Origin of the sequence: Streptomyces rapamycinicus NRRL 5491 (assembly GCF_024298965.1) — a bacterium.
In the GTDB taxonomy this organism is placed as follows: domain Bacteria; phylum Actinomycetota; class Actinomycetes; order Streptomycetales; family Streptomycetaceae; genus Streptomyces; species Streptomyces rapamycinicus.
Genome location: NZ_CP085193.1, coordinates 4,518,206 through 4,575,876 on the forward strand (window position 1 = coordinate 4,518,206; position 57,671 = coordinate 4,575,876).

A 57,671-nucleotide genomic window follows, 5' to 3' on the forward strand; every position below is an offset into this window, starting at 1 on the left:
ACGCGGGCGCCGCGGGAGAGCGGGACCAGGGCCCGGAGGGTGAAGCCGCCGCGCTCGCCGGGGCCGGTCTCCAGGCGGCCGTCGGCCAGCTGGAGCCGCTCGGCCAGCCCGGTGAGCCCGTTGCCGTGCGGGCCGGTGGCGCCGCGGCCGTCGTCGGTGACGGTCAGGCGCAGCTCGTCGCCCGTCTCGTCGAGCGTCACCGCACAGCGCCGCGCCCCGCTGTGCCGCACCACATTGGTGACCGCCTCGCGCAGCGCCCAGGCCAGCGCCCCCTCCTGGTCGGGCGGGAGGTCGGGGTGGTGGATACCGGCCCGGCTCAGATCGGCGGCGATGCCCCCGGCGGCGAGGGCGGTACGGGCCCCGGCGACCTCGGCCTCCAGAGTGGGGCGGCGAAAGCCGCTGACCGCTTCCCTGACGTCCACCAGCGCCTGCCTGCTGACCCGCTCGATATCGGCCACCTGCCGCGCCGCCTGCTCGGGCTTGTCGGGCAGCATCCGGCCCGCCAGCTCGCTCTTGAGCGTGATCAGGGAGAGCGAGTGGCCCAGCAGATCGTGCAGATCGCGGGCGAGCCGCAGCCGCTCCTCGTTGGCGGCGAGCTGGGCCACGGTGGCGCGGGCGGCGCGCAGCGCCCGGGTGGTGCGGACCATCTGCCCCACCGCGCTCATCGCGAAGCCGCCGAGCAGCGAGGGGATGACCAGGGCGGACACCAGTCCGTGCGAGCCGCGCACCAGCACCCCGATACCCACCATGAACGCCGTGTTCAGCGGGATCGCCCAGCTCGACAGCCGCAGCGGCAGCACCGCCCCGAAGGCGACGGACACATAGACCGAGAGCACCAGCCAGGCGTCGCCCATGGTGAGGGTGAGCACGGCGGCGAGGACGCTGATCATGCCCAGCGCCCCCAGGACCGCGGCCCGGCTCAGCGCCCGCCCGGTGTGCCGGAAGACCAGCATCAGATAGACGGCGACGAAGACCAGCAGGCCGAGACCGCCGCACACGGTGGCCGGGGCGGTGTGGTGGCCGTCGGCCAGATCGCTCACCGGCGCGCCCATATAGGCCATCCAGATCCCGATCCACATCAGCTTGACCAGCGCCTGTTTGCGGTTCTCGGGGGGCTGCCCGATGGCGGCCACCCGGTCGTTCTCCTCGTCGTACGCCATCGCGTCGGCCCACCAGGTCAGCCGGCGGCGCCCGCCGGGGCGGACTTCCGGATCGCCGTCGGTCCACTCGGCCCGGTCAGCCATGGTTCTTCCCTCCTCGGATCCCGCCTCGGGCCACGCCCTCGGTCATGCCTTACGGGTGCGCTCACGCCTTACGGGTGCGCTCACTCCTTACGGCGTCCCTCACGCCTTGCGGGTGTCCTTGCGGTACAGCCACGCCGCACCGCCCGCGAAGACCACGAGGTAGCCGATGAGCAGCGCCACGTCCTTGGTGTGCGGGGCGCCGCCCAGCTCGATCGCCTGGCCGAGCGCGGTGTAGGCGTGGGTGGGCAGATAGTCGCCGATGTTCTCCAGCCACTGCGGATACGACGTGGTGGGCATCCACAGCCCGCCGAGGATCGAAAGACCGAAGTAGATGATCATCGTCAGCGGCCGTACCGCGTCGCCGCTCGCCAGATAGCCGATGGCCACCCCGAGCGCGGCGAAGACCAGGGAGCCCGCCCAGATGGCGCCGGTCAGCGCCGCCCACTCCCAGACGGCGTCCAGCCGTACGCCCTTGACGGCGGCGGCCACCACGAAGACGATCACGATCGAGGGCAGGGTGGCCACCGCGCCCACGGCGATCTTGGCCGCCACATAGCCGTGCCCGGGCAGCGGGGTGAGCCGCAACTGCCGGGTCCAGCCGCCCTCGCGCTCCTTGGCGATCCGCTCGCCGTTGCCCATCAGCCCGGCGGTCAGCGCTCCGAAGGAGGCCATCGCGACCATGTAGTAGAGCGGCATCGACAGCCGGGTGCCGGGCACGTGGTCGTGGGCGTCGGTGCTGCCCGCGATCAGCAGGAAGAGCACGGACGGATAGATGATCGTGAAGAACATGAACTTGCGATTGCGCAGGGTCCGCGCGATCTCCAGCTTGACCAGCGCCTTCATCGTGCGGACTCCTCAACTGTGGGCGCGGTGTCGCCGGCCAGGTCGGTGGCGGCGTCGGTGATGGCGAGGAACGCCTGCTCCAGGCCGAGGCCGGTGACCTCGAGCCCGTGCGGATAGAGCCCGAGCCCGTAGACCGCGTGGACGGTCGCGTCCGCGTCGGTGGACCGTATCCGTACGGTACGCCCCGAAATCTCGATCCCGGTCAGCGCGGGCAGGGCGCGCAGCGCCGGCTCGTCGACCGGCCCGTCCAGTTCGAAGGAGATCCGGCGGGCCCCGGCCATCGCCTTGATCTCGGCGGAGGAGCCGTCGGCCAGCACCCGGCCGCCGTGCAGCACGATCACCCGGTCGGCGATGGCGTCGGCCTCGTCGAGGTAGTGGGTGGCGAACAGGATGGTGCGGCCCTGCTTCGCCTGGTCCCGCATCGCGCCCCAGAAGGTCTGCCGGGACGAGACGTCCATACCGGTCGTGGGCTCGTCCAGCACGATCAGATCGGAGGCCCCGGCGGTCGCGAACGCGAAGCGCACCCGCTGCTCCTGGCCGCCGGAGAGCTTGTTCACCTTGCGGGAGGCGATCTCGGTGATCCCCGCCCGCTCCAGCACCTCGTCCACCGGATGGCCCTTGGGGTGCAGATCGCAGGCCAGCCCCACCAGCTCGCGGACCGTCACCTCCTCCATCAGAGCGCCGCTCTGGAGCATCGCGCCGACCCGGCCGCGGACGATGGCCTGGCGCGGGGTGGTGCCGAAGACCTCCACCCGGCCGGAGTCGGGGTGGCGCAGGCCGAGCAGCAGATCGAGGCTGGAGGACTTGCCGGCGCCGTTGGGGCCCAGCAGGGCGACGGTCTCCCCCGGATACAGGGTGAGATCGAGATCGGTCACGGCGCGCACACTGCCGTAGGCCTTGTTCACCTTCTCGAAGCGGACCACGGGCGGGGCGCCCGTGGTGGCGGCCCCGGCGCCGGGGGCGGAAACAGCGGTCGTTGCGGTCATGGCCATAAGACTGGCCGAGGGCGGGGCGTGACCGGCAGTGTCAGCGGTCGTGACCTGGAGATGACAGATGTCATGGGTCGGGCTGTGAAGCGGCCCGGCGAAGGACGGGGCTCAAAAGGCCGGGCGCACCGCGGCCCCCGCCCGGTGCCGGGCGGGGGCCGCGTCGTCCGACCGCGGGTGAGGGGCCGGTCAGTTGTCCTTGCCGACGACGCTGATGCGCTCGCTGGGCGTCTTGCCGCGCAGCGCCAGGCGCAGCGCCGACTCCACGTCCTCCGGGGTGACGGGCTTCTTGGAGCCGTCGCCCCGCTCGAGCAGGACACCGTCGAAGGTCCCGCCGTAGAGCTGCTTGAGGACGGCCAGGTCGTAGTGCTCCACCAGCTTGCCGTCGACCACCCGCATGGAGAGGATCTTCGGCAGCGACTTGTCCGGGCCGAACTGGATCGAGTGCTGGGCGTCCGTCTGGACCGTGGCCAGCCCCGACATCGCGGGCTCGGCGAAGCTCTTCAGCTTCCGGTCCACCTCGGCCTTGCTGACCGTGGGGCGCTTGACGGTGACCGGCAGGGTGATGGCCTTGTTCTGGCCGGTCTCGGCGCGCAGCTGGAACCCGTCCGAGACGGCCTTGACCGCCTTGTCCACGTCCAGCCCCTTGCCCTCCTTGCCGTACACCGGGACGGCCTTGCCGGAGGTGAAGCTGATGCCGCCCTCGCGGGCCGTGCCGGAGTCGCCCGCGAGCCGCTCCAGGGCGTCCCGCAGCTTCTCCTCGTCGACGGTGACCGCCGGTTCGGCCTCATGGGTGCCGCCGAAGAGCGAGCCGATCACGGTGACCGGGTTGTAGTCCCGGCCCGCGACGTTCCGGACCGTGGCCTCGGTGTCGAGTGCCAGGCCCGCGACGGACGGCTTGATCTCCTTCTCCTGGCCGTCGACCGACACCGTCAGCGGGGCGGTGGTGCGCTTGCCCAGCTTGGAGTCCAGCTTGTCACCGGCGACCTCCTTGGAGGTGCCGCCGATGTCGACGCCGAGGACGGTGGTGCCGTTCGGCACATCGGCGTGGTTCATCACCAGACCGGCCGCGTAGGCCCCGCCCGCGATCACGAACAGCAGGCCCCCGGCCATGACGACCTTGGACCGGCCCTTCTTCTTCTTGGACTTGCCGGCCTTCGGGGCGGACGGCGCCGGGGCGCTGTCGCCGCCGGGCGCCGGGGCCCCCGGACCGCCCGGAACGGGCGGGGCCGGCGGCTTGGCCCGGCCCTCGGCCGAGGGCACCACGGGCACCCCGCTGACCAACGTGTCGCTGGAGATCTGCTCCGGCGGCACGCCGCCGGTCGGCGTGGGCTCGGGATCCCGGAACAGCGAGGGGGACGGGTCGGCTCCGAGGCCGTCCGCGGTTCCCGCCCCGGGGCCGGTCAGCGGGCCCACGCCGGTGGTGGCGCCGAGGCTGCCGGACAGCGGCGAACCACCCGGCGGGGTCGGCGGCTGACCGGCCGGGCCTCCCCCGGCCAGCGGGCCCACTCCGCCCGGGGGCGTCTGCGGGTCAGCGCCGTACGGGCCGCCCGCGGGGCCCGGTCCGGGCGGGGCCAGCAGGTCGCTGTCGTGCGGGCCCGCACCGGGGCCGGACGGCGGCAAGTACATGTCGCCGGTGACCGGGCCGGTGGTGGGCCCGGTCGGCTCGGGGTGGCCGGACGGGGCCTGGGCGTCGGTGAAGTACGGCAGATCGGCGACGGGGCCGCCGCCCTGCTGCGGCACCGGGAAACCCTGAGTGGTGTCGGGGGCCGGGAATCCCTGCGTGGTGTCCGGCGAGGGGAATCCCTGAGTGGTGTCGGGTGCGGGGAATCCCTGGGTGGTGTCCGGGGCCGGGGGCATCGGCGGCTTCGGGGTGCTGCCGGTGGCCGACGAGCCGCTTCTGGGCTTACGGGGCGCGAACCAGTCGCTGGTCCGCTCACCGTCGCCCTTGCCGCTCTTCCGCTCCCGGCCCTCGGTGGGCTCGTTGGCCCCGCCGGGCTCGGCCGGCACACCGCGCTCGGGTGTCGGCGTGAAGTCGGCCCGGGGCAGGGCGCTGGTGCGCTCGGCGGCGTCCTCGTCCCCGCCGGAGCGCGGCGCGGGCACGCCGTCCTCCGCGACGGGCGTGCGCATGACCACCGGCGGGATGGGCCGCGACCCCGGAATGTTGATCTTGATCCGGGTCGTCAGCGTGGTCTCGGTCTTCGGCTCCTCCGGCTTGGCCGCGGCACGCGCCTGCCCATCCTCGGCGGCGCCCTGCGGGGCCTCCTGCGTGGGGTTCGGCGAGGGGTACTGGCGGGATCCGTACGGCGGGGTGCCGGACGGGTAGGCGGCACCGCCGCTTCCCTCCCGGGGCCCGGAGGACGAACTGTCAGATTCACGGCTCAAAGCAGGTTCTCCCAGTTAGCTCCGCCGCCCGTCAGACCTCGCGCGGGCGGCTCGGCGGCGGCACCACCATACTGGGCGGTGCGGACGCGCACTTGACGGCCGCCGGATCACCGCATCCGGTACGCCCGAGGCGCACCCTTCGCCGTGTGTCCGAAGGGCCTCCGAGTGCCGGGGACGTCGTGCCAAAAACGTCACGTCACTTACCAAGTCGGACCGGCGGGCCAGGAGGTTGCGGCACCAAAGGCAGCGTGGCACACATCACACCGATGAACATCCCGCCGAGGAGGAAAGCGTACGACCCCAGCCCGGCGCCGAAAAGGAAATCCCCTTCCGGACGGGAGGAAGTGAGCAGCAACACGGCCACCGTCCAGGCGCCCGCGGGCACTCCGCCGCCCATCCGGGCGCCCATGGCCTTGACCCCGCCGTAGCACAGGCCCCCGACCGCGAGCAGCGCGAGCAGCAACCCGCCCGGGAACCACGCCGCTTGGACCAGCGCGCCCGCGGCGCCCACCAGCACCCCGGCCACGGCGAGCAGGGCGTATCCGCCCAGGCGCGGGGCCGTCATGCCGTCACCCCCGCGAACAGGTCGTCCTCGCGGTCCGCCCCGGCCTCGCCCTTGACGAGCCGGTAGTGCTCATGGAGGAACATCGGCTGGACCAGTTCGTTGGAGAGCGCGAAGAAGGGTCCGTCCACCGCGATCTGGCTGGCGTGGGCGCGCATCGCCGCGGCCTTCGCCCCGGCGTGGCGGACGCCGTCGATGAACGCGGTGACGTCCGCGTCGGCCACGACCCCGGGGACGTCGGCCACCGTGGCGACGCCGGGGAAGAGGGAGTCGCGGCCCTCGGCCCGCAGCCGGGCGAAGCCCTCCTCGACGGCCGAGCGCGGCACGCAGTTCCAGTAGACCTTCGCGATGTCGTGCGGCTCGCCGAGGTCGGGACGGAAGCCGGGATCGGCGGCCAGCTCCACGGCGCGCATCGCCACGCGATGCGCCTGGATGTGATCGGGGTGGCCGTAGCCCCCATTGGTGTCGTACGCCACCAGGACCTGTGGCCGGATCTCGCGGACCACGGCCACCAGCTGCCCGGCGGCCTCGTCCAGGTCGGCCCGCCAGAAGCAGTCCGGCCGGTCGTTCTGCGGGGCGCCCATCATCCCGGAGTCGCGATAGCGGCCGGGCCCGCCCAGGAAGCGGTGGTCCTCGACCCCCAAGGCGTCCATGGCCGCGGCGAGTTCGCCGATCCGGTGCGGGCCGAGCGCGTCGTCGCGGTCGGCGGCGAGATGCGCGAGGGCGGGCGGAATGACCTCGCCCTCCTCACCGAGGGTGCAGGTCACCAGGGTGACGTGTGCGCCCTCGGCGGCATACTTCGCCATGGTCGCGCCGTTATTGATCGACTCGTCGTCCGGATGTGCGTGCACCAGCAGCAGACGACGGGCGGGAAGAACGGTCATGGGCACAGCCTACGATTCGCACACACGTGCCCATGGGCCGCACGCCCCGGCCCCGCTCGGGACTCAGATCTTCACGCCGCCGATCATGTCCGCCACGTTGGTGGTGAGGTCGTCGATCGTCGGAGCGACCGAGGAACTGGCCAGGTAGAAGCCGAGGAGGACACAGACGATCGCATGAACCGCCTTCAGTCCTGCCTTGTTCACGAGCATGAAGACGATGATCAGCAGCAGCACTGACACCGAGATCGAGAGCGCCACAGCGGCTCACCTCCAGTTACACGCACTCGGACGGACAACATATAGATGCCACAGGGGGGCTACCCACTATGCGCAATCGATCATAACTATGGCGGTGTGCACATGACTCGGTGCACGGGAGCATGACAGGGGCGCATGCCTGATCGCACGAACTTCCCGGCCCCGGAGGCGACTTCTCGTTGGTTATGCGCCATCTCGCCATCGCCGGGGGCCGCTTGACACCCGCGCCTTCCCGGCCGGACCGTGCCGGGGGCAACGCCCGCCCGGCCTACCGATCCGTACCCTCCCCCGCGCTGATCCGACGGCCGTACGCTCCCCCTATGACCGGACAGCTCTCGTTCCCACGGCAGCACGCGCGCACCCAACGTTTCACCCTCGGGACACCGCGGGCCCTCGCCGTGGCCCCCGACGACTCACGCGTCGCCTTCCTCCGCTCCCGCTCGGGCACCGACCGGACCGGCCTGTTGTGGGTGTACGACCTCGCCGGGCGGCGCGAGTACCCCGCCGCCGACCCGGCCGAGCTGCTCGGCGGCGCCGGCGAGGAGCTGTCCCCCGAGGAGCGGGCGCGGCGCGAGCGCAGCCGCGAGGGGTCGGCCGGGGTGGTCGGCTACGCGGTGGACGCCGCGGTCGAGCGGGCCGCCTTCGCCCTCTCCGGGCGGCTGTTCACCACGGAGCTGCCCACGGGCACCACCCGCGAGCTGCGCGTCCCCGGCCCGGTCGTGGATCCGCGCCCCTCGCCCGACGGCCGCCACATCGCCTACGCGGCGGGCGGGGCGCTCCGGGTCACCGGCGCGGACGGCGCGGGGGACCGGGCGCTCGCCGAGCCGGAGGGGGACTCCGTCACCTATGGCCTCGCGGAGTTCATCGCGGCCGAGGAGATGGACCGCTCACGCGGCTTCTGGTGGTCGCCGCGGAGCGACGCCCTGCTGGCCGCCCGGGCCGACGAGTCCCCCGTACGGCGCTGGTGGATCGCCGACCCCGCCCACCCCGGCCGGGAACCCGCGGAGGTGGCCTATCCCGCCGCGGGCACCGCCAACGCGGAGGTGCGGCTGGTTCTGCTCGGTCTGGACGGCTCCCGTACGGAGATCGAGTGGGACCGGGAGCGCTATCCGTACCTCGCACGGGTGCATTGGTCGGCCTACGGTCCACCGCTGCTTCTGGTCCAGGCCAGGGACCAGCGCAGCCAGCTCTACCTGGCCGTGGACACCGACACCGGCCGGACCAGCACGGTCCACGTGGACGAGGACGCGGTTTGGCTGGATCTTTTCCCCGGGGTGCCGGCCTGGACCGAAGATGGACGACTCGTCCGGATCGCGGACGAAGGGGGCGCCCGGGTCCTCATGGTCGGCGACCGCAAGCTGACCTCCAGCGCCCTCCAGGTGCGCGCGGTCCTCGACATCGGCACGGACGACGTGCTGTTCTCCGCCTCCTCCGGGGCCGGTGCCCCACTCCCCGAGCAGCCCGGCGAGATCGCCGTCCACCGCGCCTGGTTCCGGGGCAGCGGCGACCAGGGCGGCTGGGAGCCGGTCGGCAAGCGGCCCTTCCCGGCGGTCCACTCCGCCGTGCGCGGCGGTGAGGTGATCGCGCTGTCGTACACGGGTCTTGAGCGGCCCGGGGTGAGCGTGGAGCTCCTCCGGCCCGCCGACCACGGCGCGGCCGAGCGCATCGCCGAACTCGACGCGTACCCGGAGCGGCCCGTCATCACCGCCCGCCCCGAACTCGTCTTCGCGGGCAAGCGGGACATCCCGTGCGCCGTGCTGCTGCCCAGCGGCTATCAGGAGGGCGACGGGCCGCTGCCGGTCCTGATGGACCCCTACGGCGGCCCGCACGGCCAGCGCGTGGTCGCCTCGCACAACGCCCATCTCACCTCGCAGTGGTTCGCCGACCAGGGCTTCGCGGTGGTCGTCGCCGACGGCCGCGGCACCCCCGGCCGCTCCCCCGCCTGGGAGAAGGCGGTGCGCGACGACCTGGCCGCGGTCACGCTGGAGGACCAGGTCGAGGCGGTGACGGCGCTCGCCGGGCGCTATCCGCTGGACCTCGGCCGGGTGGCCATCCGCGGCTGGTCCTACGGCGGCTATCTGGCCGCGCTGGCGGTGCTGCGCCGCCCCGATGTCTTCCACGCGGGCGTGGTGGGCGCCCCGGTGACGGACTGGCGGCTGTACGACACCCACTACACCGAGCGGTATCTGGGCCTGCCGGACGAACAGCCCGAGGTCTACGCGGCCAACGCGCTGATGACCGACGAGGGGCTGTCCGGCGCGGCCGACACCGCACGGCCGATGATGATCATCCACGGGCTGGCGGACGACAACGTGGTGGCCGCGCACACCCTGCGGCTCTCCTCGGCGCTGCTGGCCGCGGGCCGTCCGCATGAGGTGCTGCCGCTGTCCGGGGTGACCCATATGACCCCGCAGGAGCAGGTCGCGGAGAATCTGCTCCTGCTCCAGGTGGACTTCCTCAAGCGGTCGCTCGCTCTGCGGTAGCGCTCCGCTGGGGGTGCCCTGACCTGTGTGAGTGCCCTGATCCGCGGTCGATCGGCCGCGGCGCCGTCGTGGCTTGTCGCGCAGTTCCCCGCGCCCCTTCGGGGCCCGGCCGCCGTCACCAGCCCGGTGGCGGTGCCGGGGGCGCGGACGGCGGCGGGGGCGCGGCGGGCGGGGTGCCGGGCGGCGGGGGCACCAGCGGCGGAGTGGCGGGCGGCGGCGGGGCGTAACCGCCGCCACCGTAGCCACCGCCGCCGTAGCCCCCACCGCCATAGCCACTGCCGTAACCGCCGCCGTAGCCCCCGGCCCCGGAGCCGTCCCCGTAGCCCCCGGGCCCCTGGGCGCCGTAACCCCCGGGCCCCTGGCCGTCGTAACCCCCGTCGTAGCCGCCATAGCCGCCGCCGTACGCCGGGGTGCCCCCGAGGCCCGCGGCGCTCTCGTCCACGCCCCGCCGCGCCAGCACGATCAGGGCGATCAGCCCCGCGATCGCCTCGAAGAAGCCGGTGAGCACGCTGAGCACGCCCACCGTCGGCAGATCGCTGAAGTGGTCCACATAGTCGAGCTTGATGTAGAGCGATGCCTCGCTGATCCCCGTGGCCGTGACCAGCGCCGCCGCCACCATCCCCAGCGGGCGCGCCAGCGGGGCGCGCGCGAGCGCGGCGGCCGCTCCGGCCAGACACAGCGCCACCGCCGCCCACGCGATCCAGGCACCGGGCGCCGAGAGCAGGGTGGGCAGCGTGTGCTTGCCGGTGAGCAGGTACTTGTAGATCTCCCAGCCGCGCTCCTGGGCCCAGTAGATCTGCCAGGCGGCGATGACGACCCCGATGGCGCCCAGGAACAGCGCGCCGACGACCGCCGCACCGGGCGCGGGGCGGCCCGGCGGCCGGTCGGCGGGCGAGACCGGCTGTCCGGGCGGGGCGGCGAGGTCGGCGGGGCGGCGTGCGGCGGCCACGACGGCCAGCAGCAGCCCCGCGAGCACCACCTGTGCCCAGGCGCTGGCATTCGCCCGGGTCTTCAGGTCGCCGGGGATGCCCTGGAGCCAGTCGGAGTTCAGGTTCCACAGGCTGGGCAGGCGCACCGCGACGGTCACCACCGCGACCGTGCCGAGCGCGCCCGCGGCGGCCGGTGAGCGCAGGGCGGTGATCCCGACGACCGCGTAGACCAGCAGCAGCGCGAGGTCGAGCAGGGAGGAGCCGAAGATCCCGCCGGTGGCCCGGAACGGTAGCCCGGCCCAGGTCCACCACAGATGGTTCGCCTCATCGGCCTTGTCCAGGTCGTGGATGATCCATCCCAGCGAGATCAGCCCGAGAACCGCGCAGACGAGCGCCCCGAAGACGCGCGCTCCGCTGTTGAGTATCCGTCCCTGCCCCATAGCCGTAGGTCTCCCCCGCCTCGCACCCCGGGCAACCGTCGCGAGCCGAAGAAAAATACCGATCGTGGAAGAAAAATGCGGATCGTGACCGTCCGGAGACCACCGGGAGACGCGGTCGGCCGAACCCCCCGAAGTGGTGCGACCGGCCGGGGCGGTATTTCGCGCCCCGGCCGGTCCACGGCACCCGCACGGCCGTACGCAGTTCAGCCTGACGCGTCCGTATATCGGTGTTGCGACAGATGAGTTGCCTGTGTGTTAACGCGTTTCCTGCCCATAGTCCACGCTTTGTCCCCCATGGGGGATCTCTGTCAAGCACGCCTGGACCTCGATCTGCCAAATCTTCGCTCAAGGTTCGAATGAGCGGCACATCCACCCTCCCCGGACCCTTGACTGTGCCGTTCCCCGATTGCGAAAGTCCGCTCAACCCGACACGCATGCACCACCCTGGCGAGCGGGCGGCGACATGACGCGCATAGACAACGCGAGTTGACGGTGTGACACCAGTGCGGGGGGACGCTACGCGATGACGAGTCCATCCCAGACCGGCGTGGTCGAGAAGACCGCACCGGGCGGCACGGAGGGCGAGGCGCCGGCCGGTCTGGCGCCCCGCCAGCTGATGTGGCGGCGGTTCAGACGCGACCGCACCGGTGTGATCTCCGCGTGCGTGGTGGTCTTCTTCTTCGCCGTCGCCGTGCTGGCGCCGGTGATCGCCTGGCTCTACGGCAAGGATCCGTACACCACCTACGGCCTTGACCGGCCCGAGCTGCTGGACCCCCTCACCGGCTATCCGATGAAGCCCAACGGCGGTATCGACGGCGAGTTCTGGTTCGGCGTCGAGCCCAAGCTGGGCCGCGATGTGCTGACCCAGCTCGTCTACGGCATCCGCACCTCGCTGCTGATCGGGCTGGCCGCGACCGTGCTGTCCACGCTCACCGGCATCGTGATCGGCGTGGTGGCGGGCTATACGGGCGGCCGCACCGACTACTTCCTCGGCCGCCTCATCGACCTGCTGCTGTCCTTTCCGCAGCAGCTGTTCTTCGTCGCCTTCATGCCGGTGGTCACCGCGCTGTTCGTCAGCCCGCAGAAGGAGACGCCCACCTATTTCCGGGTGACGGCCCTGGTGATGGTGTTGTGGCTGCTGGGCTGGATGCAGCTGGCCCGGCTGCTTCGCGGCCAGGTGCTCTCCCTGAGGGAGCGTGAGTTCGTCGAGGCGGCCAGGGTGACCGGTGCCTCGCCGTGGCGGATCGTCCGCAAGGAGCTGCTGCCCAACCTCGTCACGCCCATCCTGGTGCAGTCCACGCTGATGCTGCCGAACTTCGTGACGACGGAGGCGGCGCTGTCCTTCCTCGGCGTCGGCGTGGTGGAGCCGACCCCCGACTGGGGCCGGATGTTCGCCAAGGGCGCGAACTTCTACGAGGGCGACATCACCTACATGTTCTTCCCCGGCATCGCCATGGTGGTCTTCGTGGTCGCCTTCAACCTGCTCGGGGACTCGGTCCGGGACGCGATGGACCCGAAGACCACGCGGTGACCGGGGGGGGCCGGCGGGCCCAAGGCAGTGAACGGCAAGTCTTCCGTCCGATGAGGCAGGTGCAGTGGCAACGTGAACATCGAAGAACAGCCGAAGAGAAGCCGCAGAGCCCGTACCTACGCCGTCGCCCTGGCCGCGGGGGCCCTGGCGCTCGCGGGGTGCAGCAGCGGTGGCGGTGGCTCGGACCCCAAGGATTCGAACGAGCCCAAGATGGAGTCCCAGGACATCACCCTCGGCACCGCCGCCGACTCCACCGGACCGGCCAAGGACCTGCCGGGCGCCAAGAAGGGCGGCACCGTCTCGGTGCTGCAGCGGGACGCCTTCGAGCATCTGGACCCGGGGCAGATCTATGTCAGCGACGAGCTGATCATGCAGACGCTCTACAACCGGACGCTGACGAACTACCAGTTCGACGACAAGACGGGCAAGGCCAAGCTGGTCGGCGACCTCGCCACCGACACCGGCAAGTCCTCCGACGGCGGCCGCACCTGGACGTACACCCTCAAGGACGGGCTGAAGTACGAGGACGGCTCGCCCATCACCTCCAAGGACGTCCGGCACGCCGTGGAGCGGCTCTACGCACCGTTCGAGGCCGCCGGTCCGACCTATCTCCAGCAGTGGCTCTCCGGGGACGGCCAGAAGTACCGCAAGGCGCTTCCGGACGGCCCCTACAAGGGCAAGCACCTGCCCAAGTCGGTGCTGGACACCCCGGACGACAAGACCGTCGTCTTCCACTTCGACCAGCCGCGCGCCGAGGTGCCGTTCGCGGTCGCCATGCCCAACATCGGTGCGGTGCCGCCGGGCAAGGACACCAAGGAGAAGTACGACAAGGCCCCGCTGGCCTCCGGTCCGTACAAGATCCAGAACTTCAAGCCGGGCAAGGGCATCCAGTTCGTCAAGAACGACCAGTGGGACCCCAAGACCGACTCGATACGCCATCAGTACGTCGACAAGTTCGACGTCTCCTTCGGCCACCAGTGGGTGGACTCCACCCGTCGGCTCCAGGCGAACAAGGGCGCCGACCGGAACGCGATGACGTTCACCAACGCGGTCGACCCGTCGCAGATCTCCACGGTCCTCAAGGACAAGGAGGCGATGTCCCGGTCGCTGACCGAAACGCAGCCCTATGTGGATGTCGTGTCGATCAACACCAATCGGGTCAAGGACAAGAAGGTTCGCGAGGCGATCGCCTGGGCCTTCCCCAGCGGTCAGTACCTCCAGCAGTTCGGCGGTCCGAAGGCCGGTGAGATCGGCGGCGGGCTGGTCGGGCCCACGCTCAAGGGATACGACCCCAAGTTCGACCCGTTCCAGAAGAAGAAGTACCCCGGCGGCAACGCCAAGAAGGCCAAGGAGCTGCTGAAGGAGGCGGGCAAGGAGAACTACGAGCTCGTCTACGCCTACGGCAACGGCGACACCCACCAGGACGCCTCGGTGGTCGTCGAGCAGGCCCTGGAGCGGGCCGGGTTCAAGGTGCAGAAGAAGGAGATCGACCAGTCGACCTATTACACCCAGATCGGAAAGGTCAAGAACAAGTTCGACCTGTACCGGTCCTCGTGGGGTGCCGACTGGCCGTCCGCCTCGACCGTGGTGCCGCCGGTGTACGGCGGCGAGAACGTCTACGACGACTCCGCGAACTACTCGCACCTCAACGTCCCCTCGGTCAACGACGAGATCGGCAAGGTGACCAAGGTCAGCGATCTGAGCCGGGCCACCTCGGAGTGGATCAAGCTCAGCGAGAAGATCCTCACCGATGACATCCCCGCCGTCCCGACCTTCTACAACCGGCTGTTCACCCTCTGGGGCTCGGGGCTGGGCGGAGTGAAGTTCAACACGGTCTACGGCGCCGTGGACCCGACGGCCGTCTTCATCAAGTAGCCGCCTTCTTCAAGTAGCCGCGGCCGCACCCAGGCAGCGCAGAAACCGGCCGCGTCCGCTCCGGCGGACGCGGCCGGGACCCGCCCCTAGCGGAAGATCACCGACGTCATGTTGAGATTCCTCGCCCGCCGGTCCCTCGGCGCGATCGTGATCCTGATCCTGATCAGCGCGATCACGTTCTTCCTCTTCTTCGCCCTGCCCGCCGAACCGGCCCGGCTCGCCTGCGGCAAGAACTGCGATCCCACCTCGCTCGCCATGATCAACAAGAATCTGGGCCTGGACCAGCCGGTGCCGGTCCAGTACTGGAAGTTCATGGTGGGGATCTTCGCGGGGCGGGACTTCGCCGTGGGGCACTGCGACGCGCCCTGCTTCGGCTACTCCTTCGTCAGCCAGGAGCCGGTCTGGAGCACCATCGTCGACCGCTTCCCGACCACCCTCTCGCTCGCCCTCGGCGGCGCCGCCGTCTTCCTGGTCTGCGGGATCGGCATCGGCATGATCGCGGCCTGGCGGCGCGGCACCTGGATCGACAAGTTCTTCAGCTCGCTGTCGCTGCTCGGCGCCTCGATGCAGATCTACTTCGTCGGGGTGCTCGCCCTGGCCTGGTTCGTCAGCGGGCTGGGAATCATGGACCAGCCCGCCTACTACCCCTTCACCGAGAATCCGGCGAAGTGGTTCAGCGGGATGCTGCTGCCCTGGGTGGTGCTCTCGCTGATCTTCATGGCCAACTACAGCCGGATGACCCGCTCCCAGATGGTCGAGCAGTTGCAGGAGGACCATGTCCGCACGGCGAGGGCCAAGGGGCTCTCCAGCCGTACGGTCTTCTTCCGCTACGCCTGGCGGGGCGCCATCGCCCCCATCATCACCATCTTCGGCATCGACCTCGGATCGCTCCTCGGCGGGGCCATGGTCACCGAGTACACCTTCACCCTGCACGGCATCGGACGGCTGGCGGTGGAGTCCGTCCAGCTCACCGATCTGCCGATGCTGATGGGCGTGATGCTGGTCAGCTCCGCGGCCATCGTGGTGTTCAACATCCTGGTCGACGCCGCCTACGCCTTCATCGACCCGCGCGTGCGCCTCGCCTGACAGACCCGGAGCTGCCGAGATGACCACACTCACCAAGCCCGACGACGGCACGACGCCGCCACCGGCTCCCGGCGACGGCGCCTTCCTGTCCGTACGCGACCTGTACGTCCGGTTCTCCACCGAGGACGGGATCGTCAAAGCCGTGGACGGCCTCTCCTTCGACCTCGAACGCGGCCGGACGCTCGGCATCGTGGGCGAGTCCGGCTCCGGGAAGTCCGTCACCAACCTCACCGTGCTGGGCCTGCACGATCCGCGCACCACCGCCGTCAGCGGCGAGATCCTGCTGGACGGGCAGGAGCTGACCGGGGCGCCCGAGCGCACCCTGGAGCGGCTGCGCGGCAACACCATGGCGATGATCTTCCAGGATCCGCTGACCGCCCTGTCGCCGTACTACACGGTGGGCCGCCAGATAGCCGAGCCGTACCGCAAGCACACCGGCGCATCCAAGAGCGAGGCCCGCTCCCGGGCGATCCAGATGCTGGAGAAGGTCGGCATCCCCAACCCGCGGCTGCGGGTGGACGACTATCCGCACCAGTTCTCCGGCGGGATGCGGCAGCGCGCGATGATCGCGATGTCGCTGGTCTGCGACCCCGATCTGCTGATCGCCGACGAGCCGACCACCGCGCTCGACGTCACCGTCCAGGCCCAGATCCTGGATCTGCTGAAGGACCTCCAGCAGGAGTTCGGCTCCGCGATCATCCTCATCACCCACGACCTGGGCGTGGTGGCCAACACCGCCGACGACCTGCTGGTGATGTACGCGGGCCGGGCCGTGGAGCGCGGTACGGTCCGCGAGGTGCTGCGGGCGCCCCAGCACCCGTACACCTGGGGGCTGCTGGGCTCCATGCCGCGGCTGACCTCCGCCGTGGACGAACCGCTGAGCCCCATACCCGGCTCCCCGCCGAGCCTGCTCAGCCCCCCGCCGGGCTGCCCGTTCCACCCGCGGTGCCACTACACCGACCAGGTGGAGGGCGATCGCTGCGCCACCGAGCGGCCGTCGCTGCCGGACGGCCGCGGCGCCGCCTGCCATCTGGGCGCCGAGCGGAAACAGACCCTCTTCACCGAGCAGATCAAGCCCCGGCTGGGCTAGGGACCAGGGCTTAGGAGCGCTGACGCATGAGCATCGAGTCGGGCACACCCGAACCCCTCCTGGTCACCGAGAAGCTGACCAAACACTTCCCGATCATGGGCGGCTTTCCGCTGAAGCGGAAGGTCGGGGCCGTACAGGCGGTGGACGGGGTCGATCTGACCGTGCACGCCGGGGAGAGCTTCGGGCTGGTCGGCGAGTCCGGCTGCGGCAAGTCCACCACGGGCCGGCTGCTGACCCGGCTGCTGGAACCCACCAGCGGCACCATCACCTACCGGGGCCGGGACATCACCCACGCGGGCCGCAAGGAGCTCGCCCCGATCCGCTCCGAGATCCAGATGATCTTCCAGGATCCGTACTCCTCGCTGAACCCCCGGCAGACCGTCGGCACCATCATCTCCGGCCCCATGGAGATCAACGGCATCGATCCGCCGGGCGGCCGCGAGGCCAGGGTGCGCGAACTGCTGGAGATCGTGGGCCTCAACCCCGAGCACTACAACCGCTTCCCGCACGAGTTCTCCGGCGGCCAGCGCCAGCGCATCGGGGTGGCCCGCGCGCTCGCCCTGGAGCCCAAGCTGATCGTGGCCGACGAACCGGTCTCGGCGCTGGACGTCTCCATCCAGGCGCAGGTCGTCAATCTGCTCCAGAAGCTCCAGCGGGAACTGGGCATCGCCTTCCTGTTCATCGCCCATGACCTCGCCGTCGTACGCCACTTCTCGCAGCGCGTCGCCGTGATGTACCTGGGCAAGGTGGTCGAGGTGGGCGACCGCGAGTCCATCTACCGCCGCCCCCGCCACCCGTACACCCACGCGCTGCTGTCCGCGGTGCCGGACGCGGCGGTGGTGATGGCCGAGGAGGCCGGGGACGGCCCGGACGCGGCTGGGACCAGCCGCCGCGAGCGCATCCGGCTCGCCGGGGACGTCCCCTCCCCCATCAACCCGCCCTCCGGCTGCCGCTTCCGCACCCGCTGCTGGAAGGCCCAGGACAAATGCGCGCGGGAGGAGCCCGCGCTCATCCGCCTGGACGGCAACCGCGAGGGCCACCTGTCCGCCTGCCACTTCCCCGAGGACCCGACGCTCGAGGCCCGCGAGGAGGACGTGGTGCTGGACCCGGCGCTGATCGCGGCGGAGTCGGAGGCCCCGCCGCGCAAGGAGCCGTAACGGACCGGGGTCCAGGGCCTCAGAACCGCGAGAAGGAATGCGCCCGCCCGACGGCGGTGAACCCGCGGCGGCCGTACCAGCGCAGCGGCCAGTCGTCCTGGTCGGCGACGAGGAACCGCAGCGCGCACCCCGCGGCGGCCGCGCGGCGCAGCGCGTCGGCCAGGACGGCGCCGGCGTAGCCGCGGCGCAGATACGGCTCGGCGGTCGCCACCTCCTCGATCTGGGCGATCCCGGCGGCGGGCTCCAGATACAGATCGGCCCAGGAGGCGATCTCGCCGCTGTCGTCGTGGGCGGCGAGGAAGAGCACCTCCTCGGCCCCGGCCCGCCGGGCGGTGCGCCGCTCCACGAGGTCGTGCACGGTCTTCTCGTCCGCGTCCGGCATCCACCGCCACTGCTGCGCCGTCACCGCCCGCCGCAGCAGCCCGTGCGGATACGGCCCCAGCTCCCGCTCCACCACATCGGCCGCCCCGGCCTCCGGCACCGGCCCGGTGTGGACCATCAGCACCTCGGTGACATGGGTGTACCCGGCCCGTTCGAGCGCGGGCACACAGAGCGGGCCCAGGGTCTCGTCATGGACCGTGATCCGGCGGTGCGGCAGGAAGGCCATGACCTCGTCGGCGAGCGCGGGCAGCCCCTCGGGGTCGGCGGGCCCGGTGATGTGGAGCTGATTGTGCTCATGGGAGCGTGCGTACTCCCGGTGCAGCACCAGGAAACCGCCCGGCACCTCCCGTACTTCACCGGCCTGTCGACGGGCGAAGGAGATCCGGAAGTCGATGATGCGCTGAAGGTCGTTCTGCGACACGTTCGCGATCATAGGCGAATGGCACTCTTCGTCTGGCTCGCGGCCCGTCAGACCCCCTGTACCGGGCCGTAGACGGCCATGGGGGCGGCCGTGGACCAGGCCCAGTAGCGGTCGCCATACGACCAGTGCCACCACTCGGTGGGGTAGTTGACCATGCCGACCGAGGACAGCGCCCCGATCATCAACGCCCGGTTCTCGCGGGCCCGTTCGGACAGGCCGGGGGCGTGGGTGTAGCAGGCCCCGCCGCTCTCCTCCGGGGTCGCGGCCTCCGGGCTGCCCATGTCGACCTCCGTACCGTCCCGCGTGCACACGGTGAGGTCGACCGCCGCCCCGGCGACGTGTCCGGCCGTCTCCGCCGGGGCGCACCAGCGGCTGGCCGCTGTCCGGATCTGCTCCTCGTCGGCGCTCGGATCGAGCTTCCGCAGCGTGGCCGCATAGCCGTCGAAGATCTCCCGCTGGAGCTCCGGCGGCCGGTAGCCCTCGACCAGCAACCACCGCCAGTCGTCCGGCAGCAGCCTCTCGGCCCGCTGAAGCCGTTCGGCGACTCCGGTCCTCAGGTGCGCGAAGTGCCCCGCCGGATCGGCCCGCCGGGTGTCCACCCGCATCCGCCCCCGGCAGTCGACCAGCGCTTCACCGCATTCGCGCACCGGCACCGCCCTGACCCGTGGGTCACCGATCAGGACGATCCGCTGATCTGCTGATTCCGCCGGGAAGGGCGAGCTGTTCATGGGGCTCTCCTCACACGCGCCGGTGGGCCGTCTCCCTCACGTACCCCACATCATGTTGGACAGGGCCACGAACAGCACAAAGGCGATCCCCACGCCCTGCGCGGCCTTGCCCCAGCCAGGCATGGACTCGCCCCGCTTGACCGCCGAGCGCTGCGCGGAGAAGGCGAACGCCAGCGCGATGAGGGCGAGGGGGCCGAGCACGATGGACAGCCAGTCGACTTGTACGGGAGTCATGGCGGAACTTCCTTACGTTCACCTCGGCTACGGGCGGCCCATCTTCCTCGGGACCACCCGGGACCCCTCCCGAGGAGCCATGCGCCTCCGCCTTCGCCTCCGCCGCGCGTCCGTACGGCTCGTTCCTAGCCGACCGTGAGCACGATCTTGCCTTGGATATGCCCTCGGGCGGCGCGTTCGTGCGCCGCCCGGGCGTCCGCGAGCGGGAACGCGCTGTCCACCGCGACCCGAACCGTGCCCGCGTCGAGCAGGAGGCCCAGTTCGGCGAGTTGCGCGCCGCTCGAGCGGACCTGGGTGGCCGTGACCGTGACGCCCAGCTTCGCGTTCTCCTCGTCGTCGAACTCGCCGAAGTACACCGGGTAGAGGGACCCGCCGCGCTTGAGGGTGCGCAGGAAGCGCCTGCTGTCGGGGCCCCCGACGGTGTCCAGGACGAGATCGACGTCACGGGCGGCCTCCTCGGGCCGCTCCTTGGTGTAGTCGATGAACTCGTCGGCGCCGAGCCCGCGCAGGAACGCCTCGTGGGCGCCGGAGGCCACGGCGATGACGCGGGCCCCCTTCCACTTGGCCAGCTGGAGAGCGAGGTGCCCCACACCACCGGCGGCGCCGTTGATGAGCACCGTGGTCTCACCGTCGAGTGCCATCGGGCGGTGCCGGGCCTCCTGGAACGGCGAGGGATGGTCGTGCCCGAGCTCGATCAAGAACTGCCACGCCGTCAGCCCCGACATGGGCAGCCCGGCGGCGTGTACATGGTCGATGGCGGCCGGCTTGCGGGCGAGGTCGGACGCGGGCGCGGTGACGTACTCGGCGTACGCGCCGCCCTGGAGAGCGGTGGGGAAGCGCAGCAGGCCGATCACCTCGTCTCCGGCCGCGAAGCCGGTGACGTCGGCGGCGACGGCCGCGACGACGCCCGAGACGTCGGTCCCCGGAATCAGGGGGAGATGGAACGGGGGCTTGAGCTCGGGAGGTACGTTGGGCATCCCCTCGCGGGCGTACCAGTCGGGAGGGTTGAGGCCGACCGCGTGCACGCGGATGAGCACCTCGCCCGGTCCCGGTTCCGGAACCGGCGCCTCCTCATAACGCAGCACCTCGGGGCCGCCGAACTCGTGCAGCCGGATCGCCCTCATCGTGTGTGTCGGCATCATTTTCTCCTGCCCCTGCCAGGGGATACGCTGATCGGATCAGTGGTCCAGATATCCGTACCACTGATCCGAATATATGGACCACCGATCCGGATAGTCAAGCCGGACAGTCGAGAGGGACAGATGCGGGCCGACGCCAGGAAGAACCGTGACCACCTGCTCGCCGTCGCGGGCACCGTCATCGCCGAGCAGGGCGTCGACGCGTCGCTGCGCGACATCGCGCGCAAGGCCGACGTGGGGCTCGCGACGCTGCTCCGCCACTTCCCGACCCGCGAGGCGCTGCTCGAGGCCCTGCTCCACACGAGCTTCGACGAGCTGACGGCAAAGGCGGACGAGCTCGAAACGTCGAGCTCGCCCGAGGACGCGCTGGTGTCGTGGCTGCGCGACTGCGTCGCGTGGACAACCGAGTACCGGGGCGTGACCGTGCTGATGGCAGCCGCCATCGAGGACACCGAATCCGCGCTCCACGCTTCGTGCGTCACCCTGCGCGCGGCCGGCACCCGGCTCCTCGCCCGTGCCCAGGCCGCGGGCATGGCGCGGACGGACATCGATGGCACCGATCTGTTCGCGCTGATCGCGGCGCTCGCATGGCTCGGCGACCAGCCCTCGCTCGCATCGCGCGCCGATCGCCTCTTCGAGGTTGTCGCGAGCGCGATCCTGACGAGATGATCGGCGCCGGTCAGCGCAGGTCGCGGAAGAACATCCGTACGTCACCCACCAGCAGTTCCGGGACCTCCATCGCCGCGAAGTGGCCGCCCGTCCCGAACTCCGACCAGTGGGTGATCGCGTGCCATGGCTCGGCGAGGCGGCGGATCGCGGTGTCGCCCCGGAAGACCGCGACGCCGGTGGGGACCCCGGACCGCTCGGGGGACGCGCCCCAGGCCGAGGCGGCCTCCTTGTAGAGGCGGGCGGAGGGGCCCGCCGTGTTGGTGAACCAGTACAGGGAGACGTTCGTCAGGACCGCGTCGCGGTCGAGGGCTTCCGGTTTGTCGCCGTGGGCGGCGAACCAGTCCACGTTCCAGGCCAGTTGGCCGACGGGCGAGTCGGCGAGGCCGTAGGAGAGGGTCTGGGGGCGGGTGCCCTGGATGGCGGCGTAGCCGGACAGCTCGCGGCGCCAGCGTTCGAGCCCGGCCAGCCGGGAGCGCTCGGCCGGGGTCAAGTCCTCCATATCGGTCGCGTCGGCCGACCCCGCGGTCACCAGGGCGTTGACGTGGACCCCGACGACCCGGGACGGCGCCACCCGGGCCACCTCGGGGGAGATCAGCGAGCCGAAGTCGCCGCCCTGGGTGCCGTAGCGCTCGTACCCCAGGCGCCGCATCAGCTCCGTCCACGCGGTGGCGATGCGGCGGATGCCCCAGCCGGGCTCGCGCGGCGGGGCGGAGAAGGCGAAGCCGGGGAGGGACGGGATGACGACGTGGAAGGCGTCGGCCGGGTCGCCGCCGTGTCCGCGCGGATCGGCGAGCGGGCCGATGACCTCGGTGAACTCCACGACCGAACCGGGCCAGCCGTGGGTGATCAGCAGCGGCAGGGCATCCGGCTCGGGCGAGCGGACCTGGAGGAAGTGCACCCGCTCCCCGTCGATCTCGGTCGTGAACTGCGGAAACGCGTTCAGCCGCGCCTCCTGCGCCCGCCAGTCGAACCCGGTGGCCCAGTACGCGGCCAGCTCGCGGACATGGTCGAGCGACGCCCCGTCGGACCATCCGGCGCCCGGGAGCCGCTCCGGCCAGCGGGTGCGGTCCAGGCGGCGGCGCAGATCGTCGAGGTCGGCTTCGGGGACGGCGATGTGGAAGGGACGGATCTCCATGGGCCGCACGGTAGGCGCGGTCGCGGACGGGGAGTGTCCGCGACGCCTCCGCCACCCCGGACAGCGGTCATCGACGTGCGCCGTCGCCCCGGCGGATGTCAGATGGGCCTAAGGCCGATCTTGGACCGGATCGTCGGGAGGCGCCATGCGTCGCGGAGCCCCGTATTCCCTGCGTGCCCGGCATTCCGTGCGCGCCGTCGTCCTGATCGTGACGGCCGCGACCACCGTGACCGCCTGCGGCGGCGGGGGCGGCGGCTCCGACGCCGGTGTCGTCCGCTCCTCCTGGGGTGATCCCCCCAATCCGCTGGAGCCCGCCAACACCAATGACGTCCAGGGCGGCAAGGTCCTCGACATGATCTTCCGGGGGCTCAAGCGCTACGACCCGAGGACCGGCGAGGCCAAGAACGCGCTTGCGGACCGGATCGAGAGCCCCGACCAGCGGAACTACACCATCACCCTCAAGAAGGGCTGGCGGTTCGCCAACGGGGAGAGGGTCACCGCCGCGTCCTTCGTGAACGCCTGGAACTACGGCGCCCGGATCGACCACAAGCAGCGCAACGCCTACTTCTTCGAGTACATCGAGGGCTATGACAAGGTCCACCCCGCGTCCGGCGGCGCCCCCACCGCCAAGGCCCTCTCCGGGCTGCGGGTCAGGAACGACCGGACCTTCACCGTCCGGCTCACCCAGAAGTTCTCCACCTGGCCCAAGACCCTCGGCTACAACGCCTATGTGCCGCTGCCCCGGGCGTTCTTCGAGGACCATGCCGCCTGGCTGAGGAAGCCCATCGGCAACGGCCCGTACCGGGTGCGGTCGTACGCCAAGGGCTCGGTGATGAAGCTGCGGGCCTGGGACGGCTATCCCGGCCCGGACAAGGCCCGTAACAAGGGCGTCGACCTACGCGTCTACACCGATAGCAACACCGCCTACACCGATCTCCAGGCGGGCAATCTCGATCTGGTCGACGATGTCCCGGCGCAGCAGCTGAAGTTCGTCCGCTCCGATCTCGGCAATCGCTACATCAACCAGCCCGCCGGGATCATCCAGACCCTCACCTTCCCGATGTACGACCGCACCTGGAGCGGCCCGGCGAAGGCCAAGGTCCGCCGGGGCATCTCGATGGCGATCAACCGCGCGCAGATCACCGAGCGGATCTTCCAGGGCACCCGCACCCCCGCGACCGACTGGACCTCGCCGGTGCTGCGCCGCCAGGGCGGCTATCAGCCGGGGCTGTGCGGAGACGCCTGCCGCTACGACCCGGTCCGGGCGCGCAAGCTGATCAAGGCGGGCGGCGGGCTGCCCGGCGGCCGGATGACGATCACGTACAACGCCGACACCGGCTCCCACAAGGACTGGGTGGACGCGGTCTGCAACAGCGTCAACACCGTGCTGCGGAACGACCGGGCCTGTGTCGGCAAACCGGTCGGCACCTTCGCCGACTACCGCAACAAGATGGCGGGGAAGAAGATGACCGGGCCGTTCCGGGCCGGCTGGCAGATGGACTATCCGCTGATCCAGAACTTCCTCCAGCCGCTGTACTACACCGGCGCCTCCTCCAACGACGGCCACTTCAGCGACACCGGTTTCGACCGGCTGGTGAACCGGGCCAACGCCGCCTCCGCCGACGGCCGGGCCATCGCCGGTTTCCGGGACGCGGAGAAGATCCTCGCCGAGCAGATGCCCGCGATCCCGCTGTGGTACCAGAACGGCAGCGCGGGCTATTCGCAGCGGCTCAGCGAGGTGGCGCTCAATCAGTTCAGCGTCCCGGTCTACTCACGGATCAGGGTCGGCTGAGCCATGGGCCGCTATACGCTGCGGCGGCTGCTGCAGATGATCCCGGTCTTCATCGGCTCCACCTTCCTGATCTTCTTCATGGTGTACGCGCTCGGCGACCCGGTGGCCGCGCTCTTCGGCGACAAGGCCCCCGACCCCGCCACCGCCGCCCGGATCCGTAAGGACCTGTATCTCGATGAGCCGCTGTGGCGGCAGTACGCGCACTACATGGGGCAGATCTTCAGCGGCCACTTCGGTACGGCCTTCAACGGGCAGCCGGTGACCGAGCTGATGGCGAGCGCGTTCCCGGTCACCCTCCGGCTCACCCTCGTCGCGGTCGCCTTCGAGATGGCGCTGGGCATCACCCTGGGCGTCCTCAGCGGGCTGCGCCGGGGCCGGGGTCTTGACACCTCGGTGCTGCTGCTCACCCTCGTCGTGGTCTCCGTCCCGACGTTCGTCAGCGGCACGGTGCTGCAGTATCTGTTCGGCGTGACATGGGGCTGGGCCAGGCCGTCGGTCTCGCCGGAGGCGCCGCTGAACGAACTGCTGCTGCCCGGGGTGGTGCTGGGGCTGGTCTCGCTCGCGTACACCACCCGTCTCACCCGTACCTCCATCGTGGAGAACGCCCGCGCCGACTACGTCCGCACCGCCGTGGCCAAGGGGCTGCCGCGCCACCGGATCGTCACCCGCCATCTGCTGCGCAACTCGCTGATCCCGGTGGTGACGTTCATCGGCACGGACATCGGCGCACTCATGGGCGGGGCCATCGTCACCGAGCGGATCTTCAACATCCACGGCGTGGGCTACCAGCTCTACCAGGGCATCCTGCGCCAGAACTCGCCGACCGTCGTCGGCTTCGTGACCATCCTGGTGATCGTCTTCCTGCTCGCCAATCTGCTCGTCGACCTCCTCTACGCCGTGCTCGACCCGAGGATCCGGTATGCCTGAGCCCTTTGACACGCGTTACGACATGACCGAGGCGATCGCGCCGCCCGGGAGCGGCGGCGGCCGTCCGGTGGACCCCGCCGCCTCCGGCACCCAGGCCCCGACGGGCGGGCCAACTCTGAAGGGCGGGCCACGGCGCGGCCCCTGGCGACGCCTCCCGCTCCCCTGGCGCGGGGAGCCCGGCGGCCGCTCCGGCGGACCGGCCGCGCCCACCGGACGGGGGCTGTGGACCGACGCCTGGCACGATCTGCGCCGCAGTCCGATCTTTGTCGCCTCCGCGCTGATCATCCTCTTCCTCGTCGTGATCGCGATCTGGCCGCAGCTGATCGCGAGCGGAAACCCGTACCACGGCGACCTGGCCAAGGCGCAGGACGGACCCGCCCCCGGCCACCCCTTCGGCTACGACCTCCAGGGCCGCGATGTCTACACCCGCACGGTCTACGGCGCCCGCGCCTCCATCACCGTCGGCATCTGCGCCACCCTCGGCGCGGCGCTGCTGGGCAGCGTGCTGGGCGGGCTCGCCGGGTACTTCGGCGGCTGGTGGGACGCGCTGCTCTCGCGGATCGCCGATGTCTTCTTCGGTATCCCGATCCTGCTGGGCGGGCTGGTCTTCCTGTCGGTGGTCACCAGCGGCTCGGTCTGGCCGGTGGTGGGCTTCATCGTGCTGCTGGGCTGGCCGCAGATCTCCCGGATCGCGCGCGGCTCGGTGGTGACCGTCAAGGAGCACGACTACGTGCAGGCGGCGCGGGTGCTCGGCGCGAGCAGCGGCCGGACGCTGCTGCGCCATATCGCGCCCAACGCCGTGGCCCCCGTGATCGTCGTCGCGACCATCGCGCTGGGCACCTACATCTCGCTGGAGGCCACGCTGTCGTTCCTCGGCGTGGGGCTCAAACCGCCCACCGTCTCCTGGGGGATCGACATCTCCTCGGCCGCGACCCAGATCCGCAACGCCCCGCACATGCTGCTGTGGCCGGCCGGGGCGCTGTCCATCACGGTGCTCGCGTTCATCATGCTCGGCGACGCGGTGCGCGACGCCCTCGACCCGAAGCTGCGCTAGCCATGGCTGCGCTAGCCATGGCGGCCCGCCTGCTCGACGTACGGGACCTGCGCGTGGAATTCCGCACCCGGGACGGGATCGCCGAGGCCGTCGGCGGTGTCTCGTACGCCGTCGACGCCGGCCGGACGCTGGCCGTGCTGGGCGAGTCCGGCTCCGGCAAATCGGTGACCGCCCAGGCGATCATGGGCATCCTCGACTCCCCGCCCGGCCGGATCACCGGCGGCCAGGTGCTGTTCCAGGGGCGGGACCTGCTGACGATGGGCGCGGAGGAGCGCCGCCGGATCCGGGGCGCCGCGCTGGCGATGATCTTCCAGGACGCGCTCTCCGCGCTCAATCCGGTGATTCCCGTGGGCGCCCAGCTCGCCGAGATGTACGAGGTGCACCGCGGGATGTCCCGCAAGGACGCCCGGCGGCGGGCGGTCGAGCTGATGGACCGGGTCCGCATCCCGGCGGCGGGGCAGCGGGCCGGGGACTATCCGCATCAGTTCTCCGGCGGTATGCGCCAGCGCATCATGATCGCCATGGCGATGGCGCTGGAGCCGGACCTGATCATCGCCGACGAGCCGACCACGGCCCTGGACGTCACCGTCCAGGCCCAGGTCATGGAGCTGCTCGCGGAGCTGCGCCGGGAGTACGCCATGGGGCTCGTCCTCATCACCCATGACCTGGGCGTGGTCGCGGACGTGGCCGACACCATCGCCGTGATGTACGCGGGCCGGATCGTGGAGACCGCGCCGGTGCGCGACCTCTACCGCCGCCCCGCCCACCCGTACACCCGCGGACTGCTGGACTCCGTGCCGCGCGTGGACCATCGGGGCGAGCGGCTCTACGCGATCAAGGGCGCGCCGCCCAGTCCGCTCGCCCTGCCCCCCGGCTGCCCCTTCCACCCCCGCTGCCCGCGCGCCCAGGAGGTCTGCCGCGTCGAACGGCCGCCGCTGTACGAGGTGTCGGCGGACGCCGGAACGGGCGCCGCCGGCGGGCGGACCAGCGCCTGCCACTTCTGGAAGGACGAACTCGATGCCCTCGACGCCGTCAATGCCTGAGGCCGGGACCGCCGAACCGGTCCTCGAGGTCCGCGATCTCGCCAAGCACTATCCGCTGACCCGGGGGGTGCTGGTGAAGCGGCGGATCGGCGCGGTCCGGGCGGTCGACACGGTCTCCTTCGCCCTGCGGCGCGGCGAGACCCTCGGCATCGTCGGCGAATCCGGCTGCGGCAAGTCCACCGTCGCCAAGCTGCTGGTCAGCCTGGAACGGCCGACCGCCGGGACGATCCACTACCGGGGCGAGGACATCGCCCGGCTGTCGGGCCGCGCGCTGCGGGCCGTCCGCCGCAACATCCAGATGGTGTTCCAGGACCCGTACACCTCGCTCAACCCCCGGATGACGGTGGGCGACATCATCGGGGAGCCCTTCGAGATCCACCCCGAGGTGGCGCCCAAGGGCGACCGGCGGCGGGCGGTCCAGGACCTCCTGGACGTGGTGGGGTTGAACCCCGAGCACATCAACCGCTACCCGCACCAGTTCTCCGGCGGCCAGCGCCAGCGCATCGGCATCGCCCGGGGTCTGGCGCTACGACCGGAGATCATCGTCGCGGACGAACCGGTCTCGGCGCTGGACGTCTCGGTACAGGCGCAGGTGGTCAACCTGATGGAGCGGCTGCAGGACGAATTCGACCTGTCCTACATCTTCATCGCCCACGACCTGTCGGTGGTCCGGCATATCGCCGACCGGGTGGCCGTGATGTACCTGGGCCGTTTCGCCGAAACGGGCACCGGCCGAGAGATCTACGACCACCCGACCCACCCCTACACCCAGGCCCTCCTGTCGGCCGTCCCGGTCCCCGACCCCGGCGCCCGAACCCGCCGCGACCGCATCCTCCTCACCGGCGACGTCCCCTCCCCCGCCAACCCGCCCTCGGGCTGCCGCTTCCGCACCCGCTGTTGGAAGGCCCAGGGCCGCTGCGCGGTGGAGGTGCCGACACTGACGGTCCCGCCGGGGCTCACGGGTGCCGCCGCCCATGCCTCGGCGTGCCACTTCGCGGAGGAACGCTCGGAGGTCAGGGCATGACGTTCAGGGCAAGATGTCGAAGATGCTCCCGCCGGAGCTGTTCCCCAGCCCCGTGCCCGGCCCCTGGGGCACCACCTTGTGCACCGGGTGGACACGCAACTGAACTTGGGGCGCGAACGCCTGCATGGCGGCGGCGAGCCGGGTGTGGTCCACCTTCCAGAAGACGACGACCCGGTTGTTCCTGACGACCTGGTACTCAATATGCGGCGCGGCACTCGCGGCGGTCTGTGGGCTGATCGTCGAGTCCGGGCCGGGAACGTCCGGCACGCCCTGCCGCAGCTTCGAACCTATCCGCCGTATCGGCCTCTCCATGGTCTTTTTCGTGGCCCATACGACGACGGCTTCGATGTCCCGCCACGGCACGAGGGCCGTGAACCGGCGGTAGCGCGTCACGGGGCCGCCCAGGGTGACGCCCGACTCATCGGCCCGGAAGGCCATCAGCCGCTTCCAGCCGAGGCCCGAGAAGAGCTGAAGGGGCGTGCGGGTGTAATACGCCTGATAGACCGGTGAGTGAGGGACAGTCATGCCACGACCCTACGAGGCCCGGCGCGGCGCCGTCTCGCGCCTTCGGCGCATTTGAGCATGGGTCGGGGGGTGGGGGGCCAGGCGCCGTCGCCGGGCGCCGGCTGGCGGGTGTGCCCGTCGGTGGCGGCGCCTGTGCTCGGGAGCCGAGGCCATCGCCGGACCGCCGGACCGGCCCCGGATTGCCGGGGGTGGGGCACCCCCCTCGAAAGCGTTTGACGAATTAGTTGCGCCAGATCAAGCACTCCCGGAAGGGCGGTCCAATGTCCCCGCCTTCGCGGCCCGCAGGAACGCGCGCAGCGCGGCGGGGGTCGTGGATATGACGACCCCCGGGTCGTCGCTCTCCCGGAGGTGGGGGGTGCCGACGGAGTCGGCGGCGAGTTCGACGCAGTTGGGGGCGTCGCCCGTGCTGAAGCTGGACTTCCGCCACGGAAGCGAGGACATGCAGCTGTCTCCTTAGAGAAGCGGATAGAGGATGTGTTGGATGAGCCCGAGGGAATCCTTCGCCGTACGAGCCTCCGGCACAGCCTCAGCATCGACCGGAGGCAGTGCCAGTTCACTCAGTCTCGCGAACGATTCTCCGTACTCGGCAAGCGCTTGGCGCTCGTCGAGGAACTGCGCCTTGCCCACCTGGTCGACGAGCACCGTGCCCAATTCCACCACGCCGGGTTCGATCACCATGAACGGGTGACTGAAGGCCGCGCTTCCCTCGTTGTCGATGGGGACGATTTGGATCGTGACGTTCGGCAAGCGCGACAACTCGATCAGCCGCAGCAGTTGATCACGCATCACCGCCCGACCTCCGTAGAGAACACGCAGCGCCGCCTCATGAATGATGGCGTGGAATTGGGGAGGCCGCTCGCCCGACAGGACCTTCTGCCGCCGCATCCTGAACTCCACGGCTGTGTCACGCACTTCACTCACGGTCGGCGAGAAGCCACTGCTATGCACGGCAGTCGCGTACTCGAAGGTCTGAAACAGCCCCGGAATGAACAGCAGCTCGTAGTTGCGCAGGGAGACGGCTCCGGCCTCTAGCTCTGCCAGGTCAAGATGAGTCGCACCGAGGGTCGTGCGGTAGTCGCTCCACCATCCCTTCCCCGATTCCTGCCCCAAGGCCAGTAGGGCATCGACGGGATACGTATACGTACCACCCAATGCCCGGGTTAGCTTCCGGAAGCGGTCGGCCGACAGGCCCGTGCGACCGGCTTCAACGTTGCTGAAGTGCGGCTGGCGCATGCCCACCGCCTCAGCCGCCTCGCCAACGGTCAGCCCCGCCGCCTCCCGCAGCCTGCGCACCTCGACGCCAAATCGGCGCTGCCGGTACGTGGGATCGCCCCTGAGTCCCATAGTTCCCCTCTCTAGTGCGGGCGAGTGTTGCGCAGCGCACGTGCGCGCGTCCACTGCGTAACCCCACCACTCCCGACTGGGTTGAATATATACGCGCCATATCGCTACCTTAAGTATGGCGCCAGTCACAGTAGGCACTCACCCGGAGGCTGCCCCATGCGCACGCCCGAAGAGCCCTGGTCCTACGGCCTGTTCATCCCCCACGACCCACGCGCCGTGGGCGTCGTACGGGCCACCATCCGCCACGTCCTCAGGGCGGCCCGGCTCGACTGCATCGTGGACACGGCCGAACTGCTCGTGTCGGAGCTGGTCACCAACGCGTACCGGAACACCACCACCGACGCGTACGTCAGCATGGACTGGGAGCCGTCGCCGTCCGACTTCCGGGTCACCGTATGGGACTCCGGCTGCGGGCTGCCGCAGCCGGTGGCGGCGAACGCCGAGGACGAGGGCGGGCGCGGGCTCACGCTCGTCGAGTCGTACTCCGACACGTGGGGCGTGCACGACTACACCGACAAGGACGCGGGCGTGACCGGCAAGGCCGTTTGGTTCACGCTGAACCCGCCGCCACCCGCGATGGGGCAAACTGGATGAGCATCGGCCCCCAGCGATCACCCTATGGGGACGACCTACGGCACATCGGAGGAGACAGCGCCGTGAGCACACAGCCCATAGAGGACTCCCACGACGAGCCGCTGTTCCCCATGCCGCCGCTGACCGAACAGGCGCTGCGAGTGGCCGTGCGCTCTCTGGACCTCAGCGCGGCTGTCCGGTTCGAGGAGGAGTTCCACAGCGCCTGGCAGGAGGCGGTGCAGACCGACAGCACCGTCCCCATGCACACCTTCCTCCAGCGCTGGGGAGTATTCGTGGCTCTGCGGCGCTATCCCGGGCGGGCCCGACGGCTCCATGAGTTGGAGGCGGCCGTCGCCGAAGCACCCAGCATCGAAGATGCCCGGCGGGCCTCAGCCGAGATCGGACTGCTCTTGGACGCCGCGCGTCGCGAGGTCGCAGCGTGAGCGATTGGACCTGGGAGTACCTGCCCGATGCCGAGAACGTGGTCGGCGGTCTGGACCCCCAGATCAAACACGATGTTGAGCGGCTTGCCCAGCGACTGGCCGACGCCGCCGCCGTCAAGTACCTCGGCGACCCGCCGATTCATGAGTCCGGGGTGTCCCGATTACTCGACCATGCAGAGGGTCGACTGATCGTCTGGTATCAGGAGCATCGTCGCCTCACCACCGTCCTCATCATCCGGGTACAGCATTGGCCCGAGTCGGACGCGCCGTGAACGACCGCGAGGGCCCGCCCGGACCGTGCTGATCACGGTCCGGGCGGGCCCTCATGGCATTACGCACCCGCGCGGTGGCGCTAGGCGTGGACCACGTCCTTTTCCTCCGCGAAGTGGCACGCCGACTCGTGCGCCGCGGGCGAGTCCGTGCCGGCGAAGCGCTCGGGGATGGCGAGGAGGGGGATCTCCTTGGCGCACTTGTCCTCGGCCTTCCAGCAGCGGGTGCGGAAGCGGCAGCCGGAGGGCGGGTTGGCCGGGGAGGGGACGTCGCCGGTGAGGATGATGCGTTCGCGGCCCTCGCGCGACTCCGGGTCCGGGACCGGGACGGCCGACAGCAGCGCCTGGGTGTAGGGGTGCGTCGGGTGGTCGTAGATCTCGGTGTCGGAGCCGATCTCGGCCATCTTGCCCAGGTACATCACGCCGACCCGGTCGGAGATGTGCCGGACGATGGACAGGTCGTGGGCGATGAAGATGTAGGACAGGTTGAACTCGTCCTGGAGGCCCTCCATCAGGTTGATGACCTGTGCCTGGACGGACACGTCGAGCGCGGAGACCGGCTCGTCGCAGATGATGATCTCCGGGTTGAGGGCGAGGCCGCGCGCGATGCCGATGCGCTGGCGCTGGCCGCCGGAGAACTGGTGGGGGTAGCGGTTGATGTACTCGGGGTTGAGGCCCACCACGTCCAGGAGTTCCTGGACCTTGCGGCGCCGGTCGCCCTTCGGGGCCACCTCGGGGTGGATCTCGAAGGGCTCCCCGATGATGTCGCCGACCGTCATCCGGGGGTTGAGCGAGGTGTACGGGTCCTGGAACACCATCTGGATGTTGCGGCGGACGGCCCGCAGCGCGCGGCCCGACAGCCGGGTGATGTCCTGGCCCTTGTAGAAGACCTCGCCCGCGGTGGCGGTCTCCAGGGTCATCAGCAGCTTGGCGACGGTGGACTTGCCACAGCCGGACTCGCCGACGATGCCGAGGGTCTCGCCCTGGTAGAGGTCGAAGGAGATGCCGTCGACCGCTTTGACCGCGCCGATCTGCCGCTTGAAGAGGATGCCCTGGGTCAGCGGGAAGTGCTTGACCAGATTGCGCACCTGGAGGATCGGCTCACCGCGGTCGACCTTGGCCTCGAGCGCGGCGACCGCCTCGTCCTCGGTGGCCGCGTCGACCGTCTCCACCTCCGTGACGTTGGGGGTGGCGTCCGCGGCCGGTTCCATGGCCTTCTCGTTCTTCTCGGGGTCAGCCATGGAGGGTCTCCTTCCAGAAGTGGCAGGCGCTGCCGCGGCCCGGCAGTTCCGTGCCGTCCTGCTCGGTGACCTGCACCAGGGCGGGGACGTCCGTACGGCAGATGTCCTCCGCCTTGGGGCAGCGCGGGTTGAAGGCGCAGCCCGTGGGGATCTTGAGCAGGTTGGGCGGCAGCCCCTTGATCGCGTAGAGCTCCTGGCCCTTGCGGTCCAGGCGGGGGATGGAGTCCAGCAGACCGCGGGTGTAGGGGTGGGCCGGGCGCTTGTAGAGCTCGTGCACGGGGGCGGTCTCGACGATCCGGCCCGCGTACATCACAGCGATCTTGTCGGCGACGTCCGCCACCACACCCAGGTCATGGGTGATCAGGATCAGACCCATGTGGTACTCGCGCTGGAGCTCCGCGAGCAGGTCCATCACCTGGGCCTGGACGGTCACGTCCAGCGCCGTGGTCGGCTCGTCGGCGATGATCAGGTCCGGCTCCAGCGCCATCGCCATGGCGATCATGATGCGCTGGCGCATACCGCCGGAGAACTGGTGCGGATAGTCGCTCACCCGCTCCTTGGCCGCCGGGATGCGGACCCGGTCCATCAGCTCGATGGCCTTGGCCTTGGCCTCCTTCTTGGACAGGCCCTGGTGGACCCGGAACATCTCGCCGAGCTGATAGCCCACGGAGAGCACCGGGTTCAGCGCCGAGAGCGCGTCCTGGAAGATCATGGCGATCTTGCGGCCGCGGATCTTACGGCGCTCCTCGCCCGCCATGGTGAGCATGTCCTCGCCCCGGAACAGGATCTGCCCCTGCGGGATCCTCCCGGGCGGCATGTCGAGGATGCCCATGATCGCCTGGGCGGTCACCGACTTGCCGGAGCCGGATTCGCCGAGGACGGCGAGCGTCTCACCGGCGCGGACGCTGTAGTTGACGCCGTTGACGGCCTTGGCGACACCGTCCCGGGTGTGGAACTCGACATGCAGGTCGCGGACTTCGAGCAGTGGGGTGCCGTCGTCTCCGGCGCCCTCGCGGACGGCGTCGTCCGCGGTCTTCTCAATGGTGGTCACGTACGCCCTCCTCAGCGCAGCTTGGGGTCGAGGGCGTCGCGCACCGCGTCGCCGAGCGTGATGAATGCGAAGACCGTGAGGCTCAGCATTCCGGCCGGGAACAGCATCACATGCGGGTTGTCCCGGATGGCGTCCTTGGCGTCGGAGATGTCGATGCCCCAGGAGATGGTGGGGTCGGCGAGGCCGAGGCCGAGGAAGGACAGCGTGGCCTCGGCGGAGATGTAGGCGCCGAGGGAGATGGTCGCGACCACGATGGTGGGGGCCAGCGCGTTCGGCAGGACGTGCCGGAAGAGGATCCGGCCGGTTCCGGCGCCGAGCGCCCGCGCCGCGGTGACGTAGTCCGCCTGCTTGGCGGTGATCACCGAACTGCGCATCACCCGGGCGATGGTGGTCCAGCCGAGGAAGGCGAGGGCCGCGATCACGACGTACACCTTGCGCTCGGTGAACGCGTTCAGCACGACCATCGAGCCGAGCAGGAACGGCAGACCGAAGAAGATGTCGACGATCCGGGAGATGATCGAGTCGATCCAGCCGCCGAAGTACCCGGCGGCCATGCCCAGCAGACCGCCGAGGAGGGTCACCACCGCGGTCACACCGACGCCGACCATGATCGATGCACGGGTGCCGTAGATGACCCGGGCGTAGATGGAGCGGCCCTGACCGTCGTAGCCGAACCAGTCGGCCTGGAAGAAGTGGGTCAGCTCGGGCTTGGTCAGGAAGTGGTTGGTCAGATCGCCGTTGCGCGGTTCGGCGCTGGTGAACATCCCGGGGAACGCCGCGATGGCCAGCAGCAGCACCAGCAGCACCGCCGAGATCCAGAACAGCGGGCGATGGCGGAGTTCGAACCAGGCGTCGCCCCAGAGCGAGCGCGGCTTGCCCTGGGGGGCGGGGCCGGCGGCGGCGGCGTCCACCTCGGTCGGCGGGGCCACGGCGTCGACCGCCGTGTCGACCGCCGCGCCGCCGGACTGGGATTTGGTCATGTCAGGCATACCGGATCCTCGGGTCCAGGACCGCGTACAGCAGGTCGACGAGCAGGTTGATCAGCAGAATGACGAGGACGAAGATGGTCACGACCCCGACGATGGTGGTGCCCTCACGCTGCCCGAGCGCCTTGAAGAGCAGGTTGCCGACGCCCTGGACGTTGAAGATGCCCTCGGTGACCACCGCGCCGCCGACCAGCGCGCCGACGTCGGTGCCGAGGAAGGTGACGACCGGGATCAGCGAGTTGCGCAGCAGGTGGACGCCGACGATCCGGCGGCGCGGCAGCCCCTTGGCGAGCGCGGTGCGCATGTAGTCGGCGCGCAGGTTCTCCGCGAAGGTGGTCCGCGTCAGCCGGGCCACATACGCCATGGAGAGCATCGCGAGGACGAACCCTGGCAGCAGGAGCTGCTGGAGGTTCATCGAGTCCTGGACGTTCGGTGGCAGCCAGCCGAGTTCGTCGGCGAAGATGAACCGGGCGAGGTAGCCGAGGACGAAGACCGGCATCGAGATGACGATCAGCGTGAAGATCAGGACCCCGGTGTCGGCGGCGCGGCCAGCCCTGAGACCGGCCCAGGCACCGAGCCCGATGCCGACGATGATTTCGATGGTGAGGGCCACCGCCGCTAGGCGGAGGGTCACCGGGAAGGCCATCCCCATTTCCTCGGAGACCTGACGGCCGCCGAAGGTCTTGCCGAAGTCGCCCTTGAAGAGGTCGACCATGTAGTCGATGTACTGCTGCCACAGGGGCTTGTCCAGCCCGAACTCATGGCGGAGCGACGCGACCTGCGCGGGGTCCGCGGCCTTGTCGCCCCACATCGCCCGGATGGGGTCACCGGGCAGTACGTGGACCATGAGGAAAATAATCAGAGTAGTCCCGATGAAGACCGGGATCATCTGGAGCAGTCGCCTGGCGACATAGCGCCCCATCATGCCTCCATGCCGTTGGGGGGCGGCGGAGGCCACGTCTCGTCTGCGCCACGCGGGTGGGGGGATGAGCTGCGGGCCTCACGCCTGCGGGCCGGTGCCGCCGCTCCCCGGTTGGGAGGAGCGGCGGCACCGGCCGGCGGTCCCGATGATTACTTCTTCTTCACCTGGACGTTGGTGAAGATGGGGTCGCCGTCCTGGCCGTAGGGGATCTTCCCGAGGACCTTGTTGGACTGGCCGCTGTTGACCTTGTAGAACCACAGCGGGATCGCCGGCATGTCCTTCGCGAGGATCTGCTCCGCCTGCTGGTAGAGCTTCACGGTCTCGTCGAGCGTGGGGGCCTTGTCGGCCTTGTTGGCGAGCTCGTCGAACTGCTTGTTGGCGTAACCGCTGGTGTTACCGGCCGCCTTGGAGCCGTACAGGTCCCTCATGAAGTTCGAGTTGACCGGGTAGTCGAGCACCCAGCCACCGCGGTACATGGACTTGACCTGGTGCTTGTCACGCGCGTTCAGGTCGGCCTGGAAGTCGGGCTTGGAGTCGCCGGTGCAGTCGACGCCGGTGGCCTTGCGGATGCTGTTGCAGACCGCGTCCACCCAGGGCTTGTGATCCTGGTCGGCGTTGTACTGGATCGAGATCTTGTTGCCCGGGACCCCGCCGCCCTCCTTGATGAGGGCCTTCGCCTTGGCCGGGTCGTAGGTGACCTGCTCCTTGAGCGCGCCGGCCTTGTAGCCGATCACGCCGCGGGCGACATAGCTGTCGGCCGGGGTGCGGGAGCCGTGGAGCACGGTCTTGGTGATCGTGTCACGGTCGATCGCCATGGACAGACCCTGGATGACCTTGGGGTCGATGTCCTTGAACTGCTTGGTGTAGAAGGCCGGGACGACCGACTGGACCGCCGAGTACTCCTCGTCGATCGCGCGCTTGCCCAGGTCGGACTTGTAGTTGGTCAGCGCGGTGGTCGGGACCTGCTCGATCCAGTCGAGGTTGTTGGAGCGCAGGTCCGAGTAGGCGGCGTCGGCGGTGGTGTAGTTCTTGAAGTCGATGCCGCCGTTCTTGGCCTTGTTCGGTCCCTTGTAGCCGTCGTACTTACGGACCTTGATCATCTTCTTGTGGTCCCAGGAGACGAACTTGTAGGGACCGTTGCCGACCGGCTTCTCACCGAAGCCCTTGGGGTCCTTGAAGAAGCCGCTGGGCAGCGGGGTCCACACGTCGTAGCCCAGCTTGTAGGCGAAGTACGAGACCGAGCTGTTGAGCTCGATCTTGAACTCGTTGTCGTTCACGACCTTCAGGCCGGACATCTTGTCGGCCTTGGGCTTCCCCTTCTCGGGGTGGACGTCCTCGTAGCCCTTGATGTCCTGGAACCAGCTGGAGTTGGTCTGGTTGTTCGCGACGTTGGCGGACCAGTTCCAGGAGTCCACATAGGACTTGGCGGTCACGGCCTCGCCGTTGTGGAACTTCCAGCCCGGCTTGAGCTTGACGGTCCAGACGGAGGAGTCCTTGTTGGGGGTGACGGACTCGGCGTTGACGTACACCAGCTTGCCGGTGCCGGGCTCGTAGTCCACCAGGCCCGCGAAGATCGTGCGGAGCACCCGGCTGCCCTGGCTCTCCTTGGCGTTCGCCGGCTGCAGCGGATTCTGCGGCTCGCTCAGCTGGGCGGTGAGTATCCCATTCGGGTCCGCCGTGCCCTTGTTCATGTCATTGCTGCCGCTGTCGCTGTCGTTACCACCGCAGGCGGTCGCGGCCAGCGCCACAACCGCTGCCAACGCGACCCACTTGGCGCTCTTGGCACCGCGCATGGGTTTGCCTCCTCAGGAGTCCACTGTCACTACGAGAGGGGGCGCCCGGAGACACGCTGACACCCCTGACAGCGAAAGGGACCGGAACCCCCCAGATGTGCTCGTAGGTCCGCGCTCCCCACAGCGTGTGACCCATTGACCCGAGCTCAATGGACCCCATGATTGAGCACGTCCGGCCCTTAAACCACACCTTATGGGTCTCGCTTTGGTCACAGCATCTACGCGCGGAGCTTTGAAATCCGGACAAAACTGCCCCAGACAGACACACGCGAAACGGACTGTTAACACATCATGCGGAGCTCGGACGCCGATATTCGGACGGGGAGATCCGGATAACCGCTTGACTGGCACGTTGCTGACATGGCAACAGCCCGGACCCCCGCCGTGGAGGCGGTGGGTCCGGGCCGTGGGCAGCTCACCGAGGCGCGGTGGGGCTCCTACGCTCCGTGATCGGCGCCGTCGTGCGCCTCGCCACCGTAGTGCGCATCGGCGCCCGGGCGTGAGCTTCGGCGCCCCGCACCCGGGCATGAGCTTCGGCGAGCGCACCCGGGCGTGAGCTTGGCGCCCCCGCGCCCGGGTGTGCGGCGCGTCAGCGCTTGGCGCGGGCGGCGGAGCGGGCGCGCTCCTTCTGGTCCAGCGCCACCTTGCGGATCCGCACCGTCTCCGGCGTCACCTCGACGCACTCGTCGTCGCGGCAGAACTCCAGGGACTGCTCGAGCGAGAGCAGCCGCGGCGGGACCAGGGACTCGGTCACATCCGCGGTGGAGGACCGCATGTTGGTGAGCTTCTTCTCCTTGGTGATGTTGACGTCCATGTCGTCGGAGCGGGAGTTCTCGCCGACGATCATGCCCTCGTACACCTCGGTACCCGGCGAGACGAACAGCACCCCGCGCTCCTGGAGGTTGGTCATCGCGAAGGCGGTCACCGCGCCCGAGCGGTCGGCCACCAGCGAACCGTTGTTACGGGTCTTCAGCTCGCCGAACCACGGCTCGTGGCCCTCGTGGATGGAGTGGGCGATACCGGTGCCGCGGGTCGCCGTCAGGAACTCGGTACGGAAGCCGATCAGCCCGCGGGACGGAACGATGAACTCCATGCGGACCCAGCCGGAGCCGTGGTTGGACATGTTGTCCATCCGGCCCTTGCGGGTGCCCATGAGCTGGGTGACCGCGCCCATGTGCTCCTCGGGCACGTCGATGGTGATGCGCTCGATCGGCTCATGGACCTTGCCGTCGATCTCCCGGGTGACCACCTGCGGCTTGCCGACGGTCAGCTCGAAGCCCTCCCGGCGCATGGTCTCCACCAGGATCGCCAGCGCCAGCTCGCCACGGCCCTGCACCTCCCAGGCGTCCGGGCGGTCGGTGGGCAGCACGCGCAGCGAGACGTTACCGATCAGCTCGCGCTCGAGGCGGTCCTTGACCAGCCGCGCGGTGACCTTGCGGTCCTTCACGGCCGACTTGTCGGCGCCCTTGCCGCCGGGGCCGCGGCCGACCAGCGGGGAGGTGTTGGTGCCGATGGTCATCGAGATCGCGGGCTCGTCGACGGTGATCAGCGGCAGCGCGATCGGGTTCTCCGGGTCGGCCAGGGTCTCGCCGATCATGATGTCCGGGATGCCCGCGACCGCGCAGATGTCACCGGGGCCCGCCACCTCGGCGGCCTTGCGGGTGAGCGCCTCGGTCATCATCAGCTCGGTGATCCGGACATTGGAGATGGTGCCGTCGCGCTTGATCCACGCGACCGTCTGCCCCTTCTTCAGCTCGCCCTGCTCGACCCGGAGCAGCGCGATACGGCCGAGGAAGTTGTCCGCGTCCAGGTTGGTGACATGGGCCTGGAGCGGCGCGGCCGCGTCGTACTCCGGCGCCGGGACCGTCTCCAGCAGGGCGGAGAAGAACGGCTGGAGGCTGTCGCTGTCGGCCGGGACGGTGCCGTCCTCCGGCTTGGTCAGCGAGGCCACACCGTCACGCGCACAGGCGTAGACGATCGGGAACTCGATCTGCTCCTCGGTCGCGTCCAGGTCCAGGAAGAGGTCGTACGCCTCGTTGACGACCTCGTCGATCCGGGAGTCCGGGCGGTCCGTCTTGTTGATGCACAGGATCACCGGCAGCTTCGCCTGGAGCGCCTTGCGCAGCACGAAACGGGTCTGCGGCAGCGGCCCCTCGGAGGCGTCCACCAGCAGGACCACCGCGTCGACCATGGACAGACCGCGCTCGACCTCACCGCCGAAGTCGGCGTGGCCGGGGGTGTCGATGATGTTGATGGTGACGGGGTCGCCGCCGTCCGCCGGGTGGTACTTCACGGCGGTGTTCTTCGCGAGAATGGTGATGCCCTTCTCGCGCTCCAGGTCGTTGGAATCCATGACCCGGTCGTCCACGTGCTGGTGGGCGGCGAACGCGCCCGCCTGCTTGAGCATGGCGTCGACGAGGGTCGTCTTGCCATGGTCGACGTGGGCGACGATGGCGACGTTACGAATGTCGTGGCGCGTGGGCATGAAAGCGCGCTTCTCCCGGTTGTTGGGTGGCGGCGCGCTCCTTAAGCGGCGCGCCTTCCGCCGGGCTGATCACGCCTCGGCCTCACCCCCATGGTACGGGGACGGCGCGGGGACGAGCGCCGCAGCCCATCCCACGGCCCATCCCCACACCGAACACCCGCCCTGTGGGCGCCGCCGACAGCCGCGCCCACAGGGCGCCCGCCGGACCACGGGGCGGAGCCGCACGGCGCTGTTTTCCCCTCCCCGCCCCTTCCCGTAACCAGAGGCTCCGCCCCTGGACCCCGGGCCCCGGAACAGCGCCCCACCACGCGGCGGAGCCGCACACCGGTACCACGGGAAGGGGCGGAGCCCCGCGTGGGGGCATGGGGCGCAACCCCGGTCCGAGGCCGGGCGGAACCCCAGCCGCGGGGCCCGGGGCAGGGCCCCGATTGGGGGTCTGGGGCGGAGCCCCGGATCGGGGTCTGGGGCGGAGCCCCTGGTTCGGGGAGGGGTGGGGAGGGGAGCAGCCCGCCGCAGGCGTCACGGTTCGTCGGGTGTGCCCTAGCGGCGGAAGCCGATGTCCTGGTACCGGGGGGTGGCGAAGCCGAAGGCGCCCGCGTTGACCAGACCCTTGCGCATCGCGATCAGCTGGGGGCGCTGATAGAGCGGAATCGATCCGGCCGCCGCCCAGATCCGGGCGTCCGCCCGGCTGACCAGGGAGCGCGAGGCGCCGCCGTCCAGCTCGGAGAGCGCCTGGTCGAAGAGCTGGTCGATCTGGTCGGTGCCCACCCGGGTGTAGTTCTGCTCGACGACCAGGGAGCCGTCGGCGGCGGGCTGCGGCTTGGCGTAGATGGGGCGGGCGTCGGTGGCCGGGTAGGCGGAGGCGGGCCAGGAGTAGAGGGCCAGGTCGTAGTCGCCGGTGGCGATGTGGTCCCGGAAGTAGCTCTCGCCGGAGACCTTGGTGATCTCGGTACGGACGCCGATCTTCTCCAGCATCCGCGCGATGCGCTCACCGACCGTGCTCAGCCGGGCTCCGGCCTGGTCGTCGGGGAGGACGAAGCGCAGCACCAGCGGCCGCCCCTTCTTCCGTACGACGGCCGTCTCCCGGAGCCGTCCGGTCCGCCCGGCGTCACCGGCCGCGGGCGGGGCGCCGGACGCGGTGCCGGACGCGCTCTCCGCGGCGGGATTCGCGGTGCCGGTCGGGGCGCTGTGCCGGCTGCTGCCCCGGTCGTCCGTCTTGCCGTCCAGCGCCTTCTGCCGGCCGGTGCCGCCCGCGCGCCAGCCCGCGTCGGCGAGCAGTGACTGCGCGGCGTTGGTGTCCGGGTCGCCGAGGGCGCCGCTGTGGTCCTTGTAGCCCGGCTGGCCCGCCATCAGCAGATGGTTGCCGAGCGGCTCGGACGGCAGCCCCATCGGCTTGAGGACCAGCTTCGCCAGGGCCTTCCGGTCGATCGCGCGGGCCACCGCGCGGCGCACCCGCTCATCGGCGAGCGGGCCCTTGGTGCCGTTGAGGGCGAGCTGGGTGTAGGCCGGGTCCAGGGCCTTGCGCAGGGTGAACCTGCTCAGCGCCCGGGTCCGCGACCGGTTCTTGTCGGTGTCGCCGGTAGCCGCTCTCTGGGCTCCCGCCTCTTCCCGCGCCGCCCCGGCACTCGCCGCCCCGGCCGCCTCCCGGCCGCCGGTGGACGGCTCCGGCGCGCCCGCCTTGCCCGGGGCCGAGGAGCCCCGCTTGGCGCCCGCGGCCTGCTTGTCCGGGGCGGTGGCCTGGATGCGCCGGGCGGTGGTCCGGTCCACCTCGGCCAGGTCCAGCCGCCCGGCGATCAGCGCCTCGGCCCGCTTCTCGGCCGGGACCGCCTGGAAGACGACCCGGCTCAGCCGTGCCCGGTCGCCCCACCAGCGGGGGTTGCGGACGAGGGTGACCTCGGAGTCCGTGACCTGGCGGACCATGAAGGGCCCGGCGCCGACCGCGAGCCCCTTGTTCGCGGCCGCGGTGAAGACCGCCGGGTTGCCCATCACGCTCTTCGGGTACAGCGGGGTGAACAGCGAGCGCCAGTCGGTGTACGGCTTGGCGAAGGTGACCTTGACCTCGTGTTCCTTGTCCCCCGGTTCGACCTTGGCGATCCGGTCGTATCCGGCGTTGCGCGCCGTCCCGTACTTCTCGTCGGTGCCGCGCAGCGCCTTCCACTGGGCCTGGAAGTCCTCCGCGCCGATCGGGCGCCCGTCGCTCCACACCGCCTTGGGGTTGAGCTTGAAGACGACGACCTGCTTGGGGTCGGTCGAGGTGACGTCGGCGGAGGTCAGATAGTCGCCGTTGCGCTGGGGGCGGCCGCGGGCGTCGAGGGTGTAGAGGGAGGGCAGCACGGCGCCCGCGATCCGCTGGGTGCCCGTGTCCGCGGCCTTCTGAAACGCGTTGAGCGTGGTGGGCGTCGCGTCCAGGGCCCAGCGCAGGGTGCCGGTGCCGGAGGTCCCGGAGCGGGGTGCGGAGGCGATGTCCCAGGCGGCGCGCGGCGGCGGGCCGTCGTCTTCCGAACTGCAGCCGGTCAGTACGGGCAGCGGCAGCATCACTCCCGCGGCGAGCAGCATGGCGCGGCGGCTCCTGGTGATGGGCATGGCTCGTACCTCCGCAGGGTGACGGATATATGCGCATTTGGCATAGTGTGACGCTGATCGCATATACTCCTCACTCAAAGCGACGGTTCATGGGACAGCACGCCGAGAGGGCCATGGAGACGGCCATGAGGGGAAAGGATCACCCGCCCGGATCAATGCGGCGGGCGCGCACTCCGGCGCGCGGCGGCGGAATCCCGCCGGTGACGGCGCCAATCCCGACAGATCCCTTCACAACCAGGACCGTGGCGCGTAACACTCGCTGTCGCATGAGCGTCGCCAACCGCAACCGCGGAAGTGAGGGCAAGTCATGTCCTTGAACGACGACTTGACGGCCGTCCAGCGCTGTCTCGATGACCTGGTCCGTTCCGTCTCCCGGCTGGAGCAGCGGGTGGGCGCCGGTGGGCTGGAGATACGCCGCGTCCGCACCGACGCGGACCACCTGCGCGAGAGCCTCGCCCTGCTGCGCGAGACGGCTCCCGTGGAGCGATCACGCCCCGAAATGGTTCCGGTCCCCGACGCCCCGTACGACAGCGCGCTGTGGTCGGACGTCGACGACGAGGGCCTCGGCGCGCGAGATCGCCACGCGCCCTAGGGACGGGCCGGAGCGCCTCCCGTCACGGGGCGCATCCCCTCCGTCCCCCCACACCACTCCACCGCGGAGTTCCCCTTGGCCACAGGCACCGACCCGCAAGCCACCACGCCCGCCCCCGCAGACTCCGGAACGGCCCCGCACGGCGTGCACAGCGCCTCGCGCGCCGCCATCCCCGGCCGCCATCTGCGCAGCGACCGCTGGTGGCTCTCCCCCGCCATCACCGCCGCCGGACTGTTCGCGTTCATCGTCTACTCGACCTGGCGGGCCTTCGCGGGGGACGACTACTACGCCGAGCCGTACGTCTCCCCCTTCTACTCGCCCTGCGTCGCCCAGAACTGCGTGCCCATGAAGGGCGGCGCCAACTGGGAGATCTTCGGCGCTTGGTGGGGCCTGTCCCCGGCGCTGCTGATCCTGATCTTCCCACTGGGGTTCCGGCTCACCTGCTACTACTACCGCAAGGCGTATTACCGGGGCTTCTGGGCCTCACCGCCCGCCTGCGCGGTCGCCGAACCGCGCGCCAAGTACACCGGCGAGACCCGCTTCCCGCTGATCCTGCAGAACATCCACCGCTACTTCTTCTACTTCGCGGTGATCGTCGCGGGGATCCTCACCTATGACACCGTGCTCGCCTTCCGGGACGAGCACGGCCGCTGGGGCCATATGGGCCTGGGCACCCTGGTGCTGCTCGCCAACATCGCGCTGATCTGGGCGTACACCCTCTCCTGCCACTCCTGCCGCCATATCGTCGGCGGCCGGCTGAAGCACTTCTCCCGGCATCCGGTGCGCTATCGGCTCTGGGGCTGGGTGAGCGGGCTCAACGCACGTCATATGCAGCTGGCCTGGGCCTCTCTCATCAGCGTCGCCGTCGCGGACTTCTACGTCTATCTGGTGGCGAGCGGCGCCTTCGACGATCCCCGCTTTTTCTAGGAGAGGTGCTCATCCGATGACGCAAGTCGAGCGGCAGGCGTGGGACGTGGTCGTGATCGGCGCGGGCGGCGCCGGGCTGCGTGCCGCGATCGAGGCCCGCGAACAGGGCATGCGCTGCGCCGTCATCTGCAAGTCGCTGTTCGGCAAGGCCCATACGGTGATGGCCGAGGGCGGCATCGCCGCCAGCATGGGCAACGTCAACGAGCGCGACAACTGGCAGGTGCACTTCCGCGACACCATGCGCGGGGGCAAGTTCCTCAACCACTGGCGGATGGCCGAGCTGCACGCCCAGGAGGCCCCGGACCGGGTCTGGGAGCTGGAGACCTGGGGCGCGCTCTTCGACCGCACCCCGGAGGGCAAGATCTCCCAGCGGAACTTCGGCGGCCATGAGTACCCCCGCCTCGCCCATGTCGGGGACCGCACCGGCCTGGAGCTGATCCGCACCCTCCAGCAGAAGATCGTCTCCCTCCAGCAGGAGGACAAGGCCGCCACCGGCGACTACGAGTCCCGGCTGAAGATCTTCCAGGAGTGCACGGTCACCCGGATCGTCAAGGACGGCGACCGGGTCGCCGGGGTCTTCGGCTACGAGCGCGAATCGGGCCGCTTCTTCACCCTGGAGGCCCCGGCCGTGGTGCTGGCCACCGGCGGTATCGGCAAATCCTTCAAGGTGACCTCCAACTCCTGGGAGTACACCGGCGACGGCCATTCGCTGGCGCTGCTCGCGGGCGCCCCGCTGATCAACATGGAGTTCGTGCAGTTCCATCCGACCGGTATGGTCTGGCCGCCCTCGGTGAAGGGGATCCTGGTCACCGAGTCGGTGCGCGGCGACGGCGGGGTGCTGCGCAACAGCGAGGGCAAGCGGTTCATGTTCGACTACATCCCGGACGTCTTCAAGGAGAAGTACGCCCAGTCCGAGGACGAGGCCGACCGCTGGTACGAGGACCCGGACCACAACCACCGCCCGCCCGAGCTGCTCCCCCGTGACGAGGTGGCCCGCGCCATCAACGCCGAGGTGAAGGCGGGCCGGGGCTCCCCGCACGGCGGGGTCTTCCTCGACGTCTCCACCCGGATGTCCCCCGAGGTCATCAAGCGGCGGCTGCCCTCGATGCACCACCAGTTCAAGGAGCTAGCGGACGTCGACATCACCGCCGAGCCCATGGAGGTGGGCCCCACCTGTCACTACGTGATGGGCGGGGTGGACGTCGACCCGGACACCGCGGCCGCCACCGGCGTGCCCGGCCTGTTCGCCGCGGGCGAGGTCGCGGGCGGGATGCACGGCTCCAACCGGCTCGGCGGCAACTCCCTCTCCGACCTGCTGGTCTTCGGGCGCCGCGCCGGGCTCCACGCGGCCCGCTACGCCCAGGAGACCGCGGCCTCCGGCACCCGCCCGGTGCCGGACGAGGCACAGCTGGACCTGGCGGCGGCCGAGGCGCTGCGCCCGTTCAGCGCCGAGGCCGGTGAGCCGGATGAGACCGCGGGCCCGGCCGGGCCGCCGGAGAACCCGTACACCCTCCACCAGGAGCTCCAGCAGTCGATGAACGACCTGGTGGGGATCATCCGCAAGGCCGGGGAGATGGAGGAGGCGCTGCACCGGCTGGCCAGTCTGCGGGTCCGGGCGCGCCGCGCCGGGGTCGAGGGCCACCGGCAGTTCAACCCCGGCTGGCACCTGGCGATCGATCTGCGCAACATGCTGCTGGTCAGCGAGTGCGTGGCGCGCGCCGCGCTGGAGCGGACCGAGAGCCGCGGCGGACACACCCGCGACGACTGCCCGGAGATGGACCGCGAATGGCGGCGGCTCAATCTGGTCTGCCGGCTCTCCGACCCCTCGGGCGGTCTGGCGACCCCCGACGCCGGGCACGGCCAGATCCGGCTCGAGCGGCGGGAGACGCCGCCCATCCGGCCCGACCTGCTGAACCTGTTCGAGAAGGACGAGCTGGTGAAGTACCTGACGGACGAGGAGCTGACCCAGTGAGTGCGTACGAGGCCCACTTCCGGGTGTGGCGGGGCGACCAGGACGGCGGCGGTCTGAAGGACTTCCACGTCGAGGTCAACGACGGCGAGGTGGTACTGGACATCGTCCACCGGCTGCAGGCCACCCAGGCCCCCGACCTGGCGGTCCGCTGGAACTGCAAGGCGGGCAAATGCGGTTCGTGCAGCGCCGAGATCAACGGCCGGCCACGGCTGCTGTGCATGACCCGGATGTCGGTGTTCGAACGGAACGAGACGATCACCATCACCCCGCTACGGGCCTTCCCGGTGGTGCGGGACCTGGTGACGGATGTGTCGTTCAACTACACCAAGGCCCGTGAGGTGCCGTCCTTCGTGCCCCCGGAGGGGCTGGGTCCGGGCGAGTACCGGATGTGGCAGGAGGATGTGAACCGGTCGCAGGAGTTCCGCAAGTGCATCGAGTGCTTCCTGTGCCAGGACACCTGCCATGTGGTGCGGGACTTCGAGGAGAACAAGGAGGCGTTCGCCGGGCCGCGGTTCCTGATGCGGGTCGCGGAGCTGGACATGCATCCGCTGGACGCGGCCGCCGAGACCGGTCTTGACCGCAAGAGCACCGCCCAGGAGGAGCACGGACTGGGCTACTGCAACATCACCAAGTGCTGTACGGAGGTCTGCCCCGAGCAGATCAAGATCACCGACAACGCGCTGATCCCGCTCAAGGAGCGGGCGGCGGACCGTAAGTACGACCCGCTGGTCTGGCTCGGCAACAAGATCCGCCGCCGGGGGCAGTAGCTCCGCCGGGGGCGCTGGTGGGTGTCCGACGGATCTGACGCCTGCGGCGGGCTGTTCCCCTCCCCGCCCCTTCCCGATCCCAGGGGCTCCGTCCCTGGCCCCCGGGAGTCCGGGGCGAAGCCCCACCACGCGGCGAACCGCATACCGATGCCGCCGGAAGGGGCGAAGCCCCGGTCCGGGGTTTGGGACGGAGCCCCGGTCGGGGGTCTGGGGCGGAACCCCGGTCGGGGTCTGGGGCGGAACCCCGGTCCGAGATCTGGGGCGGAACCCCGGTCCGAGATCTGGGGCGGAACCCCGGTCCGAGATCTGGGGCGGAACCCCGGTCCGAGGTCTGGGTCGGAACCCCGCCACGCGGCGGAGCCGCATACCGATGCCGCCGGAAGGGGCGAAGCCCCGATCGGGGGTCAGGGGCGGAACCCCGGTCCGGAGTCAGGGGCGGAACCCCGATCCGGAGTCAGGGGCGGAGCCCCGATCCGGGGGCTGGGGCGGAGCCCCGGTTTCGGGGTCAGGGGCGGAACCCCGGTTTCGGGGTCAGGGGCGGAACCCCGCCACGCGGCGGAGCCGCATACCGATGCCGCCGGAAGGGGCGAAGCCCCGATCGGGGGTCAGGGGCGAAACCCCGGTCCGGAGTCTGAGGCGAAGCCCCGGTTTCGGGGGCTGGGGCGGAGCCCCGGTTTCGGGAAGGGGCGGGTAGGGGAAAGACCCGCCGCGCTGGTGCTCGCCCTCCGCGTCGTGTCGCGGGCCCGCGGCCGTCAGGGCCGCCCGTCGCCGTACCGGCCGTGGCCCGTCGCCCGTCACCCGTCACCCGTCACCCGTCACCACAGGCTGAGCAGCGCCTCCACCGAGTCCGGGCCCGAGGCCTGGCCGTCCGGAAGGGCCAGCTCGAACCAGACGGTCTTGCCGAGCGGGGTCCTGCGGCTGCCCCAGCCCGCGCTGAGCAGCCCGACCAGCTGGAGCCCGCGCCCGCCCTCGTCGGTGTCCCGGGCGCGCCGCCGCCGGGGCTGCACCAGACCGCCGTCCCAGACCTCGCAGACCAGCGTGCGGTCCAGCAGCAGCCGTAGCCGGATCTCGCCCTCGCCGTACCGCAGGGCATTGGTCACCAGCTCGCTGACCAGCAGCTCGGTGGTGTCCACCAGATCGTCCAGACCCCAGGACTCCAGCTGCTCCCGGGCCAGTTCGCGGGCCCGGCCCACGGACTGCGGGGCGCTGGGAAGGTGCCAGTCACCGACGGAGTCGGCCGACAGGCCCTGCACCCGGGCCATCAGCAGGGCGATGTCGTCCTCGCCGTGGTGGGTGTCGAGGGTGCTCAGGACGTGGTCGCAGACGTCCTCGAGGGAACCGGCCGCGGCGTTCCCGCCGTCGGCGCCGTCCCGGGTGTCGAGGGCCGCGCGCAGGGCCTGGAGTCCCTCGTCGAGGGTGTGGTCGCGGGATTCGACCAGACCGTCGGTGTAGAGGGCGAGCAGCGCGCCGTCGGGGAGCTCGACCTCGATCTCCTCGAACGGCTCGCCGCCCACGCCGAGCGGCAATCCGGGCGGGACCTCCATCAGCAGGGCGTCCTCGCCCCGCTCCACGAGGACGGGGGGCGGATGCCCGGCGTTGGCGAACGTGCAGCGCCGGGTGACCGGGTCGTAGACGGCGTAGACGCAGGTGGCGAGGTAGACCTCGGTCAGATCGGAGGAGTCGTCGGCGGCCTTGCCGTCGCGCCCGAGGGCGCGCGAGCCGGGCCGCGCGCCGGCGTGCGAGCCGCCCGGTGTGCCGAGGCCCCGGGCGATCTCGTCCAGTGCGGAGAGCACCTCGGCGGGCTCCAGGTCGAGGAGGGCGAGGGTGCGTACGGCGGTGCGCAGCTCGCCCATGGCCACGGCGGCGCGCAGCCCCCGCCCCATGACGTCGCCGACCACCAGCGCGGTGCGGTGTCCGGGCAGCTCGATCACGTCGAACCAGTCGCCGCCCACCTCGGTCGCCGCGTTCCCCGGCAGATAGCGGCAGGCGATATCGAGCCCGGCGGCCTCCGGGTCGCCGGGCGGGAGAAGGCTGCGCTGGAGTATCAGCGCGCGTTCATGTTCTCTGCGGTACAGCCGGGCGTTGTCGATGCTCACGGCGGCGCGGGCGGCCAGCTCGACGGCGAGCGCGCGGTCCCGTTCGCCGAACGGCTCGCTGCCCTTGGTGCGGGAGAACTGGGCCAGGCCGACGACGGTGTCGCGCGCGACCATCGGCACCACGAGGGTGGACTGGAGCATGGCCCCGAACTCCAGGGCCTCGCTGCCGTCCCGCCCGGGGACGACGCGGACCTGGGCGGTGCGCAGGGCGTGGGCGCACAGCGAGTTGAAGGGGTAGCGGTGCACCTCGCCGACCTGGATGGGCTTGGGGTCCTCCACGGTGTTGACGCGGCAGATGTCGCCGAAGGCGACCGGGCCGTCGGAGACCGCGCTGGCGAAGGCGACGCGGCGCAGCTCGGCGCTGCCGTCGGCGAGCCCGGGCGGGGTCTCGTCGCCGGAGAGCAGCCCCTGGTAGAGGTCGACGGAGGCCAGGTCGCAGAACTGCGGTACGGCCACGTCCAGCAGTTCGCGGGCGGTGGTCTCCAGGTCGAGCGAGGTGCCTATTCGGGCCCCGGCCTCGTTCAGCAGCGCCAGATTGCGCCGTACGCCCGCGGCCTCCTGTTCGGCGCGGCGGCGGCCGGTGACGTCCGTGGCGAGCCCGGCGACGCCGATGGGGCGGCCGGAGCCGCTGTGCAGCCGGTAGAGCGAGACCGACCAGCGGCGGCGGTCGGGGCTGCCCGGTGCCTGGCCCACGATGGGCATGTCGGTCAGCGACTGCCCGGAGTCCAGGACTTGGCGCAGGGCGGCGGCCAGCCGGTCGGCCTCGCCGCGCGGCAGCAGATCGTGCGGGGTCGTGCCGCGGTACTCCTCGGTGGGGCGGCCGAAAACCTTCGCAAAGCGCTCATTGACGCGGAGGATCCGCAGATCCGTCCCGAAGAGGAAGAAGCCGAGCGGAGATTGACCGAAAACGGCCTGTGAAGAAGCAAGATCGGTTTCCAGCCCGCGCAACGCGCTGACGTCCACCGCGATGCAGAGCGCGGCCCGCTTCCCGTGCTCGTCCTGAGCGGGCATCACATAGACCTCGGCGATGCCATGTCCGCTCGGCGTCCGGGGGTTACGGTAGGGGACCAGCCCGGTCCACTCCCGGCCGTCGAGGATGTCGGCCACCGCGCGCTGGCCCGTCTCCTGGTACTCCGGCGGTACGAACGCCTCCACCGGATCCTTGCCGATGGCCTGGCTCGCCGTCAGCCCCAGCAATTCCGCGGCCCGTTCGCTCCACTGCGCGATCCGGCCGTCGGGCCCGAGCGCGAAGGAGGCGACCCGGATGTAGTCATAGATCGAGCCGGGAGGACTGCTCTGCCACACCGCCGACATCGAGGACATGGACGACATGTCCGACATCGAGGGCCCCTGCGACATCGGCGACACCTGCGAACCCACCGTCTCCTCGGGCATATCAGCCCCCGCTGGCTTCTCGCTCATGCGCCCGTCCCCTCCGGCTCAGGTGCTCCGACCGGCTTCAGATAGCCGAGTATCCAGCACTTCGGCCATCCCGAGTACGGTCTTCACGATCACAGCACTATCTCAGCCCGCCATCAGAGTCCGTCCCGGCTTTTGGTGAAGCGCTCATGATCAGCGCTCCCCCTCACTCCTAACCAGACGGAGGCGGCTCGAACCCCATGGATTTTCCCGTACGGGACGTTCTCAAGAGGTGCGTGGACGGGTCCCCTCGGCGGCCCCGGCCGCGCGCAGCCGGCGGACCGCCTCCGCCACCGCGGGGCGGTCCTCGTCCAGCCAGTCCACCTCGTCCACCCGGTCCGGGGTGAGCCAGCGCAGTTCGTCATGGTCCTGGAGCGGGCGCGGCTCACCGGAGCGCAGCGCCGCGGTCCATACCCGCAGCACATAGCCGGGCTTCAGGGGCCACTCCCCCGGCAGCGGTTCGAGCGGCTCGACCTCGACCCCGAGCTCCTCGCGCAGTTCGCGGACGAGCGCCACCTGTGGGGTCTCCCCGGGCTCGGTCTTGCCGCCGGGCAGCTCCCAGCGGCCCGCGAGCTCGGGCGGGGCGCTGCGCCGCGCGGCCAGCAGCCGCCCCCGGTCGAACACCGCTCCGCCCACCACCACACGCACGCTCATGATCGGCACCCTAGCCCGCGCGGATCCACACCGGAGCCCCGGGGCGGGAGCACCCCGGGGCTCGGAAAGAGGTACGCGTTCCCGCGGACCGGAGGTACGTATTCCGGCGGGCTGAAACCGGACTCGGGCTGACCGGACTCGGGCTGACCGGACTCGGGCTGACCGGACTCGGGCTGACCGGACCGACGGTCCGGACTCGGGCCTAACCGGACTGACGGGACGCGGCGGTCCGCTCGACCACGTACAGCTGCTCCTGGCCCTCGCCCTCCAGTCGGTCGGCCACCTCCTGGGCCTCCGTCCTGGTGGCGTAGCGCCCGACGCGGTAGCGGTTGCCGTTGCTGTCCTGGCGGATCACGAGCCAGGGCAGCACAGCGTTCCCGTCACTCATCTCCCCGCCCCCTCCGCTGTGGCGCGCCCGGGCGCACGACCCCGCGACACCGTTAAGGAAATCCCGATCCGCATATGCCCGAGCCTACGCCCTACCTTCACGCAGCGGATACGTGTTCTTACAAGGAGGCACTCATCCGGCCATGTCTCAGACGCCGACTCCGGCCTTCACCCGGTCGCCGTCGCCGCCCTCGCCCGCCTCGTCGGCCGGGGCGGCGCCCATTTCGCGCTCCGCCTCCTGCAGCGTCGGATTGCGCCATGCGCTGCGTACGCCCCAGAAGTAGAAGGCCAGCCCGATCAGCGCGACGATCACGATGTCCCAGCCGCCCGGCAGATAGCCGCGGCCGCCGAACTCCGTGCCGCCGGCCCATGACACCGCCGCCATGACGAGCAGATACGTGACCATCCAGGCACCGGCGGCCAGATGCGGCCGCAGCTCCGCCCACGGCTTGCGCAGCTCGTACCAGGCCCAGATCGGCAGCCCGATCGCCATGATGAAGATGACCTTGCCGGTGAGCGGCCAGCGGGCCCAGTACAGCACCAGCGAGCCGAAGACCATCGCGATCGGCGCGATCACCGGCATCGCGCGCAGCCGCACCGGGCGCGGCAGCTCCGGGGAGAGGCGGCGCAGCGACATCACGGCCACCGGACCGGTGATGTACGAGATCACGGTGGCGACGGAGACGATCTCGGCGAGCGAGCCCCAGCCGCGGAAGACCGCGAGGAAGATGAAGGCGATCCCCAGGTTGAGCAGCAGCGCCGGGCGCGGAATGCCGGTCTTGGGGTCGACCTTGCCGAAGATCCCCGGCAGATGGCCGTTCTCCTGGACGCCCTGGATCATGCGCGAGGTGGTGGCCGCGTAGATCATGCCGGTGCCGGACGGGGAGATGAAGGCGTCCGCGTACAGCAGCATCGCCAGCCAGTTCAGGCCCCAGGCCAGGGAGAGATCGGCGAGCGGGGAGTTGAAGGAGAGCCCGGACCAGCCGCCGTGCCGCAGATCGGCGGCGGGGACGGCGGTCAGGAAGGCGATCTGCAGCGCGACGTAGATCACCAGCGCGATGAGGATCGAGCTGATGACGGCCTTGGGCAGCGACTTCCCGGGGTCACGTGCCTCGCCCGCCATGTTGAGCGGCGACTGGAAGCCGTTGTAGGCCCAGACGATGCCGGAGACGGCGACGGCGGTGAAGACGGAGCTCCAGCCGTTTGGGGTGAAGCCGCCGTTGCCGGTGACGTTGCCGGTGTCGAAGTGCGACAGCAGCAGCGCTCCGGCGGTCAGGGTCGGCACGACCACCTTGAAGACGGTGATCGCGGTGTTGGTCTTCGCGAAGAGGGTGATCGCGAACCAGTTGAGGAAGAAGTAGAAGAGCAGCAGCACGGACGCGAACGCGACACCGCTGCCGGTCAGCTCCTTCCCGTCGTACAGCGCCTTGGCCCAGCCGAAGTCCCAGGAGGACATGTACTGCACGGAGGCGGTGGCCTCACCGGGGATCACGGAGACGATGGCGATCCAGTTGGCCCAGGCGGCCAGATATCCGGCCAGCGAGCCGTGCGAGTACTGGCCGTACCGGACCATGCCCCCGGCCTTGGGGAACATCGAACCCAGCTCGGAGTAGGTCAGGGCGATGGTCAGGGCGACGGCGGCGCCGATCACCCAGGCCAGGATGGCGGCGGGCCCGGCCAGCGCGGCGGCGCGCTCGGCACCGAACAGCCAGCCGGAGCCGATGATCGACCCGAGGCCCACGGCGGTGAGGGCCACCGGTCCGAGTGACCTTCGATAATGCGAGTGGGAACCCTGCTCCGTGCTCAAGTTCCTGGCACTCCTTTCGCCCCCCAACGACCGGACACAAACCGATCCATCGTAAGAGCGAAACGGATGATCCCCTTCCAGTAACCCCTTTCACCTGCGCTTATGTGAGTTTTGCAACAGGGGGCGCGGGCCGCCCACAGTGGGGTCTCCCACGGCGGTGCCGCCCGTGGCGGTGCCGCCCATCGCGGGGCCGCCCACCGTGGGAAGCGGCATCAGCACGGGCTCGCCCGTGGGCGCCTTGCGGCACACATCCCCGCACTCGGCATCCAGTGAGCAGCACAGCGAGCAGACGGCCCCCGCCCGCACCGGGCAGTCGGCGATGTCCGGCAACTCGTACGCCGTCTCGCACGAGGCGCACAGGTGGGTGGCGGTGATGTCCGGGACGTCGGCATCCGGCCCGTTCACCGGGTTCCTCCGGGCCAGGTAGTAGCGGCCCCCGGTGAGCCAGGCCAGCAGCGGGCAGAGCACCAGCGCGAGACCGCAGGCGATGAAGGTCGAGAACGCCTCGGCCACCTCCCCGAAGACCCCGGAGAAGGCGACGATCGAGACCGCCGACGCGATCACCATCGCGCCGAATCCGGCGGGGTTCACGGGGTGCAGATACGCCCGCTTGAACTCGATGTACCTCGGGCTCAGCCCGAGCGGCTTGTTGATGACCAGATCGGCGGCGACGGCGGCTATCCAGGCGATGCCGACGTTGGAGTAGAAGCCCAGCAGCTTGTTGAGCGCCGCGAACATGTTCATCTCCATGAGCGCCAGCGCGATGGCGAGGTTGAGGAAGATGTACCAGACCCGGCCGGGGTGGCGGTGGGTGACCCGGGAGAAGAAGTTGGACCAGGACAGCGAGCCGCTGTAGGCGTTGGTCACATTGATCTTGATCTGGGAGATCACCACGAAGAGCGCGGCGGCGGGCAGCGCGACCGAGCCCAGCCAGGGCTTCAGCGCCTCGATCTGCGGGGCGATGGGCTCCAGCGCATGGGTCTTGCCGACCGCGCCGAGCGCCACGAACGCGAGGAAGGCGCCACCGATCTGCTTGGCCGCGCCGATGACCACCCAGCCGGGGCCGGCGGCCAGGACCGCCAGATTCCAGCGCCGCCGGTTCTCGTCGGTCTTCGCGGGCATGAACCGCAGATAGTCGGCCTGCTCACCGATCTGTGCGATCAGCGAGAGCGCGACACCCGTACCCAGGCCGTATCCGATCCAGTCGAAACCGGAGCCCGCGCCCTCGGTCCCGCCGAAGGAGGCGAACGCGCCCCAGGAGTCCGGCGCCTCGAAGGCCAGCACCACGAACGGCAGGGCGAGCCCGATCAGCCAGATCGGCTGGGTCCACGCCTGCACCTTGGCGAGCGCGCCCATGCCGCGGAAGACGATCGGGATCACGATGAGGGTGGTCAGCAGATAGCCGACCGGCAGCGGGATATGGAGGGCCTGGTGCATGGCCTGCGCCATGATCGAGCCCTCCAGCGCGAAGAAGATGAAGGTGAAGCTCGCGTAGATCAGCGAGGTCAACGTCGAGCCGAAGTAGCCGAATCCGGCACCGCGGGTGATCAGATCCATGTCCAGGCCGTAGGTCGCACAGGCGCGGGCGATGGGGATGCCGGTCAGGAAGATGATCGTCGCCGCGGTGAGGATCGAGGCGATACCGCTGGTGAAGCCGTAGGTGAAGACGATGGACGCGCCGATGGCGAAGTCCGCGAGATAGGCGATGCCGCCGAGCGCCGTGGAGGCGACCATGGTGGGCGACCAGCGGCGGTAGGAGTGGGGTGCGTAGCGCAGCGAGTAGTCCTCACGGCTCTCGTCGGCCGCCAGCCGGGCGTAGCCGCGGCGCGGGACGGTTGCCGGCTCTCCCACCTGTGTTGGCGCTTGTGTTGGTACTCCCGCCTCAGGCGTGACCGTATCGACCGCGTCCGTCATACCGGCTTCCCCTGTCGCTCGGGCCGTTCTCCTACGCCCGAGGACGGTAGGAGCCGGAGGTGACGGGCGGCCGCGATACGCCATTGCCGGGCCGTTACGGCGGCGGGGCGGCGGTTAACTCGCGGTAAGACGCCCCGGGACGGACCGCCCGACTATCGGTGAGCACCGACAGCGGGCGAACGATCACTTCACCGGCAGCCGGTACGCGATCCGGTAGCGCTCGGCCAGCACCACCACATCGGCGGTCTCCACCGGACGGCCGCCCGCGAAGTACGTACGCGAGATGACCATCACCCAGTGGCCCGGCACCCCGCCGAGCGCCAGCACCTCCTCGGCCCGGCCGGGGCGCGCGCCGACCTCCTCCGCCATGTTGTCCACCACCAGGTCGAGGGCGGCCATGCGGTCGACGACCCCGCGCCCGGCCAGCGGACCCTCCTCGGGCAGCATCACGGGCGTACGGCCGGTGAGTTCGAGCGGCTCCCAGGAGGTGGAGAGCATCACGACCTCCCCCTGCGACCGGAACACATAGCGGGTGCGCATCACCCGCTCCCCCACCTCGACCCCCAGCCGCCCGGCGATCTCAGCCCCCGCCTCCTCCTGCTCGCTCGCGGCCTCACAGGTGCCGGTGATCCGGTCGTCGGTCTGCTCCTGCCGGAACGGCGTGGTCTCCCCGGCGGTGTGGAACCCGCCCCGGACCACCCGCCGCGGCACCGGCTGCGCCCGTACATACGTCCCCGACCCGGAACGCCCCTCGACCAGCCCTTCGGCCATCAGCACCTTGCGCGCTTCGAGCGCGACGGTGTCCGAAACGCCGTACTCCTCGCGGATCCTGGCCTGGGAGGGGAGACGCGCATGCGGCGGCAGCTCACCCGCGGCGATCTTCTTCCGCAGATCGTCGGCGACGCGGAGGTATGCGGGCTGGTCACCAAAGGCCACGTGCACTCCCTGGGTTGACAGTCAGCAACAGCCTGGCAACTCAGGGTTGCCGATTGCAACTGGAGGCCAGAGCTTCACTAGAAGTGGTGAATCGCAGCTCAGAGACGTTTAAGTCGCCCAAAGTCGGTGCGCCGCCCGACGCCGGACGTCTCACCGCCCTTTGCGACCGTGACGCGATGCCGTGCCATCGGCGGTCCCACACGTTCCGGCCCGCCGGGCGCATTACGCTCCTGAGGATCAGCCGCCGAAGCGTAGGGACGTGAGATGGACGACGAACCGCTGCCGGAGTGGTCCGGACCCCCGGCGCCCGGACCGGAGCGGGGATGAGCGGGTCACGCGCGGCGGCCACGGCGACCGGCCGCATCCCGCGGGTGCTGCCCGGGGTGCTGCTCATCGCGCTGTGCGCGGGGTGCACCGGTGGCGCCGGGGCGCAGGACGCGGGCGGGGCGTCCGGCGCCGGGGCGGGTGGCGCGGGGGTCGGCGACGCGCTCTTCCCGCGGCTCGGCAACGGCGGCTACGACGTGCGGGGATACCGTCTCGCCCTCGACTACGCCCCCGGCTCGCGCCATCTCAAGGGCACCGCCCGGATCACCGCCCGCGCGGACCGCGCCCTGAGCTCCTTCCACCTCGACCTCGCCGGGCTGCGGGTGCGGAAGGCCACGGTGAACGGCCGTCCCGCCAAGGCCGCCCGCAGCGGCACCGAACTGGTGCTGACCCCCGCCGCGGCCCTCCCCAGCGGCCGCACCTTCACGGCCACCGTCGTCTACGACGGCGAGCCGAAGACTCTCACCGGCGATGACACCGGGAAGGAGGGCTGGATCCGCACCCACGACGGCGCGGTGGCCCTCGGCGAGCCGACCGGCTCCATGACCTGGTTCCCCGGCAACCATCACCCCTCCGACAAGGCCGCCTACGACATCGCCGTCACCGTTCCCCAGGGCTACACCGCCGTCTCCAACGGGGAGCTGAAGGGCCAGGAGACCCGGGGGCGCCGCACCACCTTCCGGTGGCACAGCGGTGAGCCCATGGCGAGCTATCTGGCCACGGTCGCCATCGGCCGCTTCGGGATCCGTACGACGACCACCGGCAAGGGCCTGCCCGCGTACCTGGCCGTCGACCCCACCGAGGCCGCCGGCGCCAAGAACATCGCCAAGCAGGTCGACGACGTCATCACCTGGGAGAGCCGCACCTTCGGCCCGTACCCCTTCTCCTCCACCGGCGCCGTCGTCGGCCACCTCCCCGGCCTCGGCTACGCCCTGGAGACCCAGACCAAGCCGTTCTTCGACGCGGCCCCGGACCAGGCGCTCGTCGTCCACGAACTCGCCCACCAGTGGTTCGGCAATTCGGTCACGCCCCGGGTCTGGAAGGACATGTGGCTCAACGAGGGCTTCGCGACCTACGCCGAGTGGCTGTGGGAGGAGGGCCACGACGGCCGCACCGCCCAGCAGGTCTTCGACGACTTCTACGACGGCACCGACGACGAGAGCGAGGGCATCTGGGACTTCCCACCCGCCGACCCCCCGACCGTCGCCAGCGTCTCCGACCCGCCCGTCTACGGCCGCGGCGCGATGGTGCTCCACCAGCTCCGCCGGACCGTCGGCGACACGGCCTTCTTCACCATCCTCCGCACCTGGCTCAAGGACCACCGGCACGGCAACGCCGACACCAAACAATTCATCGAGCTG

At 70.5% G+C, this 57,671-nt stretch carries 49 protein-coding genes (2 of these 49 running past the window's edge); 20 read left to right on the plus strand and 29 right to left on the minus strand.

Features of this window, described 5'->3' with window-relative positions; translation table 11 throughout:
* The 7 genes from LIV37_RS18480 to LIV37_RS18510 all read right to left on the minus strand — a co-directional run.
* Positions 1-1,244, minus strand: the 5' portion of a protein-coding gene (locus LIV37_RS18480) for a sensor histidine kinase (RefSeq protein ID WP_020868635.1). 28 nt of this gene lie to the left of the window's left edge; only the first 1,244 of its 1,272 coding nucleotides appear in the window; its start codon is at positions 1,242-1,244; its stop codon lies beyond the left edge, outside the window.
* 99 nt (positions 1,245-1,343) lie between these two features.
* Positions 1,344-2,087 carry an ABC transporter permease gene (locus LIV37_RS18485; protein ID WP_020868636.1) on the minus strand — a complete coding sequence of 248 codons (744 nt, stop codon included), beginning with the start codon at positions 2,085-2,087 and terminating at the stop codon, positions 1,344-1,346.
* On the minus strand, positions 2,084-3,073 hold the full coding sequence (locus LIV37_RS18490; protein ID WP_185057975.1) for an ABC transporter ATP-binding protein: 990 nt from the start codon (positions 3,071-3,073) through the stop codon (positions 2,084-2,086). The genes LIV37_RS18485 and LIV37_RS18490 overlap by 4 nt, the downstream gene beginning before the upstream one ends.
* Before the next feature lie 189 nt (positions 3,074-3,262).
* Positions 3,263-5,458 carry a peptidoglycan binding domain-containing protein gene (locus LIV37_RS18495; protein WP_185057976.1) on the minus strand — a complete coding sequence of 732 codons (2,196 nt, stop codon included), beginning with the start codon at positions 5,456-5,458 and terminating at the stop codon, positions 3,263-3,265.
* 196 nt (positions 5,459-5,654) lie between these two features.
* Positions 5,655-6,023 (minus strand): DUF6113 family protein, encoded by a 369-nt coding sequence (locus LIV37_RS18500; protein WP_020868638.1) that lies wholly within the window; start codon positions 6,021-6,023, stop codon positions 5,655-5,657.
* A complete protein-coding gene (gene mshB / locus LIV37_RS18505; protein WP_020868639.1) occupies positions 6,020-6,904 on the minus strand; it encodes an N-acetyl-1-D-myo-inositol-2-amino-2-deoxy-alpha-D-glucopyranoside deacetylase in 885 nt (294 codons plus the stop codon). The genes LIV37_RS18500 and mshB overlap by 4 nt, the downstream gene beginning before the upstream one ends.
* Before the next feature lie 63 nt (positions 6,905-6,967).
* A complete protein-coding gene (locus tag LIV37_RS18510; RefSeq protein WP_020868640.1) occupies positions 6,968-7,162 on the minus strand; it encodes a hypothetical protein in 195 nt (64 codons plus the stop codon).
* A gap of 320 nt (positions 7,163-7,482) precedes the next feature.
* Between LIV37_RS18510 and LIV37_RS18515 the strand changes: the two genes are divergently transcribed.
* On the plus strand, positions 7,483-9,645 hold the full coding sequence (locus LIV37_RS18515) for a S9 family peptidase (RefSeq protein ID WP_020868641.1): 2,163 nt from the start codon (positions 7,483-7,485) through the stop codon (positions 9,643-9,645).
* A gap of 115 nt (positions 9,646-9,760) precedes the next feature.
* On the opposite strand, the gene LIV37_RS18520 is transcribed toward LIV37_RS18515, so the two are convergent.
* Positions 9,761-11,014: a hypothetical protein gene (locus tag LIV37_RS18520; RefSeq protein ID WP_121824779.1), complete on the minus strand. Its 1,254-nt coding sequence runs from the start codon at positions 11,012-11,014 to the stop codon at positions 9,761-9,763.
* 523 nt (positions 11,015-11,537) lie between these two features.
* Here LIV37_RS18520 and LIV37_RS18525 point away from each other — a divergent pair.
* The 5 genes from LIV37_RS18525 to LIV37_RS18545 all read left to right on the plus strand — a co-directional run bounded on the left by LIV37_RS18525 (position 11,538) and on the right by LIV37_RS18545 (position 17,753).
* Positions 11,538-12,545: an ABC transporter permease gene (locus LIV37_RS18525; protein ID WP_121824778.1), complete on the plus strand. Its 1,008-nt coding sequence runs from the start codon at positions 11,538-11,540 to the stop codon at positions 12,543-12,545.
* Between the two features lie 72 nt (positions 12,546-12,617).
* The gene (locus LIV37_RS18530; RefSeq protein WP_020868644.1) at positions 12,618-14,420 is read left to right on the plus strand and encodes an ABC transporter substrate-binding protein; all 1,803 of its coding nucleotides are present in this window, start codon (positions 12,618-12,620) and stop codon (positions 14,418-14,420) included.
* A gap of 108 nt (positions 14,421-14,528) precedes the next feature.
* Positions 14,529-15,506, plus strand: a complete 978-nt coding sequence (locus LIV37_RS18535) for an ABC transporter permease (protein ID WP_020868645.1) — start codon at positions 14,529-14,531, stop codon at positions 15,504-15,506.
* A 19-nt stretch (positions 15,507-15,525) separates the two neighbouring features.
* Positions 15,526-16,596: an ABC transporter ATP-binding protein gene (locus tag LIV37_RS18540; RefSeq protein ID WP_020868646.1), complete on the plus strand. Its 1,071-nt coding sequence runs from the start codon at positions 15,526-15,528 to the stop codon at positions 16,594-16,596.
* A gap of 26 nt (positions 16,597-16,622) precedes the next feature.
* Positions 16,623-17,753 carry an ABC transporter ATP-binding protein gene (locus LIV37_RS18545; protein ID WP_020868647.1) on the plus strand — a complete coding sequence of 377 codons (1,131 nt, stop codon included), beginning with the start codon at positions 16,623-16,625 and terminating at the stop codon, positions 17,751-17,753.
* 19 nt (positions 17,754-17,772) lie between these two features.
* Here LIV37_RS18545 and LIV37_RS18550 read toward each other — a convergent pair whose 3' ends face one another.
* The 4 genes from LIV37_RS18550 to LIV37_RS18565 all read right to left on the minus strand — a co-directional run bounded on the left by LIV37_RS18550 (position 17,773) and on the right by LIV37_RS18565 (position 20,656).
* Entirely contained in the window at positions 17,773-18,555 is a 783-nt protein-coding gene (locus tag LIV37_RS18550) for a GNAT family N-acetyltransferase (RefSeq protein WP_243146212.1), read from the minus strand.
* Between the two features lie 47 nt (positions 18,556-18,602).
* Positions 18,603-19,283: a M15 family metallopeptidase gene (locus LIV37_RS18555; protein WP_020868649.1), complete on the minus strand. Its 681-nt coding sequence runs from the start codon at positions 19,281-19,283 to the stop codon at positions 18,603-18,605.
* Between the two features lie 36 nt (positions 19,284-19,319).
* The gene (locus tag LIV37_RS18560) at positions 19,320-19,517 is read right to left on the minus strand and encodes a hypothetical protein (RefSeq protein ID WP_020868650.1); all 198 of its coding nucleotides are present in this window, start codon (positions 19,515-19,517) and stop codon (positions 19,320-19,322) included.
* 125 nt (positions 19,518-19,642) lie between these two features.
* Positions 19,643-20,656, minus strand: coding sequence for an NADP-dependent oxidoreductase (locus LIV37_RS18565; protein WP_020868651.1), 1,014 nt, complete (start codon positions 20,654-20,656; stop codon positions 19,643-19,645).
* 123 nt (positions 20,657-20,779) lie between these two features.
* On the opposite strand from LIV37_RS18565, the gene LIV37_RS18570 reads away from it, so the two are divergent.
* Entirely contained in the window at positions 20,780-21,325 is a 546-nt protein-coding gene (locus LIV37_RS18570; protein ID WP_020868652.1) for a TetR/AcrR family transcriptional regulator, read from the plus strand.
* Between the two features lie 10 nt (positions 21,326-21,335).
* Here the strand turns inward: LIV37_RS18570 and LIV37_RS18575 are convergent, their stop codons facing one another.
* Positions 21,336-22,460: an epoxide hydrolase family protein gene (locus LIV37_RS18575; RefSeq protein WP_020868653.1), complete on the minus strand. Its 1,125-nt coding sequence runs from the start codon at positions 22,458-22,460 to the stop codon at positions 21,336-21,338.
* A gap of 145 nt (positions 22,461-22,605) precedes the next feature.
* Here LIV37_RS18575 and LIV37_RS18580 point away from each other — a divergent pair, with 145 nt between their 5' ends.
* Genes LIV37_RS18580 through LIV37_RS18600 form a run of 5 tightly spaced genes read left to right on the plus strand, consistent with a single transcriptional unit; the run spans position 22,606 to position 28,300 of the window.
* Entirely contained in the window at positions 22,606-24,252 is a 1,647-nt protein-coding gene (locus LIV37_RS18580; RefSeq protein WP_121824777.1) for a peptide ABC transporter substrate-binding protein, read from the plus strand.
* A gap of 3 nt (positions 24,253-24,255) precedes the next feature.
* Positions 24,256-25,179 (plus strand): ABC transporter permease, encoded by a 924-nt coding sequence (locus LIV37_RS18585; RefSeq protein WP_020868655.1) that lies wholly within the window; start codon positions 24,256-24,258, stop codon positions 25,177-25,179.
* Complete coding sequence (locus tag LIV37_RS18590; protein ID WP_020868656.1) at positions 25,172-26,233, plus strand: ABC transporter permease; 1,062 nt, start codon at positions 25,172-25,174, stop codon at positions 26,231-26,233. The genes LIV37_RS18585 and LIV37_RS18590 overlap by 8 nt, the downstream gene beginning before the upstream one ends.
* Before the next feature lie 2 nt (positions 26,234-26,235).
* On the plus strand, positions 26,236-27,276 hold the full coding sequence (locus LIV37_RS18595; protein WP_243146211.1) for an ABC transporter ATP-binding protein: 1,041 nt from the start codon (positions 26,236-26,238) through the stop codon (positions 27,274-27,276).
* Complete coding sequence (locus LIV37_RS18600) at positions 27,251-28,300, plus strand: ABC transporter ATP-binding protein (RefSeq protein WP_243146210.1); 1,050 nt, start codon at positions 27,251-27,253, stop codon at positions 28,298-28,300. Before LIV37_RS18595 ends, LIV37_RS18600 begins: the two co-directional genes overlap by 26 nt.
* A 3-nt stretch (positions 28,301-28,303) precedes the next feature.
* Here LIV37_RS18600 and LIV37_RS18605 read toward each other — a convergent pair whose 3' ends face one another.
* From LIV37_RS18605 to LIV37_RS18615, 3 genes are all read right to left on the minus strand, one after another.
* The gene (locus LIV37_RS18605; RefSeq protein WP_020868659.1) at positions 28,304-28,825 is read right to left on the minus strand and encodes a hypothetical protein; all 522 of its coding nucleotides are present in this window, start codon (positions 28,823-28,825) and stop codon (positions 28,304-28,306) included.
* A gap of 234 nt (positions 28,826-29,059) precedes the next feature.
* Complete coding sequence (locus LIV37_RS18610; RefSeq protein ID WP_020868660.1) at positions 29,060-29,266, minus strand: DUF397 domain-containing protein; 207 nt, start codon at positions 29,264-29,266, stop codon at positions 29,060-29,062.
* Between the two features lie 12 nt (positions 29,267-29,278).
* The gene (locus LIV37_RS18615; RefSeq protein ID WP_020868661.1) at positions 29,279-30,169 is read right to left on the minus strand and encodes a helix-turn-helix domain-containing protein; all 891 of its coding nucleotides are present in this window, start codon (positions 30,167-30,169) and stop codon (positions 29,279-29,281) included.
* Positions 30,170-30,325: 156 nt separating this feature from the next.
* Between LIV37_RS18615 and LIV37_RS18620 the strand changes: the two genes are divergently transcribed.
* The 3 genes from LIV37_RS18620 to LIV37_RS18630 all read left to right on the plus strand — a co-directional run bounded on the left by LIV37_RS18620 (position 30,326) and on the right by LIV37_RS18630 (position 31,457).
* Entirely contained in the window at positions 30,326-30,763 is a 438-nt protein-coding gene (locus LIV37_RS18620) for an ATP-binding protein (RefSeq protein WP_020868662.1), read from the plus strand.
* 62 nt (positions 30,764-30,825) lie between these two features.
* Positions 30,826-31,185 (plus strand): hypothetical protein, encoded by a 360-nt coding sequence (locus LIV37_RS18625; RefSeq protein ID WP_020868663.1) that lies wholly within the window; start codon positions 30,826-30,828, stop codon positions 31,183-31,185.
* Complete coding sequence (locus tag LIV37_RS18630; protein ID WP_020868664.1) at positions 31,182-31,457, plus strand: hypothetical protein; 276 nt, start codon at positions 31,182-31,184, stop codon at positions 31,455-31,457. The genes LIV37_RS18625 and LIV37_RS18630 overlap by 4 nt, the downstream gene beginning before the upstream one ends.
* A gap of 80 nt (positions 31,458-31,537) precedes the next feature.
* Here LIV37_RS18630 and LIV37_RS18635 read toward each other — a convergent pair whose 3' ends face one another.
* The 7 genes from LIV37_RS18635 to LIV37_RS18670 all read right to left on the minus strand — a co-directional run bounded on the left by LIV37_RS18635 (position 31,538) and on the right by LIV37_RS18670 (position 42,515).
* Entirely contained in the window at positions 31,538-32,695 is a 1,158-nt protein-coding gene (locus LIV37_RS18635; protein ID WP_020868665.1) for an ABC transporter ATP-binding protein, read from the minus strand.
* On the minus strand, positions 32,688-33,746 hold the full coding sequence (locus LIV37_RS18640; protein WP_020868666.1) for an ABC transporter ATP-binding protein: 1,059 nt from the start codon (positions 33,744-33,746) through the stop codon (positions 32,688-32,690). The genes LIV37_RS18635 and LIV37_RS18640 overlap by 8 nt, the downstream gene beginning before the upstream one ends.
* Before the next feature lie 11 nt (positions 33,747-33,757).
* Positions 33,758-34,735: an ABC transporter permease gene (locus LIV37_RS18645; RefSeq protein WP_020868667.1), complete on the minus strand. Its 978-nt coding sequence runs from the start codon at positions 34,733-34,735 to the stop codon at positions 33,758-33,760.
* Positions 34,728-35,654: an ABC transporter permease gene (locus LIV37_RS18650; protein WP_020868668.1), complete on the minus strand. Its 927-nt coding sequence runs from the start codon at positions 35,652-35,654 to the stop codon at positions 34,728-34,730. Before LIV37_RS18650 ends, LIV37_RS18645 begins: the two co-directional genes overlap by 8 nt.
* Positions 35,655-35,803: 149 nt before the next feature.
* Positions 35,804-37,447, minus strand: a complete 1,644-nt coding sequence (locus LIV37_RS18655; RefSeq protein WP_020868669.1) for a peptide ABC transporter substrate-binding protein — start codon at positions 37,445-37,447, stop codon at positions 35,804-35,806.
* A 589-nt stretch (positions 37,448-38,036) separates the two neighbouring features.
* A complete protein-coding gene (typA, locus tag LIV37_RS18660; RefSeq protein ID WP_020868670.1) occupies positions 38,037-39,932 on the minus strand; it encodes a translational GTPase TypA in 1,896 nt (631 codons plus the stop codon).
* A gap of 540 nt (positions 39,933-40,472) precedes the next feature.
* The gene (locus LIV37_RS18670) at positions 40,473-42,515 is read right to left on the minus strand and encodes an ABC transporter family substrate-binding protein (RefSeq protein WP_121824776.1); all 2,043 of its coding nucleotides are present in this window, start codon (positions 42,513-42,515) and stop codon (positions 40,473-40,475) included.
* 307 nt (positions 42,516-42,822) lie between these two features.
* Between LIV37_RS18670 and LIV37_RS18675 the strand changes: the two genes are divergently transcribed.
* The 4 genes from LIV37_RS18675 to LIV37_RS18690 all read left to right on the plus strand — a co-directional run bounded on the left by LIV37_RS18675 (position 42,823) and on the right by LIV37_RS18690 (position 46,773).
* Positions 42,823-43,107, plus strand: a complete 285-nt coding sequence (locus LIV37_RS18675) for a hypothetical protein (RefSeq protein WP_020868672.1) — start codon at positions 42,823-42,825, stop codon at positions 43,105-43,107.
* A 75-nt stretch (positions 43,108-43,182) separates the two neighbouring features.
* Positions 43,183-44,034: a hypothetical protein gene (locus tag LIV37_RS18680; protein ID WP_044570382.1), complete on the plus strand. Its 852-nt coding sequence runs from the start codon at positions 43,183-43,185 to the stop codon at positions 44,032-44,034.
* A gap of 16 nt (positions 44,035-44,050) precedes the next feature.
* Complete coding sequence (locus tag LIV37_RS18685) at positions 44,051-46,006, plus strand: fumarate reductase/succinate dehydrogenase flavoprotein subunit (protein WP_020868674.1); 1,956 nt, start codon at positions 44,051-44,053, stop codon at positions 46,004-46,006.
* Entirely contained in the window at positions 46,003-46,773 is a 771-nt protein-coding gene (locus LIV37_RS18690) for a succinate dehydrogenase/fumarate reductase iron-sulfur subunit (protein WP_020868675.1), read from the plus strand. Before LIV37_RS18685 ends, LIV37_RS18690 begins: the two co-directional genes overlap by 4 nt.
* Positions 46,774-47,588: 815 nt before the next feature.
* On the opposite strand, the gene LIV37_RS18695 is transcribed toward LIV37_RS18690, so the two are convergent.
* The 6 genes from LIV37_RS18695 to LIV37_RS18720 all read right to left on the minus strand — a co-directional run bounded on the left by LIV37_RS18695 (position 47,589) and on the right by LIV37_RS18720 (position 55,986).
* Entirely contained in the window at positions 47,589-50,291 is a 2,703-nt protein-coding gene (locus LIV37_RS18695) for a SpoIIE family protein phosphatase (RefSeq protein WP_121824775.1), read from the minus strand.
* A gap of 222 nt (positions 50,292-50,513) precedes the next feature.
* A complete protein-coding gene (locus LIV37_RS18700) occupies positions 50,514-50,942 on the minus strand; it encodes a (deoxy)nucleoside triphosphate pyrophosphohydrolase (protein ID WP_121825384.1) in 429 nt (142 codons plus the stop codon).
* A 202-nt stretch (positions 50,943-51,144) separates the two neighbouring features.
* Entirely contained in the window at positions 51,145-51,330 is a 186-nt protein-coding gene (locus LIV37_RS18705; RefSeq protein ID WP_020868678.1) for an SPOR domain-containing protein, read from the minus strand.
* 147 nt (positions 51,331-51,477) lie between these two features.
* Positions 51,478-53,136, minus strand: coding sequence for an APC family permease (locus LIV37_RS18710; protein WP_121824774.1), 1,659 nt, complete (start codon positions 53,134-53,136; stop codon positions 51,478-51,480).
* 90 nt (positions 53,137-53,226) lie between these two features.
* Entirely contained in the window at positions 53,227-55,050 is a 1,824-nt protein-coding gene (locus LIV37_RS18715; protein WP_243146209.1) for a purine-cytosine permease family protein, read from the minus strand.
* A 183-nt stretch (positions 55,051-55,233) separates the two neighbouring features.
* On the minus strand, positions 55,234-55,986 hold the full coding sequence (locus tag LIV37_RS18720; protein ID WP_020868681.1) for a GntR family transcriptional regulator: 753 nt from the start codon (positions 55,984-55,986) through the stop codon (positions 55,234-55,236).
* A 323-nt stretch (positions 55,987-56,309) separates the two neighbouring features.
* On the opposite strand from LIV37_RS18720, the gene LIV37_RS18725 reads away from it, so the two are divergent.
* Positions 56,310-57,671: the 5' portion of a M1 family metallopeptidase gene (locus LIV37_RS18725; protein ID WP_020868682.1), read on the plus strand. It continues 81 nt past the right edge of the window; 1,362 of the gene's 1,443 nt are visible here — the first part of the coding sequence; its start codon is at positions 56,310-56,312; its stop codon lies beyond the right edge, outside the window.

Bases quoted from the DNA above. Each gene is read 5' to 3' on its own strand.
- LIV37_RS18650 (WP_020868668.1), bottom strand. From the start codon at position 35,654: ATGGGGCGCTATGTCGCCAGGCGACTGCTCCAGATGATCCCGGTCTTC.
- LIV37_RS18560 (WP_020868650.1), bottom strand. From the start codon at position 19,517: ATGACTCCCGTACAAGTCGACTGGCTGTCCATCGTGCTCGGCCCCCTC.
- LIV37_RS18555 (WP_020868649.1), bottom strand. From the start codon at position 19,283: ATGAACAGCTCGCCCTTCCCGGCGGAATCAGCAGATCAGCGGATCGTC.
- LIV37_RS18615 (WP_020868661.1), bottom strand. From the start codon at position 30,169: ATGGGACTCAGGGGCGATCCCACGTACCGGCAGCGCCGATTTGGCGTC.
- LIV37_RS18580 (WP_121824777.1), top strand. From the start codon at position 22,606: ATGCGTCGCGGAGCCCCGTATTCCCTGCGTGCCCGGCATTCCGTGCGC.
- LIV37_RS18670 (WP_121824776.1), bottom strand. From the start codon at position 42,515: ATGCCCATCACCAGGAGCCGCCGCGCCATGCTGCTCGCCGCGGGAGTG.
- LIV37_RS18610 (WP_020868660.1), bottom strand. From the start codon at position 29,266: ATGTCCTCGCTTCCGTGGCGGAAGTCCAGCTTCAGCACGGGCGACGCC.
- LIV37_RS18565 (WP_020868651.1), bottom strand. From the start codon at position 20,656: ATGCCGACACACACGATGAGGGCGATCCGGCTGCACGAGTTCGGCGGC.
- LIV37_RS18485 (WP_020868636.1), bottom strand. From the start codon at position 2,087: ATGAAGGCGCTGGTCAAGCTGGAGATCGCGCGGACCCTGCGCAATCGC.
- LIV37_RS18620 (WP_020868662.1), top strand. From the start codon at position 30,326: ATGCGCACGCCCGAAGAGCCCTGGTCCTACGGCCTGTTCATCCCCCAC.
- LIV37_RS18600 (WP_243146210.1), top strand. From the start codon at position 27,251: ATGCCCTCGACGCCGTCAATGCCTGAGGCCGGGACCGCCGAACCGGTC.
- LIV37_RS18575 (WP_020868653.1), bottom strand. From the start codon at position 22,460: ATGGAGATCCGTCCCTTCCACATCGCCGTCCCCGAAGCCGACCTCGAC.
- LIV37_RS18490 (WP_185057975.1), bottom strand. From the start codon at position 3,073: ATGACCGCAACGACCGCTGTTTCCGCCCCCGGCGCCGGGGCCGCCACC.
- LIV37_RS18520 (WP_121824779.1), bottom strand. From the start codon at position 11,014: ATGGGGCAGGGACGGATACTCAACAGCGGAGCGCGCGTCTTCGGGGCG.
- LIV37_RS18705 (WP_020868678.1), bottom strand. From the start codon at position 51,330: ATGAGTGACGGGAACGCTGTGCTGCCCTGGCTCGTGATCCGCCAGGAC.
- mshB (WP_020868639.1), bottom strand. From the start codon at position 6,904: ATGACCGTTCTTCCCGCCCGTCGTCTGCTGCTGGTGCACGCACATCCG.
- LIV37_RS18570 (WP_020868652.1), top strand. From the start codon at position 20,780: ATGCGGGCCGACGCCAGGAAGAACCGTGACCACCTGCTCGCCGTCGCG.
- LIV37_RS18525 (WP_121824778.1), top strand. From the start codon at position 11,538: ATGACGAGTCCATCCCAGACCGGCGTGGTCGAGAAGACCGCACCGGGC.
- typA (WP_020868670.1), bottom strand. From the start codon at position 39,932: ATGCCCACGCGCCACGACATTCGTAACGTCGCCATCGTCGCCCACGTC.
- LIV37_RS18595 (WP_243146211.1), top strand. From the start codon at position 26,236: ATGGCTGCGCTAGCCATGGCGGCCCGCCTGCTCGACGTACGGGACCTG.
- LIV37_RS18645 (WP_020868667.1), bottom strand. From the start codon at position 34,735: ATGCCTGACATGACCAAATCCCAGTCCGGCGGCGCGGCGGTCGACACG.
- LIV37_RS18535 (WP_020868645.1), top strand. From the start codon at position 14,529: ATGTTGAGATTCCTCGCCCGCCGGTCCCTCGGCGCGATCGTGATCCTG.
- LIV37_RS18655 (WP_020868669.1), bottom strand. From the start codon at position 37,447: ATGCGCGGTGCCAAGAGCGCCAAGTGGGTCGCGTTGGCAGCGGTTGTG.
- LIV37_RS18605 (WP_020868659.1), bottom strand. From the start codon at position 28,825: ATGACTGTCCCTCACTCACCGGTCTATCAGGCGTATTACACCCGCACG.
- LIV37_RS18540 (WP_020868646.1), top strand. From the start codon at position 15,526: ATGACCACACTCACCAAGCCCGACGACGGCACGACGCCGCCACCGGCT.
- LIV37_RS18675 (WP_020868672.1), top strand. From the start codon at position 42,823: ATGTCCTTGAACGACGACTTGACGGCCGTCCAGCGCTGTCTCGATGAC.
- LIV37_RS18515 (WP_020868641.1), top strand. From the start codon at position 7,483: ATGACCGGACAGCTCTCGTTCCCACGGCAGCACGCGCGCACCCAACGT.
- LIV37_RS18500 (WP_020868638.1), bottom strand. From the start codon at position 6,023: ATGACGGCCCCGCGCCTGGGCGGATACGCCCTGCTCGCCGTGGCCGGG.
- LIV37_RS18700 (WP_121825384.1), bottom strand. From the start codon at position 50,942: ATGAGCGTGCGTGTGGTGGTGGGCGGAGCGGTGTTCGACCGGGGGCGG.
- LIV37_RS18635 (WP_020868665.1), bottom strand. From the start codon at position 32,695: ATGGCTGACCCCGAGAAGAACGAGAAGGCCATGGAACCGGCCGCGGAC.
- LIV37_RS18585 (WP_020868655.1), top strand. From the start codon at position 24,256: ATGGGCCGCTATACGCTGCGGCGGCTGCTGCAGATGATCCCGGTCTTC.
- LIV37_RS18545 (WP_020868647.1), top strand. From the start codon at position 16,623: ATGAGCATCGAGTCGGGCACACCCGAACCCCTCCTGGTCACCGAGAAG.
- LIV37_RS18685 (WP_020868674.1), top strand. From the start codon at position 44,051: ATGACGCAAGTCGAGCGGCAGGCGTGGGACGTGGTCGTGATCGGCGCG.
- LIV37_RS18695 (WP_121824775.1), bottom strand. From the start codon at position 50,291: ATGAGCGAGAAGCCAGCGGGGGCTGATATGCCCGAGGAGACGGTGGGT.
- LIV37_RS18715 (WP_243146209.1), bottom strand. From the start codon at position 55,050: ATGACGGACGCGGTCGATACGGTCACGCCTGAGGCGGGAGTACCAACA.
- LIV37_RS18590 (WP_020868656.1), top strand. From the start codon at position 25,172: ATGCCTGAGCCCTTTGACACGCGTTACGACATGACCGAGGCGATCGCG.